Annotated in this window: 43 protein-coding genes (2 of these 43 running past the window's edge); 17 read left to right on the top strand and 26 right to left on the bottom strand. The window is 58.6% G+C overall.

The features are described 5' to 3' along the window. From pcaG to KBW81_RS17475, 4 genes are all read left to right on the top strand, one after another. On the top strand, nt 1-368 hold the 3' portion of the coding sequence (gene pcaG, locus KBW81_RS17490; RefSeq protein ID WP_254249406.1) for a protocatechuate 3,4-dioxygenase subunit alpha. It extends 247 nt beyond the left edge of the window; only the last 368 of its 615 coding nucleotides appear in the window; the start codon falls outside the window, past its left edge; its stop codon occupies nt 366-368. A 7-nt stretch (nt 369-375) separates the two neighbouring features. Then, complete coding sequence (locus tag KBW81_RS17485; protein ID WP_254249405.1) at nt 376-1,215, top strand: beta-keto acid cleavage family enzyme; 840 nt, start codon at nt 376-378, stop codon at nt 1,213-1,215. Nucleotides 1,216-1,304: 89 nt separating this feature from the next. Further along, complete coding sequence (locus tag KBW81_RS17480) at nt 1,305-2,360, top strand: 3-carboxy-cis,cis-muconate cycloisomerase (RefSeq protein ID WP_254249404.1); 1,056 nt, start codon at nt 1,305-1,307, stop codon at nt 2,358-2,360. 425 nt (nt 2,361-2,785) lie between these two features. Beyond that, nucleotides 2,786-3,634: a Crp/Fnr family transcriptional regulator gene (locus KBW81_RS17475; protein WP_254249403.1), complete on the top strand. Its 849-nt coding sequence runs from the start codon at nt 2,786-2,788 to the stop codon at nt 3,632-3,634. Nucleotides 3,635-3,649: 15 nt separating this feature from the next. On the opposite strand, the gene KBW81_RS17470 is transcribed toward KBW81_RS17475, so the two are convergent. Genes KBW81_RS17470 through KBW81_RS17460 form a run of 3 tightly spaced genes read right to left on the bottom strand, consistent with a single transcriptional unit; the run spans nt 3,650 to nt 6,514 of the window. Continuing rightward, nucleotides 3,650-4,471, bottom strand: coding sequence for a methyltransferase, TIGR04325 family (locus KBW81_RS17470; RefSeq protein WP_254249402.1), 822 nt, complete (start codon nt 4,469-4,471; stop codon nt 3,650-3,652). Continuing rightward, the gene (locus KBW81_RS17465; protein WP_254249401.1) at nt 4,468-5,985 is read right to left on the bottom strand and encodes an oligosaccharide flippase family protein; all 1,518 of its coding nucleotides are present in this window, start codon (nt 5,983-5,985) and stop codon (nt 4,468-4,470) included. The genes KBW81_RS17470 and KBW81_RS17465 overlap by 4 nt, the downstream gene beginning before the upstream one ends. Next, a complete protein-coding gene (locus KBW81_RS17460) occupies nt 5,975-6,514 on the bottom strand; it encodes a sugar transferase (RefSeq protein ID WP_254249400.1) in 540 nt (179 codons plus the stop codon). The genes KBW81_RS17465 and KBW81_RS17460 overlap by 11 nt, the downstream gene beginning before the upstream one ends. A gap of 468 nt (nt 6,515-6,982) precedes the next feature. On the opposite strand from KBW81_RS17460, the gene KBW81_RS17455 reads away from it, so the two are divergent. Beyond that, a complete protein-coding gene (locus KBW81_RS17455; protein ID WP_175499270.1) occupies nt 6,983-7,141 on the top strand; it encodes a hypothetical protein in 159 nt (52 codons plus the stop codon). On the opposite strand, the gene KBW81_RS17450 is transcribed toward KBW81_RS17455, so the two are convergent. Genes KBW81_RS17450 through KBW81_RS17440 form a run of 3 tightly spaced genes read right to left on the bottom strand, consistent with a single transcriptional unit; the run spans nt 7,123 to nt 19,813 of the window. Further along, nucleotides 7,123-9,957 carry a condensation domain-containing protein gene (locus KBW81_RS17450; RefSeq protein ID WP_254249399.1) on the bottom strand — a complete coding sequence of 945 codons (2,835 nt, stop codon included), beginning with the start codon at nt 9,955-9,957 and terminating at the stop codon, nt 7,123-7,125. The genes KBW81_RS17455 and KBW81_RS17450 overlap by 19 nt on opposite strands. Next, a complete protein-coding gene (locus tag KBW81_RS17445) occupies nt 9,954-17,825 on the bottom strand; it encodes a non-ribosomal peptide synthetase/type I polyketide synthase (protein WP_254249398.1) in 7,872 nt (2,623 codons plus the stop codon). The genes KBW81_RS17450 and KBW81_RS17445 overlap by 4 nt, the downstream gene beginning before the upstream one ends. Beyond that, nucleotides 17,822-19,813, bottom strand: a complete 1,992-nt coding sequence (locus tag KBW81_RS17440) for a non-ribosomal peptide synthetase (protein ID WP_254249397.1) — start codon at nt 19,811-19,813, stop codon at nt 17,822-17,824. Before KBW81_RS17440 ends, KBW81_RS17445 begins: the two co-directional genes overlap by 4 nt. Nucleotides 19,814-20,367: 554 nt before the next feature. Between KBW81_RS17440 and KBW81_RS17435 the strand changes: the two genes are divergently transcribed. Genes KBW81_RS17435 through KBW81_RS17420 form a run of 4 tightly spaced genes read left to right on the top strand, consistent with a single transcriptional unit; the run spans nt 20,368 to nt 25,928 of the window. Next, complete coding sequence (locus KBW81_RS17435) at nt 20,368-21,711, top strand: hypothetical protein (protein ID WP_254249396.1); 1,344 nt, start codon at nt 20,368-20,370, stop codon at nt 21,709-21,711. Next, the gene (locus tag KBW81_RS17430) at nt 21,708-22,646 is read left to right on the top strand and encodes a glycosyltransferase family 2 protein (protein ID WP_254249395.1); all 939 of its coding nucleotides are present in this window, start codon (nt 21,708-21,710) and stop codon (nt 22,644-22,646) included. Before KBW81_RS17435 ends, KBW81_RS17430 begins: the two co-directional genes overlap by 4 nt. Next, nucleotides 22,633-23,892, top strand: a complete 1,260-nt coding sequence (locus tag KBW81_RS17425; protein ID WP_254249394.1) for a glycosyltransferase — start codon at nt 22,633-22,635, stop codon at nt 23,890-23,892. The genes KBW81_RS17430 and KBW81_RS17425 overlap by 14 nt, the downstream gene beginning before the upstream one ends. 29 nt (nt 23,893-23,921) lie before the next feature. Then, entirely contained in the window at nt 23,922-25,928 is a 2,007-nt protein-coding gene (locus tag KBW81_RS17420) for a hypothetical protein (protein WP_254249393.1), read from the top strand. An 8-nt stretch (nt 25,929-25,936) separates the two neighbouring features. On the opposite strand, the gene KBW81_RS17415 is transcribed toward KBW81_RS17420, so the two are convergent. Further along, nucleotides 25,937-26,593, bottom strand: a complete 657-nt coding sequence (locus KBW81_RS17415) for a 4'-phosphopantetheinyl transferase family protein (RefSeq protein WP_254249392.1) — start codon at nt 26,591-26,593, stop codon at nt 25,937-25,939. 29 nt (nt 26,594-26,622) lie between these two features. Here KBW81_RS17415 and KBW81_RS17410 point away from each other — a divergent pair, with 29 nt between their 5' ends. Beyond that, nucleotides 26,623-28,434 carry a CocE/NonD family hydrolase gene (locus KBW81_RS17410; protein ID WP_254249391.1) on the top strand — a complete coding sequence of 604 codons (1,812 nt, stop codon included), beginning with the start codon at nt 26,623-26,625 and terminating at the stop codon, nt 28,432-28,434. Here KBW81_RS17410 and KBW81_RS17405 read toward each other — a convergent pair. The 4 genes from KBW81_RS17405 to KBW81_RS17390 all read right to left on the bottom strand — a co-directional run bounded on the left by KBW81_RS17405 (nt 28,431) and on the right by KBW81_RS17390 (nt 34,001). Next, complete coding sequence (locus KBW81_RS17405; RefSeq protein ID WP_254249390.1) at nt 28,431-29,621, bottom strand: glycosyltransferase; 1,191 nt, start codon at nt 29,619-29,621, stop codon at nt 28,431-28,433. The genes KBW81_RS17410 and KBW81_RS17405 overlap by 4 nt on opposite strands. Continuing rightward, nucleotides 29,614-31,896 (bottom strand): GumC family protein, encoded by a 2,283-nt coding sequence (locus KBW81_RS17400; protein ID WP_254249389.1) that lies wholly within the window; start codon nt 31,894-31,896, stop codon nt 29,614-29,616. The genes KBW81_RS17405 and KBW81_RS17400 overlap by 8 nt, the downstream gene beginning before the upstream one ends. After that, the gene (locus tag KBW81_RS17395; RefSeq protein WP_090189044.1) at nt 31,893-33,206 is read right to left on the bottom strand and encodes a polysaccharide biosynthesis/export family protein; all 1,314 of its coding nucleotides are present in this window, start codon (nt 33,204-33,206) and stop codon (nt 31,893-31,895) included. The genes KBW81_RS17400 and KBW81_RS17395 overlap by 4 nt, the downstream gene beginning before the upstream one ends. A 261-nt stretch (nt 33,207-33,467) precedes the next feature. Beyond that, entirely contained in the window at nt 33,468-34,001 is a 534-nt protein-coding gene (locus KBW81_RS17390; RefSeq protein WP_254249388.1) for a response regulator transcription factor, read from the bottom strand. A gap of 630 nt (nt 34,002-34,631) precedes the next feature. Between KBW81_RS17390 and KBW81_RS17385 the strand changes: the two genes are divergently transcribed. Both KBW81_RS17385 and KBW81_RS17380 read left to right on the top strand, forming a co-directional pair. Beyond that, on the top strand, nt 34,632-35,918 hold the full coding sequence (locus KBW81_RS17385) for a hypothetical protein (RefSeq protein ID WP_254249387.1): 1,287 nt from the start codon (nt 34,632-34,634) through the stop codon (nt 35,916-35,918). A gap of 93 nt (nt 35,919-36,011) precedes the next feature. Continuing rightward, on the top strand, nt 36,012-37,115 hold the full coding sequence (locus KBW81_RS17380; protein ID WP_254249386.1) for a hypothetical protein: 1,104 nt from the start codon (nt 36,012-36,014) through the stop codon (nt 37,113-37,115). Here the strand turns inward: KBW81_RS17380 and KBW81_RS17375 are convergent. The 6 genes from KBW81_RS17375 to KBW81_RS17350 all read right to left on the bottom strand — a co-directional run bounded on the left by KBW81_RS17375 (nt 37,112) and on the right by KBW81_RS17350 (nt 41,529). Then, nucleotides 37,112-37,582: a hypothetical protein gene (locus tag KBW81_RS17375; RefSeq protein WP_254249385.1), complete on the bottom strand. Its 471-nt coding sequence runs from the start codon at nt 37,580-37,582 to the stop codon at nt 37,112-37,114. The two genes, KBW81_RS17380 and KBW81_RS17375, sit on opposite strands and share 4 nt — an antisense overlap. After that, complete coding sequence (locus KBW81_RS17370) at nt 37,579-38,424, bottom strand: CsgG/HfaB family protein (protein WP_254249384.1); 846 nt, start codon at nt 38,422-38,424, stop codon at nt 37,579-37,581. The genes KBW81_RS17375 and KBW81_RS17370 overlap by 4 nt, the downstream gene beginning before the upstream one ends. Before the next feature lie 35 nt (nt 38,425-38,459). Further along, nucleotides 38,460-38,843, bottom strand: coding sequence for a hypothetical protein (locus tag KBW81_RS17365; RefSeq protein ID WP_254249383.1), 384 nt, complete (start codon nt 38,841-38,843; stop codon nt 38,460-38,462). A gap of 490 nt (nt 38,844-39,333) precedes the next feature. Beyond that, nucleotides 39,334-40,101, bottom strand: a complete 768-nt coding sequence (locus tag KBW81_RS17360) for an amino acid ABC transporter ATP-binding protein (protein ID WP_254249382.1) — start codon at nt 40,099-40,101, stop codon at nt 39,334-39,336. Next, the gene (locus KBW81_RS17355) at nt 40,098-40,772 is read right to left on the bottom strand and encodes an amino acid ABC transporter permease (protein WP_090189058.1); all 675 of its coding nucleotides are present in this window, start codon (nt 40,770-40,772) and stop codon (nt 40,098-40,100) included. Before KBW81_RS17355 ends, KBW81_RS17360 begins: the two co-directional genes overlap by 4 nt. A gap of 4 nt (nt 40,773-40,776) precedes the next feature. After that, nucleotides 40,777-41,529: an amino acid ABC transporter substrate-binding protein gene (locus tag KBW81_RS17350; RefSeq protein ID WP_254249381.1), complete on the bottom strand. Its 753-nt coding sequence runs from the start codon at nt 41,527-41,529 to the stop codon at nt 40,777-40,779. Between the two features lie 320 nt (nt 41,530-41,849). On the opposite strand from KBW81_RS17350, the gene KBW81_RS17345 reads away from it, so the two are divergent. From KBW81_RS17345 to htpX, 3 genes are all read left to right on the top strand, one after another. After that, on the top strand, nt 41,850-42,998 hold the full coding sequence (locus KBW81_RS17345; protein ID WP_254249380.1) for a lytic murein transglycosylase: 1,149 nt from the start codon (nt 41,850-41,852) through the stop codon (nt 42,996-42,998). Nucleotides 42,999-43,336: 338 nt separating this feature from the next. Next, entirely contained in the window at nt 43,337-45,178 is a 1,842-nt protein-coding gene (locus tag KBW81_RS17340) for a PAS domain S-box protein (protein ID WP_254249379.1), read from the top strand. A gap of 71 nt (nt 45,179-45,249) precedes the next feature. After that, entirely contained in the window at nt 45,250-46,155 is a 906-nt protein-coding gene (gene htpX / locus KBW81_RS17335) for a zinc metalloprotease HtpX (RefSeq protein WP_254249378.1), read from the top strand. 4 nt (nt 46,156-46,159) lie between these two features. Here htpX and KBW81_RS17330 read toward each other — a convergent pair whose 3' ends face one another. Genes KBW81_RS17330 through cyoA form a run of 5 tightly spaced genes read right to left on the bottom strand, consistent with a single transcriptional unit; the run spans nt 46,160 to nt 50,797 of the window. Continuing rightward, nucleotides 46,160-46,870 carry an SURF1 family protein gene (locus KBW81_RS17330; RefSeq protein ID WP_254249377.1) on the bottom strand — a complete coding sequence of 237 codons (711 nt, stop codon included), beginning with the start codon at nt 46,868-46,870 and terminating at the stop codon, nt 46,160-46,162. Then, nucleotides 46,867-47,232, bottom strand: a complete 366-nt coding sequence (cyoD, locus tag KBW81_RS17325; protein ID WP_090189069.1) for a cytochrome o ubiquinol oxidase subunit IV — start codon at nt 47,230-47,232, stop codon at nt 46,867-46,869. Before cyoD ends, KBW81_RS17330 begins: the two co-directional genes overlap by 4 nt. Continuing rightward, nucleotides 47,229-47,855: a cytochrome o ubiquinol oxidase subunit III gene (gene cyoC, locus KBW81_RS17320; protein ID WP_090189070.1), complete on the bottom strand. Its 627-nt coding sequence runs from the start codon at nt 47,853-47,855 to the stop codon at nt 47,229-47,231. The genes cyoD and cyoC overlap by 4 nt, the downstream gene beginning before the upstream one ends. A gap of 5 nt (nt 47,856-47,860) precedes the next feature. Then, the gene (gene cyoB / locus KBW81_RS17315) at nt 47,861-49,891 is read right to left on the bottom strand and encodes a cytochrome o ubiquinol oxidase subunit I (RefSeq protein ID WP_254249376.1); all 2,031 of its coding nucleotides are present in this window, start codon (nt 49,889-49,891) and stop codon (nt 47,861-47,863) included. Nucleotides 49,892-49,894: 3 nt separating this feature from the next. Continuing rightward, nucleotides 49,895-50,797 (bottom strand): ubiquinol oxidase subunit II, encoded by a 903-nt coding sequence (cyoA, locus tag KBW81_RS17310; protein ID WP_254249375.1) that lies wholly within the window; start codon nt 50,795-50,797, stop codon nt 49,895-49,897. 256 nt (nt 50,798-51,053) lie between these two features. Between cyoA and KBW81_RS17305 the strand changes: the two genes are divergently transcribed. Further along, on the top strand, nt 51,054-52,331 hold the full coding sequence (locus KBW81_RS17305) for an MFS transporter (protein ID WP_254249374.1): 1,278 nt from the start codon (nt 51,054-51,056) through the stop codon (nt 52,329-52,331). Here KBW81_RS17305 and KBW81_RS17300 read toward each other — a convergent pair. Beyond that, a complete protein-coding gene (locus KBW81_RS17300; protein ID WP_254249373.1) occupies nt 52,312-53,760 on the bottom strand; it encodes an aminotransferase class V-fold PLP-dependent enzyme in 1,449 nt (482 codons plus the stop codon). The genes KBW81_RS17305 and KBW81_RS17300 overlap by 20 nt on opposite strands. 96 nt (nt 53,761-53,856) lie before the next feature. Here KBW81_RS17300 and KBW81_RS17295 point away from each other — a divergent pair, with 96 nt between their 5' ends. Beyond that, the gene (locus KBW81_RS17295; protein WP_254249372.1) at nt 53,857-54,330 is read left to right on the top strand and encodes an Lrp/AsnC family transcriptional regulator; all 474 of its coding nucleotides are present in this window, start codon (nt 53,857-53,859) and stop codon (nt 54,328-54,330) included. Nucleotides 54,331-54,340: 10 nt separating this feature from the next. On the opposite strand, the gene KBW81_RS17290 is transcribed toward KBW81_RS17295, so the two are convergent. The 3 genes in view from KBW81_RS17290 to argH are tightly spaced (each overlapping or abutting the next) and all read right to left on the bottom strand, a layout consistent with a single transcriptional unit that may run on beyond the window. Next, entirely contained in the window at nt 54,341-55,423 is a 1,083-nt protein-coding gene (locus KBW81_RS17290) for an ROK family protein (protein WP_254249371.1), read from the bottom strand. Further along, nucleotides 55,420-56,460 carry an ABC transporter ATP-binding protein gene (locus tag KBW81_RS17285; RefSeq protein ID WP_254249370.1) on the bottom strand — a complete coding sequence of 347 codons (1,041 nt, stop codon included), beginning with the start codon at nt 56,458-56,460 and terminating at the stop codon, nt 55,420-55,422. Before KBW81_RS17285 ends, KBW81_RS17290 begins: the two co-directional genes overlap by 4 nt. Further along, a protein-coding gene (gene argH / locus KBW81_RS17280; protein ID WP_254249369.1) for an argininosuccinate lyase crosses the window boundary here: on the bottom strand, nt 56,460-57,671 show its 3' portion. It continues 288 nt past the right edge of the window; 1,212 of the gene's 1,500 nt are visible here — the last part of the coding sequence; its start codon lies beyond the right edge, outside the window; its stop codon occupies nt 56,460-56,462. Before argH ends, KBW81_RS17285 begins: the two co-directional genes overlap by 1 nt.

Here is a 57,671-nt window from a genome sequence, read left to right as displayed (position 1 = left end):
CCTCTGCGAACGAAACGCGCGGCGCGGCGGACCCAAACTTTACTGGATGGGGCCGTTCGCCCGGCGATATGACGACGGGTGAATTCACCTTTGATACCGTCAAACCCGGCGCTGTTCCCTGGGCCGACGGCCGCACGCAAGCGCCGCATATCACCGCATGGATCGTCGCGCGCGGCATTAACATCGGCCTGCACACACGCATTTATTTCGAGGATGAGGCAGAGGCCAACGCCGCCGATCCGATCCTGAGCCGGATCGAACATCAAAACCGCATCCAAACGCTGCTTGCCAAACGTGAAGGCGACGGCGTCTATCGCTTTGATATCCATCTGCAAGGTCCGACCGAGACCATCTTTTTTGACATCTGAGGGCCCTATGACTACTCCCTGCATTATTTGCGTCGCCATTACCGGATCGGTTCCAACCCAAAAGGACAACCCAGCGGTACCGATCACCATCGCTGAACAGATTGAAAGCACCCAAGACGCCTTTGAGGCGGGCGCCGCGATCGCCCACTGCCACGTGCGCGGCGACGACGGCAAACCAACGGCAGATCCGGACCGCTACGCACAGCTGAAAGAGGGGCTGGAAAAACACTGCCCCGGCATGATTATCCAGCTATCCACGGGCGGGCGGTCAGGTGCGGGCAAGGACCGTGGCGGCATGCTGTCGCTGGCACCCGATATGGCTTCGCTCTCGGTCGGGTCGAACAACTTTCCGACCCGCGTCTACGACACGCCCCCGGATCTGGTGGATTGGCTGGCGTCAGAGATGTTAAAGTATGACGTGAAGCCCGAAGTCGAAGCCTTTGATCTGTCACATATTTTCAAAGCGAAAGAGATGGCCGACAAAGGCCAGATCGCGGGCACGCCTTATGTGCAGTTTGTCATGGGCGTCAAGAATGCGATGCCCGTCGATCGCGACGTGTTCGACTATTACGTTCACACGGTGCACCGTCTGTTTGGCCCAGATGCGCCTTGGTGCGCGGCCGGGATCGGTGCCAATCAAATCGTGCTGAACGAATGGGCGATTTCATCCGGCGGCCACGCCCGCACTGGACTAGAGGATAACGTCAGACTTGACCGTGATACGCTTGCGCCGTCCAATGCCGCATTGGTCAAACGCGCGGCGGACTTGTGCGAGGCATACGCGCGCCCCGTCGCGACATGGCAACAGGCCCGCGACATCCTTGGCCTGCGCAAAGCGGCCGTGTGAAAGATACCGTTTTAACTGCTGCCATCTGTCGTCGCCCGCTCAACCAAGTGGCACTGCGCCAGCCACCCAAAGATGCATGAGGCCCTAAATTGACCAGCCCCTTCGATCACCCGTGGCTTGGCGGCCTGTTCGGCGACCAAGAGGCCGCTGACATCTGGGCCCCGCAGCGCACCATCGCCCATATGCTCGCGTTCGAGGCAGCGTACACACGTGCCCTTGGCAAGGTCGGCAAGATCGACCAAGCTTTAGCAGATCAAGTCGCGCAGCAGATCGCGGCGTTCAAGCCCGACATGGCGGACCTGCGGGATGGCGCCGCAAAAGACGGCGTCGTCGTCCCCGCTTTGGTCACCCAATTGAAAGACGCGATACAGCCAAACACCGACAGCATTCATACCGGCACGACGTCCCAAGATGTTATCGACACGGCGCTGGCCCTGACACTGCGCGACTTTAGCGACTTGCTTGACGTCCGCCTTGCCGCATTGACCAGCGCGTTTGACGTCTTGGCGCATCGGTTTGGGGATCGCCCCATGATGGGGCGAACGCGGATGCAGGCGGCGCTACCGATTAAGGTGTCTGATCGGCTGGTGACGTGGTCACAGCCGCTCGCGGTGCATCGCAAACGCCTGGCTTCCTTGCGGCCAGAGGTCGCGCGTCTGCAGCTTGGCGGTGCCGCGGGCGACCGCGCCGCATTGGCACCAAACGCGGCACAGATTTCACGCGAAATGGCCACTGAGTTGGGCCTGCAAAACCCACCGGCAGCGTGGCATTCCATGCGCGCCGACATTGCGGATTATGCCAACCTTTTGTCACTGATCAGCGGCGGATTGGGTAAATTCGGGCAGGATATTTGCCTGATGGCACAGCAGGGCGTTGATGAAGTGACCCTGAAAAGCGGCGGCGGATCATCCGCAATGCCGCACAAACAAAACCCGATACTGGCCGAACTGCTGGTGACATTGGCACGCTTCAACGCCACGCAGGTGTCTGGCATGCATCACGCGCTGATCCATGAACAAGAACGCTCTGGCGCGGCCTGGGCATTAGAGTGGATGATCCTGCCGCAAATGGCCCAAACCACGGCGCGAAGCTTGTCGGCCGCAACGCAGCTTTGTGAAAAAATCACTTCGATCGGCCAGCAGTAGGCTTCGTTGTCGTGCAATTCTGCTGCGCACGTTGTCTGACTTTGCCAAAGCCGGCACAGTGGCAATGGGGCGTGTTCGTGCCTGCATCAATCCATTGAGTTTACTTTGGAACTGGCAGTCGCGGTAAGGCCACCGTCGCGGTCGTCGGCACGTTTCAGCTGTCGCTCGCACCATCAACCGTGGATCCAAAAACCTATTCATTTGCGCCACGTTTTCAACGACGCAAACTTACAAAGTCATGTTGGACCGATAAACAAATCCGCACATTTTAAACATAACAGGACGCGGCTTTGTGGAATACGAACCATCGCCTAGGCCGCAGCCCGCCCAGCATGAATGATCGGTGGCAGATTATGATACATCTCGACCGCGCATGCGTTGCATAAAAATACAGCGGACATGTACTTTTGGACAGAACTCGAAATATGGATTGGCAGCCGACGAAACATTGTGCTACGGCAACACAATTATTACGTGAGTATTTAACTTTTCACATTCGTCGCCTTCTTACGAAGGCATACTGCTCAGCCACCGAATTTTCAGGAGCGAGCCTAAATATGAGTTTCGATAGAACGCCGCTTATGCGCCGGCTTGGCGGAGCCGTTCCTGAAGAGGAATTGGAGCTGTTTGATTCGCTGGGGCGTATTGGTAAAAAATACGCAATCGGTCACGACCTTGGCGAAGAATGCCGGGCCGATGAATCGATCATGATCCTGCAACATGGCTGGACCATGACCTATAAAATACTGCGCGGCGGTGATCGACAGGTCATCGACGTCAACTTGCCCGGCGATGTACTCGGCATGCGGCAAATCCTGTTCAATTACGATGACTATCGTATTGAACCCATTACCGAGGTATTTGCGCAAAAACTGCCCGCTGATATTATTCTGCGTTCTTTGGGGAAATCGCCTGAAATTGCGGCGCAGGTTATGTGGGCGATGATGTCAGACTCTGCCTTTTCGCCGGAACGTTTGGTCAGCATGGGCCGCCGCGAGGCCCCGAAAAGGGTCGCGCATTTTTTGCTAGAACTTGGGGCCCGACTGGACCGGGTGCATTTATCAAATAAGAATGGGTATTTATGCCCGCTTTCGCAGACAGACCTAGGTGATATCTTGGGCATGAGTGCGGTCCACGTGAACCGTGTTCTGCGCGATTTAAGAGAGCGGGACCTGCTAACTTTTCGTATTGGAAAAGTGAAATTTCATGACCGGGAAGAGCTTAATCGATACGCCGAATTCGAGCCATCCTATATGGAGCGTCGTTTGCATTAAACGGTCGCGGGATACCTATTTCTGGAATGACTTGCACCGCAGCACATATCCCCGGCTTTCACTGCGACCAAGCCACGGATGCGTCGAGATAACGTGGCCCAAATTCGGGATATTCCAGCTATCCAGAATGTCATATCCCATGACATTGATTTGCGCCTCGAATATGCTTCGGTTGCGCATGCGATAGGGCACGCAGCCTGCTCCGATCTTTTCGATCGTATAAAGCTCTGGCCCGTCTCGTAGAGCCACCTTGTTAAGAATGATATATTCGGGCCGGTCGGGCAGAGTTGCGACAAAGTCTGGAAATGCGATGTCCTGGTATTGCAGCAGGCCTGAACACAGCAGGATCTGCGCCGCTGGCAGCGTTGTCACATCAGTATGAAACGCGATTTCGACTGGCAGGCCGCCGCGACCTTGGCGGCGACGGGCGGCGTGGACGATTGCGGGCAGGTCGTAAACATTCCAGCGGATCGGCCGCAGATCTATCAGGTCTTGGAACGCGATATATTTTGTGCCGAAATGTCCGCCTGCATCAATCAAAGCGTCGGCATCAGGCAGAAAACGTTGCAGCCAGAACATCACCGGATAGTCCCACGCGGTGCGCTGACACATCAGATCGAATGACACTTCTGAAATGGCCGCGTCGTCGTACCCTTGCCCGCCGCGCCGGATGACGGCCTCTTGCGCGGCAGCGCGAGTGTCAAAGGCACCGGAAAAGTGCCGCGCCCGCGGCGTGCGCGTGACCGCCCGCGCGATGGCGGCACCTGGTAGGGCCCTCGCTTGGCGCAGGACCGCGCGCAGACGTTTGCCAAGGCGGGGCGATGCGGAAACGGTCATGACAAAGTTCCTTGCTGTACGGGATCAGGGCGAAAAGCCGCCGCGATTTGGTCCCAGAAAGGCCGATCCAGCAGCATGAGCGCGATCACATAGATACCGCCGCTCATAAGCCCGAAGGCCACCGCGCGCACCAACTGGGGCCAGTCAACGCCAATTGGGCTGGCGCGCAGGACAAGAAGCGTGATCAGACCCAAAGTCAGCGGCAAGACCGTGCTGCGCAAGGCCTTCGCAATCCCGGCCAGCCCAATGTTGGCATGACGCGTAAACAGGTGCAGCGTCAGCAGCATGATCCCACTATTCACCGCCAGTTGCGACCAGGCCAACGTCATAACCCCCAGCGGGGCCGCGACGCAGGTCGCCCCAACCGAGACCGCAAAAATAATCGCCGTGAAGGCCGGCAGCCGCCGCGTCTGGCCGCAGATCGACAACAGCGGTTCAGTCAGGATACCTGGCAGCATCAGGATCGGACACAGCGCTAGAATAGCCACCAAAACGCCTGCAGGCTGCCATTCCGGCCCCAGCAACCCGGCGACGATTTCGCCATGCATGACGCTAAGCCATAGGAACAGCGGTGTGCCAATGACCATCAGGACCTTTAGGTGCCGGGCGACCTGCTGCTCTATACGCGCGGCGCGGCCCTCGATCTGGCCAGCGTCACGGGCGCGGCGCAGCAGGGTCCAAGCCAAAAGCTGTCCGGGCACGGCGACTAGCTCATAGGCCGCACCGACCAGACGCTCTGCTACGCGGAAGTAGCCGACAGCGATCGGTCCTAGGAAAGCGCCTAGCGCCAGCGTTATGAAATGAAGTCGCACGTTGATCAGCATTCGCGACGATAAGATCTGCACCGAGAAGGTCCAAAGCTCTTGCCGCACGGTGGCAGGTAGGCCCCATGCGGGGATGCGGCGCGTGATGGCAAAACTTAGGATCAACGCGGTCCCTTGATAGGTTAGCCGTCCATAGACGAGCGATAGCACCCCGGCCCCTTGAAATAGGCAGATCACCGTCACTGCGCCGCCGACCAGCTCGCTTGTGATTTCGATAATGGCGGCGGTTTTGATCCGGTTCAACCAGATCAAAACCCCCTTTTGCGCCGTGAAAATCGTTGCCAACGCGATCCACAGGCAAAAGAGCATGGATAGCGCGGTCAAATCAGGCGCAAGCCCGAAGCCCTTTGCCGCCAGTGTTCCCGCAAAGCCGACAGCGGCGAAGGCAAAGCCGCTTAGAACTGCGATCATGACGACCTGATAGGGCGTATTGTCCCCGTCGGACCGCGTCATGATAAACGGGGCCCACCCCGCCTCGGCCAGACGCAGCAGTAAGATGGCGCAGGCCGACACGATAGCGAAGGTTCCGAATTCCACCGGCCCCAACAAACGCGCGGCGAGTACAAACACCGCGAATTGAGAGACTTGGGACACCAGACGCTCTGACACCGTGACGGCAATGTCGCCCGCTGTCTTGCGACCCGCATTTAGGGCTGGGCCCTGCCCTTTGGGCGAGCGATCAGTATGCACCGCGTCCCCGCAAAACAACGCCAACCGTACGCAGCAGGATTTTCAGATCCCCCCACAGGGAATACTGCCGTGCGTATTGCACATCAAGCGCGACCCGTTCGTCATAGCTGGTATCGCTGCGCCCGCTGACCTGCCACAGGCCGCTGATTCCCGGCCGCACCGACAAGTAGTGACAGAAATCGTCGCCATAATTTACGATCTCGCCCGTCGTGATGGGTCGCGGCCCGACAAGGCTCATGTGGCCCATCAGCACGTTAAACAGCTGCGGCAGCTCGTCCAGACTGGACCGGCGCAGATAGCATCCAATAGGCAGGATGCGCGGATCATGGCGTAACTTTTTGGTCTGCACCCATTCACGCAAATCGTCGGGATTGGCCTTGAGATGGGCGGCCAGCACGTCGTCTGCGTTCACACACATGCTGCGAAATTTCAGGCATTGAAAGCGAACGCCGTGGCGTCCGATCCGGGTGTGACGAAACATGATGGGACCGGGATGGAAGATCGCAAGCACCGCTATGATCAACAGCATCGCCGGCAGAAAAAGTAAGAGCAAAAGGCTAGACGCGATGACGTCAAAAGCCCGCTTTCTGCGGTCAGCTTTGCCCCAATCTGCTCTGGCCTGATCGGTCGGAGACACCGCCTGAAGTGGAGCAGACGGCAGCGGGACAGAATGGACGACTTTCGCTGTCGTCATAATCGTTCGTAGGTTTAAATTAGTAGACACTTTGTAAATTCCCCCAAGTAAATTTCTTCATTTCGGGATGCGATCCGGGTAATTCCGGACAGTGCAGCAGTTATCCCGATCAAACGTGCAGAATAGATTTCGTCATAAATGGTGCCATCGACACCTCTTTGTTGGGCGTGATGTGCGGCGTAAAAACCGCGTTCACGCAGGGATTTTCGGCGTAGCCGATGAAACGTTGCCCGGTGACGGGTCCTGCTTTATGTCCAACGACACAGATAAAACCCACGGTACCATCAGATGGAGGCATGCTGCGTGCGTCAGACAAATCGCGACACGGCCTTAGCGCCAGACGCCAAGCCGCAAGTGGCCTTGGCGGGTTGGACAGCGCAGCGCGGGTTTGCCCTGCGATTGGCAGCCGTCGTGTTTTGCGTCGCTGTGTGGTCTGCTGTGATCTATTGGGCATTGGCCTGATCCTTTTCACCGGACGCAGCATCGTCGAACGTCTGCAGCAACGCTTCGATTTTTGTGGCCGCGTCAGCAATACCGCGATTGCGCCCCTGCTCGGCCGACACATCGGGCAGATAAACCGTTTCCATCGGACCGGTGATCAGATCGCCCCAGCCCATCGTCGTGTCAAACCCTGCGCCGCGCGGTGAATCGTTCGTGACAATGTGCAGCACCCGCCCGTTGTACGGCTTTGGTTCATGGACATCGCGCGCATCCGTCAAATAGGCGATAAAGGCTTCCTGTTCGGCCTTCAGGTCAGTGTAGCGCACCCTTTCCATCAGCCCCAGGCGCACGGCCGCATTCAGCAAACCGGTTGCCCGGATCAGGCGAAAGGTGCCAAGGAACGCCGGCACGGACATCGTACCCTGCGCCACGCGGTGCAGGCGCACCTTTAGGAAATGCAGCCGATTGCGCCAACGCGTTGACCAGCTTGCATCGACATCGCGGGCATATTGCGGGGCCCAGACGTCTTTCATGATCACGGCGGCGACCTCTTCTCCCTTGGCCTGCAATTGGCGTGCAACCTCGATCGCAAGGTTGCCGTGCACGCAGATGCCGAACAGGGCGTAGGGACCGTGCGGCTGGGCGGCTTGCAGCGCCTCAAGGAACTGGGTCGCGATCTGTTCAAACGGGCGCGGGTCTAGTGTGTGCCCCTGTGCCTTATCGTAGATGCGCAGCGACATGGCCGGACGCGGCACACTCATGTTATCGGCCAGCGCATAGGTGATGTTGGCGTTGTTGATCGCCACAAGCGGGATCCCCGTGCCATCCTCTTGCAAGGTGACAACGCGCCAGTCCCGCTCTGCCGCGAGGCGAGAGGCTGGCTTTTGACCTCGCGCCAAGTGGCGAGCCAAGGTGCGCAAAGTTGGGTTCTGGAAAACGTCGGCCAAGGTCATACGGTGGCCAAATTCAGCCTCGATGCGCGCCAGAAGGCGGACAATCAGCAACGAATGGCCGCCCAGATCAAAGAAGCTGGTCGTCTGCGGTACGTCCTTGATGCCCAGAACATCGGACCAGATCGGAACCAACCGCGCGGCAATATCAGTGACGCTATCGCCGGAAACCGCCTCTGCCCCTTGCACGCCTGCGGGCGCTGCCCCGACGGCGGCGGCCAGTGGCAACTGCGCCTTGATGACACGCCCGCCCGCATCGCGTGGCAAAGACTGCAGAATGCTGATCCCGTCCACCGACAGGGCTGCGCCAAGGTGCGCGTGCAGCAGCCCCGGCAGCACCTCTAGCGGCATCAGCGCTGCGTCCGGTGCTAGGGTGACAAAGGCATGCCGCGCACGGCGGCCGCCTTGCGCCGCATAGGGCACGACGGCGGCAGCTGCGACGCTGTCATGGGTCTGCAAGGCGGCCTCTATCCGGGACAGCTGCAGCGCGTCATCGGTCCGCGCTTGCGGGCCCTGCGACAGGTGCGGCATATCCGACAACAGGCAGTACGGATGATCGAAGGCCAGCGCAAAGCACGATTGCCACAGATCAATAAGCTCTTGCGCCGTGGCGGCATCGAACATGTCCGAATTGTATTCCAGCGTCATCCGCCAGCCGCTGCTGCGGCCGATCAGCGAAAAGTTTAGATCGTGCAGCGCGCCGGGCGCGTGGGAAGGTGCGCTGGATAGCGTAAAGCCGCCGTATTGCGCCGTTTCCATAAAGACGTTTTGAAGCAGATAGTTAACAGACACCAATGGCGTGCGAGACGCATCGCGGGCGGGATTTAACGTCTCAACCAGTTTGTTGAACGGCACTGTTTGTCCGATCAGCGCATCGGTGACCGCATGGCGGGCGCGGTCCAGATGATCGCCTAGCGCTGTGTCGCCGGCTGTCGCAAAACGCAAGACGACGGTGTTGATAAACACACCGATCAGCGGCTCCAGCTCGACTTCGCTGCGTCCAGCGACCTGCGATCCGAGCAGCACCTCTGGCGCATCGGCGCAGCGGGCCAGCAACGCGCTTAGAACGCCCGCGCCATAAGCAAAGGTCGACATGCCGCGCTTGCGGGCTTCGGACTCCAGCCGTTTGCCCCATGCGGGTGACAGATCCGCTGTCACGACCGCACAGGCGGTGCTGCGCTGAAGGGGCCTTGGAAAATCTGGCTGCACCTCGAAATAGGGTGCGCCGCGCAGTTGGTCACAGACAGGGCCTAGTTCGGCAGCAAAGGCCTCGCTGTCGAAATAGTCGGCCTGCCACAGGGCGTAGTCGCCAAATTGCAGGGCCAGTTCAGGCAGTTTTGCTGTCCGCCCCGCATCCAGCGCTGCGGCAAAGGTGCCGACTTCGCGCCCAAGCACCCCGATGGACCAGCCGTCAAAACAGATGTGATGCACGGTGATCGCTAGCACCGCATGGTCATTGCCAAGGCGGATCAAGACCACGCGCAGCTGACAAGGCTCTGTTAGATCAAAAGGTTGCGCGGCGCTTTCGCTGGCAATCTGATCAATGCGGCTTTGCTGCTCTGCTGCCGGCGTGTTGCGGATGTCGATGTCCGAAAGCTTAAAACGGACTTGCGGGGCCACCTCTTGGACCGGGCGATCCTGATCCGCGACAAACCGCGTCCGTAGGGATTCATGGCGGGCAATGACTGCCTGAAACGCGGCCTCGATTGTGGCGGCGCTAAAGGTGCCGTTGATGTTCCACCGAAAGGCCACGTTCAGGGCCGGATCCCCGGGGTTCATCTGGTCCAGAAACCAGAACCGTTCCTGGGTCGCGCTGCAAGGAAAGCGCAGCGGTGCGGCCTCTGGCGTGGTGCTTGTTAATGGCATGGTATCGATAGGGGCGGTCATACTGTCACCCCCGCGCCGCGCCGTGCGCCATTGCGGAAATCCTTCAAGGACGGTGCCTTAGGTTTTGCCGCGCGGGTTTGCATCAAGGCCGCAGCCCCTGCGATGGTGGGGGCCTGCATCAGATGACGCGCCTCTAGCCCCAGATCGCGGTCTAACATCCGCGCCGCAATGCGAAAAATGCCGAGCGAGTCGATGCCCAGATCAAACAGGCTGTCATCAATGCTAAGCTCATCCAGCCCCAGCACGTCCTGCCAGATCGCGACAAGATCACGCTCTAGTTCTGTTTCGGGTGCCCGGACACGGCGGCCCGCGTCGGTTGGCGCGGCGGCATCCAGCGCAGGCAAGGCGCGGCGGTCCAGCTTGCCGTTCCCGGTTTCGGGTAGCGCGTCGATGGCCTGCAGGCGCTGCGGCACCATATAGGCGGGCAGTTTCGCGGACAGGGCTTTGGCGATGTCAGCCGGCTGCGGGGCGTCCGTATCGGCGACATAGAAACCAGCCAGCAACGGACCTGTCGGCCCTTCGCGCAAATCCACGGCGGCGGCGCGGATGCCGTCTACGCTGCGCATGGCTGCTTCAATCTCGCTCAGCTCTATACGGAAGCCGCGCAGCTTGATCTGACCGTCGCGCCGTCCCAGCAGGCGGATCGTGCCGTCCGGCAACCGCTGTGCCAGATCACCGGTACGGTAAAGCCGTGTCGGCCCCGCGCCGGGGACATCGACGATACGGTAGGCGGCGTCCGTCAGGTCAGGCCGATGCAAATAACCAATGGCAAGGCCGGCCCCGCCGATGTTCAACTCTCCGGTGACGCCGGGCGGCACCAGATTTCCAGCGTCGTCCATGACGTGCAACACTGTGTTCGCGATGGGGTCGCCAATGGTGACATGGCCGTCCGTCACACGACCGCATGACGACCAGATCGTTGTCTCTGTCGGGCCGTACATATTCCAGACTTCGCCGCCAAAGGACACCAGTCGTTCGGCCAGATCCCGCGGCAGCGGCTCGCCTCCGGTTAGAATTTTAAGCGTCGGCGTTGGTTTCAGCCCCGCCTCTAGCAGCATTTGCCACAAGGTCGGCGTGGCTTGCAGCACGGTGATGTCGCCCTGCGCCAAACGGTCGACCAGCGGGAACGCTTCGCGCACGTCCGTGTCCGTCGCGATCACTGTCTTGGCACCGACGATCAGCGGTAGGAACAGCTCTAGCCCTGCAATGTCAAAGCTAACCGTGGTGACGGACAGGATCGCATCGCTTGCCGATAATCCGGGGCGGTCGGCCATCGCGGTCAGGAAATTCAACAGCGCGCCGTGCGACACCTCTACGCCCTTGGGAGTCCCGGTCGAGCCGGAGGTGAAGATCACATAGGCCGCGTCTTCGGCAGAGCCGCCGCGGTGCAGCTCGTCCAGTGTGGCATCAGGATAGCTGGCGCTGGCGCGGATCGCGGCAAGGTCCAATCCGCTGATCGCGTCAGTCACGTCACCGTCGTAGATCAACCCGGCAACACTTGCTGCCGTCAGCGTCGCGCGGTGGCGCGCGACGGGGTGATGCGGATCAAGCGGCACGTAGGCATGTCCGGCCTTCAGCACAGCCAAAAGCGCCACCAGCATATCGGCAGAGCGTTCCACCATCACAGCAACCCTTTGGCCGGGCTGCGGAATCTGGCGGCGGATTTCAGCGGCCAGGCGGTCGCTTTGCCGGGCAAGCGTGGCATAGCTGCGCGGCCCGCCTGCGTCCTCAACAGCGATGGCATCGGGGGTTGCGGCGGTTTGCGCCGCGATCATCTGTTCCAAGCGCGCGTGCTTTGGCGCGACGTGGCCAGTATCGTTACCCATGGCGGCCAGTTCGGCAGCCTGCGCCGCACTTATCAGCGGCACCGCTTGCAAAGGGGTCTGCATATCGCGGGCTGCGGCTGCGATTACGGATTGATAATGCTCGCACCAGCGGGCCACGGTATCCGCGTTCAACACGTCTGTTGCATAGGTCAGATCGATACGCAGGCCTTGGCGGCTTTCGGTGACGTTAAAGATCAGATCAAAGTTGGTATAGGCGCGCGGGTTCGACGAAAGTGTCGCCGCGATCCCGTCAAAGCCGAAATCAGCGGGCTGTTGGTCAAGGTTGAACTGAACTTCTGTCAGGGGCTGACGTGATACATCGCCGCGATCTGCCAACCCATGCACGATGGTGCCATAGGTCGTGTCGCCGTGGTCGAAACAGTCCAACACGCGGGTGGATACGGCCTTCAGGTGGTCGGCCAATGTTGTGTCCGCGTCCGTCGCGACCTGCAGCCGCACCGGCAAAAGGTTTACGCAATGACCCACCAGACGGTCATCAGGCAAAAGCGTTTGCCCGGCAGTTGGCACCGCCAGCGTGATATCGTCCGACCCGCTGAGCCGGGACAGCAGCGCCGCCAGCGATCCGGCCAGCGCGCCGAACAGCGTCACCCCCTCGCGCCCGGCAGCACGCTTGAGCGTTTTGGCAAGATCCGCGTCAATCAGATGCACATGCGTCGCCCCGGCGAAACTGCGCTGACCATCGCGGCGGGTATCTAGCGGCAGCTCTGGCAAGTCGGGGGCCTTTGGAAAGGTCGCTTTCCAAAATGTATCGGTTGCAGCGCTGGGGGTGCGGTCACCATGACTGCAAGCATAGGCCGCAAAGCTGGCAGGCGGCGGCAGATTGGCCTGCACGCCCTGCACAGCGGCGTTATACAGCGCCGCCAGCTCTTCGATCACCAGATAACTGGACCAACCATCACAGACGATGTGGTGCATCGTGAATAATAGAACATGATCGTCCGGTGCCAGCCGCGCAAGCGCCGCGCGAACAAGCGGGCCGTCCGTCAGATCAAACGGCATTGCAGCATCGGCCGCGATCAGGCTGTCCAGACCGTCTTGGTTCACGTCAATAGGGTCTAGCGTCAGGGACAGCGCTGGCATGACCCGCGCCGCCTGACCAGAGGCGTCAAAGGACAGGCGCAGCGCGTCGTGCCGTGCGATCACTTCATTCAGCGCAGTCTGCAGCGCCTTTGCATCCAGATCGCCCTGCAACCGCAGACTGGCGCTTTCGATGAACACGCCAGAGGCGGCCTTGCCCATTTGCGCGGACATCCAGACCTCTGTCTGCGGCGCGGTTAGCGGGATCGTGTCGGTGCCAGTTTCCGTTGTGGGTTTAGTACCCTTTGGGTCATCGTCCGTGCTGTCACCGGTCAAAATGCCCACGGACTGCAGTTGATCCAAAGCGTCGGCAAAAACCGTTGCCACGTGCTTAAAATCAGTTTCGGTATGGGCGGTGGTGAAAAACCAAGGATAGCCGTCGTGCACGTGCACCCCGCCCAGACGCATCATCGGGTGGAGCAGCGCGGCGCGCGGATCAAGGGATGACAGATTGACGATCATCCAGCTGGAAAAGCCGATAATCGCAGGCGGCAGGCCGCGCGCCTGCAATGCGGCATTCATCTGGTCGCGCAGCGCTTCAGTCTGCGGGGCGATGCGGTCATACAGCGCCGCACCCGGCCCTGCGACATGGTCAAGCACGGCAGAGACCGCCGCCAGCACCAAAGGATGCCGCACAAAGGTGCCAGCAAAAAAGGTCGGCGGCACCTCGGGTGCGCTATCGTCGCCAAATGACCAGAAGCCGCCATCAAGGGCGTCAAGGAACCGCTTCGATCCCGCCAGCACACCAACCGGCATGCCGCCGCCAACAACCTTGCCATAGGTCGCCATATCCGGGGTGATGTTCCACAACTGCTGCATCCCGCCCGGGGCCACGCGGAAACCGGTGACAATCTCGTCCATGATCATCGCGGCGCCGCAAGCGGCGGTAATACGGCGGATTTCCTCGCAAAACGCGCGGGGGCGGTGGTCCGGCCTGCGGCTTTGCACGGGTTCGACCAGTACCGCGGCGATATCGTCCGCGTTATCTTGAATCCAGTTCAGCGTGTCCTGCGTGCCATAGGTTAGCACGACCATATTCGCGACCGAAGAGGACGGCACGCCCGACACAGCAGGCAGCGCCGTTGGATCGCCCGACGCGCGGCCTTTGACCAGCACCTCGTCGAATTGGCCGTGGTAGTCACCTTTGAAGGTCACAATTGTCTCTCGCCCGGTCACAGCGCGGGCAAGGCGCATAGCGGCCATCACCGCCTCTGATCCGGTGTTGCAGAACGTGGCCCGGTCGTGGCCCGTAATGGCAAGGAATTTTGCTGCAACTTCGTGGGCTAGCGGCGTTTGCGGGCCGATGGGAAATCCTTTGGCCATCTGGGCGCTGACAGCGTCGGTCACAAAGTCTGGCGAATGACCAAATGCAGTCTGACCAAAGCCGTTGACCAGATCGATAAACTGGTTGCCATCCGTATCGGTCAGGTAAGCGCCTTTTGCCGTCTCGGCGATCACAGGAAACACCAGTTCTTTCCATTCGGGCCGAAAGCCAGCGGCGGTGCGGGGATCGGCAAGTTTACGGCGGTAATCCTGCGTCCGGGATTTTGATGTAGGGAACTTGGCGCTGTAGTCATCGCAAAGCGCGGCAATAAAAGCCGTCTGCGCCGGAGTAAAATCAGCAAGCTGGGCCGCACGGCGGTTCAAATCGTGGCGCGTATCAGGTGCATCTGCAGATGCGGCGACGGGCGGGCGGCCTTTTGGCGCAGCGGCAGGTGCCAGTGGCGCTGTTGTCATCGCGGCCGCTGCGGGGGATGCGCTGGCGAACGTGCGAAGCTGGGTGTCAAAAAGCGATAGCATCGCTTGCGTCTGCGCCTGCATCAACCCGGCCACATCGCCCGATACAGGCACGGCTGGCGGGACAGGTTGCGCCGTTGCAGCAGTGGATACCGGGGCCGGGGTTGGTGCTGTCGCGGCCGCGGGCGGCGGTGCCACTTCGGCCGGAAGAACATCGTCCAGATGTGCCACCAAAACGGCGACACTTGGAAAGGCCCCCATCAACTGGCGAAAGGTCAGCGTGACATCAAAGGTGCGCGCCAGCCGCTGGGTGACTTGCCCCAGCAGCAGCGAGTCGAAGCCAAGCTCTAGAAAGGTGCAATCGGCGTCGGCGGCGGTAAAGCTGTCGCCGGACAAATCCGACAGAATGGACAGGACTTGTTCAGTCAACGTGTCCGTGCGGGAAACGGTGGTCATGATCGGTTCCTCAGGCTTTGTATTCGAAATTTGCGGTGACATGATGGGCGCGGCAGCGGCGGACGCGGCCTGCTGGCGGGCCTGCGGCACAGGTGGGTCGATCCAGTGGCGGGATTTTTCAAACTGGTAACCGGGCAGGCTCGTCCGCCGTCCCGGCACTGTGCGGTTGGCCGCCCAGTCGACAGCTGCCCCAGCGGACCAAAGGGCACCGACAGCGCCCGCCATTTGCGCCGCGTCGCCCGCCGGATCGTCGTGATCGGGCAGCGACTGAATGATGGCAGCGCGGGCATCTTTTGCCACCGCCTGCGCCGCAAATGCGCTTAAGGTGCGACCGGGGCCGACCTCTATCAATGCAGGCGGCTGGCTGCCGGCGCAAAGCGTGCGGATGCCAGCGTCGAAATCGACGGCAGCGCGGCAGTGCTGTGCCCAATACGCGGGATCTGTGGCTTGATCGTCGGTGATCCAGGTCCTCGACACGCAAGAAACGTAAGGGATGCGCGGCGGCGCAAAGCTGTGGCGCGCGGCCTCAGCCTGAAGCGCGGTGGCGACAGGGTCCATCATGGCAGAGTGGAAGGCGTGCGAGGTATGCAGCTCTCGGCAAGGGATATCCTGCGCGCCAAGCTGCGCCGCAAGGTCCGCAATCGCGTCCTGTGGCCCAGCAAGGACTGTCATCTGGGGCGCGTTGCGGGCGGCAACATCGATGGTGTCCGGTAGCAGGCCAATCAGCGCATCAGTGCCCGCGCGCACGGACAACATGGCACCCGGCGGCTGGTCCTGCATCAGTCGGCCCCGCGCGGCGATCAAGGACAGACCAGTGTCGAACGTCATAACACCGGCATGGGTCGCGGCGGCAAATTCACCAACCGAATGGCCGATCATCGCACTTGGCCTAACGCCGCGGTCCAGCCACAACTGGGCGGTGGCGTATTCGATCAGATAAAGCGCGGGCTGCGTGATGGCGGTGTCGCGCAGAACACGGGCGGCGGCCTTGGGGTCGTCGCTGCGATAGATCAGCTCTGCCAGATCAAGGCCAAGCGCGGGGCGCAGGGCCTCGCTGCCAGCGTCGATGATTTTGGCGAAGGCGGGTTCAGTGGCGTATAGCCCCTGCCCCATGCCCGGATATTGCGCGCCCTGCCCGGGAAACATGAATGCGACGGGCGGCGCGTCCTTGGCCGCTTTCACTGCGCGCATTGGCGCGCGCAGGGCTGCTGCGGCCTCGAAGGCCGTGGCGGCAACAACATGGGTGCGCAGATCAAAGGCGCGGCGGCCCTCTTGCAAGGTCAAAGCAACGTCTGCCAAAGGCGGCGCATCCGGTGCATCAAGGGCATCCGCCAGCGCAAGGGCTTGGGCCGCCAGCGCCGTATCCGTGCGTGCGGACAAGGGCAGAATGTGAAGCCCGCCATCGGGGCTTGGCACTGGCACAGGCGCTTCCTCTAGCACCAAATGCGCATTTGTGCCGCCGACCCCCATAGAGGAAATGCCAGCGCGCAGCGGTCCGGCCTCTACCCAAGGGGTCGCGATTTGCGGAATGCGGAACGGGCTAGTCGCAAGATCGATACGAGGGTTCGGCGAGGTATAGTTTGCAAGCGGCGGGATGACCCTGTCATGCAGCATCAGCGTCGTCTTGATCAGCCCCAACACCCCTGCAGCGGCATCGCAATGGCCGATATTCGCTTTGCTGGACCCCAGCGCGATGCGGCCCTGATCAACGCCTGCAAAGGCCTGCTTGAGCCCTTCAAATTCAATCGGATCGCCTAGGGGCGTGCCGGTGCCGTGGCATTCAACATAACCGATGGACCCAGGGTCCACGTCGGCAATGCCCTGCGCCATCGCAATGACCATGGCCTGACCCGTCACGCTGGGCGCGGTAAAGGCGATCTTGTCATTGCCGTCATTGTTCAGCGCACTGCCGCGAATGACCGCATAGATCCGGTCGCCGTCCGCCAGCGCGTCCTCATACCGGCGCAGCACCACAACGCCCGCGCCGTGGCCAAAGACCGTGCCCGTCGCAGACGCATCAAAGGGGCGGCAGTGACCGTCATGGGACACCATCCCGCCCTCTTGATAAAAATAGCCGCGTTCTTGTGGAAATGTAATCGACACGCCGCCCGCGATCGCCATGTCGCAGTGAAACGCATCAAGGCTTTGGCAGGCCTGCGTCACCGCCACGAGCGATGTCGAACAGGCCGTCGAGACGGTTAATGCAGGCCCGGTCAGACCCATGCGGAACGCGACACGGGTCGCCAAGGTGTCACCCATCGCCCCCATGAACTGCTGGTAATCGCCCAGCTGATAGGTGGACACGAAATCCTCGATCGTGGCGCGATCAGTCAGCACGTTGTTCAGAAAATAGGTCGACATCGAAGCGCCGCCGAAGACGCCCACAGGCCCCGGTACACGGTCCGGGTCGTAGCCCGCATCCTCCATCCCCTGCCAACAGGTTTCCAAAAAGACCCGGAATTGCGGGTCAAGCAGGGCGGCTTCGCGCGGAAGCATGTTGAAGAATGGCGCGTCAAACATCGCCGCATCGTCAAGCGACGGGCGCACCGGCACATAGTTTCCACGCGCCCGTTCTGCGTCGGAAAAGTTGTCGGCCAAGGCGTCAGTGTCGTGGCGGCGGATTAGGTCACGGCCATCGCAAATGGCCTTCCAGTAGGCGTCAATCGACTCTACCCCCGGCACACGCGCCGCCATACCGACAATCGCGATCATTCCGGGCTCTGCCTGGGCAGGAATTGAATCTTTCATCATTGGTTCCTTTGCCTGTTACGGGCGCGGGCCATTTCGGCGCGCCGCGCGGCGAGCGGATCAACAGCATAGGCCAGAGTCTCGGCTGGGGACGGTGACGGCCCCTCTAGCAGGCGGACAAGCGCGCGAACCCGGGGGGCCTGAAACATCAGGGCGATATCGAACGACCGACCAATGCGGTCCTGCAAAAGCGCATGCGCCTCGATCAGTTGCAGTGACGTGCCGCCGTGGTCAAAGAAGGTCAGGTCGTCGTCGTTGATCGTTGTGTCCAGAACACCGGCCCACACGCTGCGGATTGTACCGGCCAACGTGATTGGGACAGGATGGCCGAGTGGGGCCGGTGTCTGAACCTCTGATAGACCCTGCGCAAGTTGCTTGCGGTCCACCTTGCCCGACCGTGACAGCGGGAAGGTGGATTGCAGGATCAAACGGGATGGAATGGCGGCTGCAGGCAGGATTTCACGCAGACGGTGCAAGATTTCTTGCACCGCGACGTGCTGGCCTTTGGCCGGAATAGCGAAAGCGACAACTTTTTTGCCGCCCCCCAAGCGCGGGATTGCGACTGCGGCCGCATCATCAACCGCAGGGTCCTTGCGCAGGGCATGTTCTATTGTATCAAGCTCTATCCGTTGGCCGTTGATCTTGATCTGCCGGTCGGCGCGGCCATGGAATTCAAACACACCGTCACTGCGCTCGCGCACCAGATCGCCAGTCAGATAAACCCGTACGCCGTCCGCGTGATCCAAATTCACAAAAGCCGCGTCGGTCAGATCAGGCCGGCCAAGATAACCTAAGGCCACGCCCTGCCCGCCCACTGCCAACTGCCCCATCTCGCCTCGCGGTACGGGGCACAGGTTGTCGTCCAGCACAAAGCGTATGTCGTGGTTCAGGCCGCGCCCGATTGGGATCGGACCGCCGTCCCATTCGTCCGGGATGGTGTGAAAGCAGGTAAAGACAGCGGCCTCTGTTGGGCCATATCCGTTGATGATGCGCACATGCGGCTGGGCGCGGCGCACCGTGGCCACATGCGCAGCCGAAAGCACGTCACCGCAGGGAATAACGGATTGCAGCGGGGCCAGCAGCGCGGCGTCTTGTTCTGCAATAATATGAAACAACCCTGCCGTGATATAGGCCGTCGTGACACCGTTGCGGGCGATGATGCTGCCAATCCGGTCAAGCGATGGAGCCGCCTCTGGGACGACAACCAGCGTGCCGCCATTGAGCAGCGCACTGTAAATCTCGCCCAAGATCACGTCGAACCCGACGGAAGCCAGGTTCAGAACGACTTGTTCATGTCCAAGCGGCACATAATCCTGCCCCCGAACCAAACGGCAAATGCCGCGATGCGGGACCATCACGCCCTTGGGATCCCCGGTCGAGCCGGAGGTATAGATAACATAGGCGCGGTCTTCTGCGTCGATCCGGGAATGCGGATCGTCCTGAAAGACGCGCAGCGCAGGGGCATCTGGTGCCGGTTCCAATGGCAGGGTGATCGCCTGCCGTGTTAGCGCTGCTGCCTTTTCCTGAAATGCGGCTTGGCAGACAATCGCCTTCGGCTGGACGGCAGATACGACCGTCTTGCGATATTGATCTGGCGTTGCCGGATCAAGTGGTACAAACGCGGCACCCAAGGCCATAATAGCCAGCTGCGCCGCGACCGTTTCAATGCTGCGCCCCGCCAGAATACCCACAAGATCGCCCTTACGGACGCCCGCGGACTGAAGCGTTTGCGCGATCGTGCCAGCCAGACGGGATAATCCGTCATAAGTCAGCTGGCGATCGTCTTGGATAATGGCGATCCTTTGACCTCGATTAGAAACCTGAGTAAAAAACAGGTCGCATATCGAGGCCAAAAGATCCGGGCTCTGTGTAATATCATTTACGTTCTTAAATTGCGCTCGAGTTGGCAAAGCTTCCCCCTTCGAACGGTTGAGCCGCTCGTCAAATCCATTAGTAAAAATTCCTTGTCGCCCAAAAAATATGGGCTGCACCTAACGATGCGGCGATCCAGATAAATCCCGAATCTAATGCCATCAATAATCGGCAAGCAGAGTTCAGCCTATTTTCGTTAACCATTCCTTAACATTAGTTAATTTCTTACCAAATAATAAGTTTTAAAATAATTGAGACATTAAAACAAAGGTATACCCATAGGCTGTAGGGAAAAATATGACCTGAAACTTGACATATCGACCAGGTACGGCAGGAACAATGACGCAAAAATGGTCACAAAACCGCCGAAAAAATCAAAATTTGCGGAAACCCGCTTATTTCTGCCATTCGATTCGGATCACCTGCCATACCCCATTGACACGGTGAGTAATTTTCAATTGCCATAACACCCAGAATCTGCGATGAGATTGTATATTAGTCTATTTTATACTGCTTATTTTTTAAGCACCGATCCTTCTGCTAGCCCCTAAATTACGGGCATATATTTTATTTTTTAATTCATAGAGGGAGCAGGATCATTCAGATCTATCCTCTGACACCGGTATTTTTTCTGCTGCTGGCTATTTTCGCCTTAGGCGGCATTCATCGTATCATGATCCTTGTGGCCGTGATGATGCCCTTTGGCATGTTGGCTATCGTAGGACTGCCAAAGTTGGGCGGCTTATCGCTGCTGGCGGTCAATGTCGCCTCTGCCGCGGCCGTGGGCGCGGGTATTTTGCTGCTGCTTGGACGGCTGATGCGCGGCGACCGGATCAGGCTAGAGCCGTCGGCCATCGCCATCCTTATTTTTGCCGCCTATACGATCTTTTCCGCAACGGTTCTTGTCCGCCTTTTCAGCGGTGAAATCATGGTGTTTTCCTTATCGCGATCAGCGGGCGGCGTGCGCGTCAGCACGGCTTTCCTTTGGGGTAAGGTTTGGCTGTCTCCGGGCAGCTCTAACATCTCTCAGACCTTCTATATTGTCTTGGCTTCGGGTCTGTTTATCGTCGCGGTCAATCAGCTAAGCCGGCGCGGCGCAGCGTTTGGCGATCAGTGCATGGCTGGGGCGGCGGGCGTCAATCTGGGGTTGGGTGTGCTTGATATGGCCGCTTTGGACCCGGTGCTGGCCTTGATCCGAACCGCCAGCTATTCCTTGATGAACGAAGCCACCGTTGCAGGCATTCCCCGCGTCATTGGCGGGTTTTCCGAATCCGCAAGTTTCGGGGCCTTTAGCGCCGTGCTTTTCGCCTATTTCGCCACCCTCGCCTTGCGGACGGGCCGCAGGCGCGATGCGGTGCTAGCGCTTGGCAACGGGGTGTTTGCCTGCCTTGCGCTATCGGCGACCGGACTGCTGGCAGTGGCCGTCGTGACCTGCATTTTAATGTTACAGGTACAGGTGCGGGTGCCAGAGCAAACATCGCGCGGGATGCTTTTGGGGTTTGCGGTCGTGTTGGCCGCAGGCGGGCTGGGGTTGGCTGCGGCGCTCACCATGACCGACGCGCCCGCGATGGTCGCCTCTGTGATCAACGATCTGATCATCAACAAATCGCAAAGCTCTTCGGGCTTGGAACGTTCTGCCTGGATGATGGGCGGATTAGAGGCGCTGCAGCAAAGTATGGGGCTGGGCGTCGGGGCAGGTTCGCTGCGGTCAAACGGGCTGTTGTTTGTCCTACTGGGCAGCGTCGGCATTCCGGGCACGGCTGCTTTTTGCGCATTCCTTATCCTGGCCTTTGGCGGGCGGGCGATCGCTGGGCAAGAGGATACGCTGGCCGCCACCCGGCTAGGTGCGGTGGCCGCGCTGGTGTCTTTGATGTTGTCCGCCACGGTGCCCGACCCGGGCGTGCCGCTTATCTTTCTGGCGGCGCTTGCGGTTGCAACGCGGCGCAATCCGGCGACCGTCGATGCCGCCCCATTGCCCCGTATGCCCCATTTGCAAACAAGGAGCCTTGTCCAATGAGCATGTCAGCCCCGCCCCATCCGCGCGTGGATACCTTGCGGATCACCATTGCGATTGCGACCCTTGGCCGCCGCACGGATTTGGGTCAGGCCCTGAACGATCTGACGCGCCAAACCCGCCGGCCGGACCGGGTCATCGTCTCGGCGACGGGTCAGGGGGATATTGACGACACTGCAGTGCGCCAATGCTGCGTACCTGTGTCCGTTATGTTTGGTGCCAAGGGTCTAACGCGGCAACGTAACCTTGTGCTGGATCACCTAGAGGACGCGGATGTCGTCCTGTTTCTTGATGATGATTTCGTCATGGCAAACGACTTTGTGCAAAGGCTAGAGGATCTGTTCATCCGCGCACCCAGCGTTGTGGTCGCTACCGGGCAGGTGCAAGCCGATGGGATCGGGACGGCAGGGCTGACGCACGACGCGGCCCGTGCCATTTTGGAAGGGATGCAATCGCCTGCCCCGGATGGTTTGGTAGAGGTGAACAACGGCTACGGCTGCAACATGGCGTTTCGCACCGCACCAATCCGCGACAATGCCCTGCGCTTTGACGAAAACCTGCCGCTTTATGGCTGGCTAGAAGATGTCGATTTCTCGCGCAGGGTCGCGGCATTTGGGCGTTGCGTGAAATCGACGTCATTGCGCGGCGTTCACCTTGGCACCAAGGCTGGGCGCACCAGCGGGATCAAGCTGGGTTATTCGCAAGTGGCGAACCCGTTTTACCTTATGCGCGGCGCGATCATGCAGCCGGGTCATGCGCTGCGGTTGATCGGCGGCAACATGCTGGCCAACGCGGCCAAGTCGCTACGGCCTGAACCGTGGGTCGACCGGCGCGGGCGGCTGCGCGGCAACTTTGCTGCCGTGGCGGACCTGCTGCGCGGCACAGCCCACCCCCTGCGCGTGTTAGATATGAAAGGCCGCACCGATGACCCGACCTGACCGTATTGTGATCGTGAACGACTATTCCTCGCACCAAGGCGGTGCGGGTTATCTGGCCGGCGCGCTGGCTGGTGGCTTGGCTGCACGCGGCGAACGGGTGACTGCGATCGTGGGTGACGATGGCGGCGACAGCGCGCCAACCGGGGCCGAAAGGATCGCCTTTGGCGGGGCAAGGCTGCTAGAGCAATCCGCAGCAACGGCAGCAACGCGCGGGATTTATAATCGCGACAGTGCGCAGCAGATGCGGTCGTGGATGGCGCAGAACGACACGCCGCGCACCCTGTATCACCTGCACAATTGGTCCAATATCTTGTCGCCTTCGATCTTTGATGCCTTGGCTCCTGTCGCGCATCGCACCGTCATCCATGCCCACGATTACTTTCTGGCCTGCCCGAATGGGGCTTATCTGGACTATGGCCGCGCTGCAGTGTGCAATCGGACGCCGCTTTCGCTGTCCTGCTTAACGACCCGTTGCGACAAGCGGGCCCATGTACACAAATTATGGCGCGCAGCCCGGCAGGCGGTGTTGGCTACTCGACTTGCGCCGCATCTGAAGGCCGCGACCTTTGTGGCAATCCATCCGGATATGCACCCTGCCTTGCGCCGGGCCATTGAGCCGGAAAACTTAGTGACGATCCGCAACCCCGTGTCGCCCTTTGGCCCCGCCGTTCCCGCGCCAGAACAACAGCGCGGCATCGTGCACATCGGGCAGGTGCAGCGACTGAAGGGGGTCTATGATCTGGCGCAAGCGGGCCACACCCTAGGTCTGCGCGTCGATTTCTACGGCACCGGAGAGGACTTGGCTGACCTGCAATCCCGCTTTCCTTGCCACCGCTATCACGGTTGGACAGATCGCACCGCCCTTGCGCAGCATTTGCAGCAGGCCCGCGTTGTTGTCGTCGGCTCGCAAAGCCCAGAGCCGTTTTGCCTGGCAGCCTTTGAGGCGGCAGCCACTGGCGTGCCGCTTGTGGTGTCGGATGCGATTTTGGCAGCCCGAGAGTTGACGCAGGCTGGGGTGGCCCTGCCGTTTGCGGCGGGAAATGCGGATGATCTGACGCGCGTGCTTGGGCGGGTGATGCGCGACGATAATCAGGTGGCAGCATTGGGCCGTGCGGCGCGCACGGTCGGCCCTGCGCTGGGTCACGGCATGGATGGCTGGATCGACAGCCATCTTGCCCTGTATCGCCACGTGCTGCGCCCTGCCGCGCGGGAAACCGTTCCCATCGAAAATCTGGCCCCGGCCTAAGGCCACGTAATCCACAAAGGGTGACGATCATGATTTCCAGGCGACATCTGATGCGGGCGACGGGCATCGCTGGGCTGACCTTTGGGGGGGCCAGCGCCGCGCGGGGCAAAGTGCCTGATGCGCTGCGCGATCTTTCGGATTTGGCGCAGCAGCCGCCCACGCCTCATCCGGTACATGTGCCCGGTCAGGGCTGGTTCGAGGCAGCGACCGATGATCGCCCCATCGATGGCATCCTGCGCGTTGCAGGCCCGGACGGCGTGCAGTGGCGACGCATCGGCGCGCATGGAACGCTGCAGCCCGCATGGTTTGCGCAGGCGCAGGATGGCCCCGATGACGCGCTGCGCCTTGGCCGCGCCATTGCGTATGCCGAAGCCCATGGCCCACTTGCCATCGACCTAGGCGCAGCGCGCTATGATTGCCGGTCGCGGCTGGTGATTGATCCAACGGCCGTCATCTTGCGCGGTAACGGTGCGGTGCTGGATTTTGCCGAAATGCCAGAACCGCCGCGCCGCGACAGCCTTGCCACGCTGCAATACGTCAAGGCCGCGCCGGGTTGGCGCTGGCAGGACGATGCACTGCACAGCGACCCCGCAGGCAGCGATGCGCTGACCCTGCCCCTGTCATTGCCGCAAAGCGGGCGCGTCCGCATTGCGGTGACGTTAGGGGCTTTGTCCGGCTGGCAGGATTACCCCGCAGTTTTCGTCACACTCAATACCGCTGATGGCACGCAGCTTGGCGGCACGACCCTGCTGGCCCCCGGGCAGTCGATGTTCGAGGTCGAGGACCACCCCGCAGCGGCGACTTTGACACTCCGCGCCGATGGCGCGGCGCGGATCGACGCGCTGATGGTCACACCGCAAGCCACGCGAGAGGCGATCCTGATCCGCGCGACCAAGACGAGCCGGCAATACGGTCACAAATGGCTAGAGGGCATAGAAATCGCTGGCCCCGGTGGCGGCACCGCCCTGCATGGCCTGCGGTTTCAGACCGAGGCAGATGCAATGTCGTCACGCCTGCAATTGCGCGATGTGACCGTGCGCGGCTTTCATACCGGGATGATCCTGTCCCACCGCGCCTATCTGATCCGCGCCGCGGGCCTACGGATCGCTTGCGGTGTTGGCCTGCACTTTTTAGGCGGCAGCCGCGATGCAGGAGAGATGATCACCCTGACGGATAGCGTTATTGATGGCGGCCGGATTGCCATTTTGAACAACGGCGCAGAGTTCGTCCTGTCTGGCACCTCGATCGACTTTGTCGATCAGGTTGTCGTCGGGTCTGGCCGGGTGCTGCTGCAGGGCTGCCACCTAGAGGTGAACCGCCCCAAGGCCGCAGACGCGCCCCTGTTCGACGTCGGCCACGGGCATATCGATATCGCAGGCGGTACTTTTATGGTGACGGGTGCTGATTTCGACGCGGGCAACCAATGCGATTACATTTTCGCCCTTCAGTCCCGCGCTGCGACCGCCGCAATGAAAGAGGTCACCGTCTACAATCTGCGCAGCCAAAGCGGCGCGCTGGCAGGGGGGCCGGGACGGCTGGATGTGTCCTTTGTACGCGGGCGGCGGCCCCGGCATATGGCCCCCTTGGTGCAACACCGCGCGGACCGGAATTTGCTGGGCGCCGCGCCGTTTGATCTGCGCAGCAGCGACACGCCCTTAGGCGCTGCAGTGCCCTATCCGTACCCCGATGCAACCTTGATAATTGATGCAGGCACACGGCACCTTTGGGTTGTTGGGCAATGCCAGCCGGGGGCAGAGGTCGGCGCGTTTTTCCGCGTTAGATCAGACACTCCGGGCACGCTTTATGCGACAGTGCAGGCGCTGCGGGGCGACGCGCGCGTGGCTATAGGCGATAGCTGGCCCGTCACGGTCACGTCGGACTGGAGCACCTATCGCAATAATTCCGCCAACACCCACCCAGAGGCCGCGGGCGACGGGCGCATGCCTGCGGGCTTTACTGAAATCGCGCTTTGGCTGGATTTGTCCCAGATGACTGGCCCTGTGGAATGCGAGGCGTTTTTTCTATGCGCCGTTTAAAACGCATTCTAAAGCGCAGCGCGCCGCACAACGCGCACATCCTGACCCGCGCTGCGGACGGCAAGGGCGCCAGCGACGCCCGGCGCAATGCTGACATCTTGCAAGGTCCACGCCGCCGCATCGCCGCTGTCGCAAAACGTCAGTCCAGGTTCGTCCTGCGGGCCAAGCGTGACGACAAAGGAACTCAGGTCCGTGAACAGCCCCGTGCCGCGCGCTTTCAGATAAGCCTCTTTCCGGGTCCAGCAGCGGTAAAAGGCGGGCATTCTGGCGTCTATAGGCAGCGCCAGCAGCGCGTTCATTTCACGTGGTGCAAAATGGGCCTGCGCGACATCAAGGTCGATGGGGCGGACCGCCTCGATATCCAGCCCAAGCTGGTGCGGGGTTTGCAAAACGGCAAGGCAGGCCAGATCGCCGGTGTGGCTCAGGTTGAATTGCAGGCCATTCACCCAAGGTCGGCCATAGGTGCCATAGCTAAACTTCACATCAATGGGGGCCTGATTCAGATAGGGGCCAAGGATGTGTCGCAACCGGCTGCGGCCTGCAATGTAGCGGTCCCTGTCGCGGTCGAACACAAAGCGCGCAGCGCGCGTGCGCTCTTCTTGCGACAGGACTGCTGGATCGGAATCGACCAACTGCCAAGTCCATATATCAATCACGATGGTCATTCTGCACATCCACCCCAAAGGCACCCGGCATGACCCCGCGCCGCATCATCGCAGGATGCCTTATCTGCGCCGCCGTAGCCGGACTCGGCCTGAGCCAGCTGGACCGCTTGCGTCAGTTGAAGGGGCAATTGGCGTTTCAGGCGCGGCAATTGATCCTTGGGATCACCCTGGCCCCTGACATCATGATCCCGATGCCTGATGGCGTCACGCTGGCAACCGACGTCTACCGGTCCAAAGGCGCGGCCGCTGATCTGCCCACAATCCTGATCCGCCTGCCTTACGGCAAATCCACCTACGGCGAAGCGCTGCGCTGGGTCCAGACTTGGGTGCCACGCGGCTATGCTGTCGCGGTGCAAGATATCCGCGGACGATTTGGGTCGGGCGGGGTTTTCGCGCCTTATGCGGGCGCCGTGTCCGACGGCTCTGCCACGCTGGATTGGATTGCAGCGCAGGACTGGTCCAATGGCCGCGTGGCGATGGGCGGTTGCTCTGCCTTGGGCGAGGTGCAGTTGATGCAGGCCAAGGCAGGTGGCCCCCACCTGCGGGCGCTGATTGCCGAAGGTGCTGGCGGCGCGATTGGCAGCGGCAGCGCATCGCGCGCCTATTTCGCCTTCTTCGAAGGCGGCATTCCGAACCTTGCCGCTGCATATGGCTGGTTTTCCGCCAATGGCGGCAAAACTGGCGATCAGATGCACGGCGTCGCCATCGACGCGGCGCAAGTGATCGGGCAGCTGCCCACGGGCACGTTGGTATCGCGCAACCGCGCCGATCCAACAGATTACGAGGATTTTCTGAGCCATTTCGACGATCCCGCTTATTGGGACGCACTTGGCTATTTGCAGGCCACTGACAGTTTTGACACGCCCGCCCTGCATATGAACACCTGGCATGATATCGGCGTGCGCGGCACCTTCGAGGCGGCGGCCCTGATGCGCGCCCGCGGCACCACGATTGCGGCCCGCGATCACCAGCATGTCATCATTGGCCCCGGCCTGCATTGCGACCCAAATGCAGCCTTTGCAGCCGGAGGTGTCGGCGACCTTACCGTAGCGCCGGGCAGCGCGCCTGATCTGGATGCAATTTATGCCAGTTGGCTGGACCATTGGTTGCGCGATGCGCCCCTGCCCCAGATGCCGCAGTATACGTACTTCGTAAACGGTGCCGATCGGTGGGACACCTCTGATGTTTGGCCCCCGGCGAATGTCGCGGCGCAAACGTGGTATCTGCAGCCGGGTCAGCTGACGCAGAACGCGCCCGCTGCACCAAGCAGCGCCAGTTTTGCTTATGATCCGATGGATCCGACGCCATCGATTGGCGGGCCGATTTGTTGCACCGGCGGTCTGAACCTGCCTGCCGGGCCGCTGGACCAACGCCCGAATGCAGGGCGTAGCGATATTCTTGCCTTCACCTCGGGTCCGTTGCCGGAACCCTTGACGCTGGCAGGTGACATCACGGCGCGGATCGTGGTGTCCACGGATGCCCCGGATACCGATCTGGTCGCTGTGCTGATGGATATCGGCCCAGATGGCACCATGCTGGCGATCCAGCAAGGCGCGCTGCGGCTGCGATACCGGAACGGTTTTGACCGCCCTGCGCCGCTTTTGACGCCTGCGGATGTGGTCACCGCAAATGTGGATTTCCCCCCCATCGCTTACCGCATCGCCGCAGGGCATCGCATCGGGCTGCACATCAGCTCTGCCAGTTTTCCAAGGCTGGAGCGGCACATGAACGGCGCAGGGCTGAACACACTTTCGGCTACGCCGCGTATTGCACGCAATACGCTGTGGTTTGGGCCAGACGGCGGCTCTGCCTTGGTGCTGCCAGTCCAGCCATCCCATTAGGCGACAGCAAACCGATCATGGTGACGCCGCCGCGCACCATCGATCTGTGCCTTTAGGGCAATCCGGAACCGTTCAGCGCCAAAGCCCTGCGCGTGGCGCGCAATGCGGGCAGGATCGAATGCATCGCGCCGCGCCTCGAAATCACCGATGGCGGCTTGCAGGGACGGGACTGTCTGCTCTGGAAAGAACAGACCGGTTTTGCCCTGCACGACGGAATCAAGCGCGCCGCCACGGCCATAGGCCAACACGGGCGTGCCGCAAGCCATGGCTTCGACCGGTACAATGCCAAAGTCCTCTTCTGCGGGGAAAATCAGGGCGCGGGCACCGCGATAAAGGTCCGGCATATCGGCATCCTCGACCCGGCCAAGCATCTGGACGTTGTCAGGCGCATTCTGTGACAAACGCTCAAACTCGGACCCTTGGCCCACGACCTTAAGCGGTAGATCAAGCCCGCGAAATGAATCGATAGCAAGGTCCGCCCGCTTGTAGGGCACGAGCTGGGACACATAAAGGTAATACCCCCGGTCTGCCTGCGGCACTGGTGCGCCGTCCGCGCCTGCCGGCCCATACAGATCAAGGTCGACCGGCGGATGCACGACCGCAGCATCACGCCGATAGGTGTGGTCGATCCGGGCCGCGACAAAGCGCGAATTGGCAATAAAATGATCCACCCGTGCGGCGGTGCTTGTGTCCCACTGACGCAGACGATGCGCGAGTTGAGAGAAGTATTTGCGCTGCAACCATCCCAGTTGAGCACTCGTGGCGGCGTAGTGATCCCAGATGTAACGCATGGGCGAATGGCAATAGCAGACATGCGTCGCATCGGGCCGCGTGATGACCCCTTTTGCCGGTCCTGATTCCGATGACAGGACCAGATCATAGGCGCTTAGGTCCAGTTCTTCGAGGGCGCGGGGCATCAGGCCAAGGTATTTTTGGTAGTGTTTGCGCGCGCCAGGCAGGCGACCGACAAAGGTTTGCGTGATGGGGCGCGCAGCCAATGCAGGGCTAATTTTGTCCCGGTCTACGACGTGGGTAAAGATATCAGCGTCGGGATAAAGCTTTAGCATTTCCTCCAGCACGCGCTCTCCTCCGCGCATGCCGACAAGCCAGTAATGGATCAGTGCGACGCGCGCTGGCGGTACAAGGTCCGCCTTGGCAAGCGCAACTAGCGCAGAATCTTCAGGCATCGGTCAACCTTTCTACGAAAGCAGTCTGTTTCACTGTAGACGGCTGTGATGTTGTAAGAGGCAGGGTCTTTCGTCCAATTTCGACGTCGGTCAGAACCGTGCCGACGACCGGCGCGCCAGAGGCACCGATCAGTTGTATGGCTGACACGACAGCGTCGCCGCGTGTGCGGCCACTGCGGGCCACAACAATGACCGCGTCGGCCACGTCAGCCAGAATGGTGGTATCGGCGACGCCCATCGCAGGCGGCGCATCCAGAATGACGGTGTCGAACTGGGCGGACAGTCCCTCGATCAAGGTGCGGAAGCGGTCGCCGGACAACAAGTCGGCCGCATTGCCAGCGGTCTGGGCCGCTGTAACGATCCAGATGCGCTTTTCCACATGACGCGCAAAGACTTGGGCAAGATCGGCGTCACCGGTCAGATAGGAATTCAACGTCGTGTCGGTGTTTTCCACACCCCAGATCTCGGCTTGTTTTGGATGCCTGAAATTGGATTCAACGATCACTACGTCCTGACCAATCGCTGACAGCACCCCCGCCAGTCCCTGCGCCGTCACGGAACAACCGACGTTCCAGTCCGCCCCGGTCAGCATCACGACCTTTGGCGGCCTGCGCGATGCGGGATTCGTCAAGGCATAGCGCAACATCCGCAGACCTTCGTCATAGATCAGCGCGTCTTGCTTTCGGCGCTTGCGATGGAGCAGGTTCCGCAGCGGACCGGGGGCTGGTAGTTTTGGCAAAGAGGCCAACACTTTGACGCCCGTGATCCGTTCAAGCTGTTTTGGCTGGCGAATACTGCGATCCAGCGCCTCTTTTACAAAGCAGGTCGCAACCCCAAGGATCCCCCCTAGAAATAGCGCGACGACAATGATTAGTTTTTTGCGTGGACGTGCCGGGCTTAGCGGTGGCTGTGCCTCGGTGATGATGCGGGCGTCGGGACGCTGGAATTCCAGCTGCTGCGTGGTTTCCTGAAACCGGTTCAGAAAACTTTCGTAGACTTGCCGCGTTGCACTGGCAGAGCGTTCAAGCTGGCTAAGCCGGACAGAGGTTCGGGACAGGTCAAGCTGGCGTTGCAGGGTGCTTCTGATGTCGTCGGAAATGGCAGACTGGCGCGCTTTGGCCTGCGCAAGCGACGCATCAAGCTCTTTTATACCAGTATCAATAGCGGCAACGCGGTCGCGTCTTAGGTCATCCAGTGCCAGTTCCAGCGCCAGCATATCAGGATGTTGCGCGCCCATGCGCGTCGCAAGCTGTGCGCGGCGACGCTCTAGGTCTGCCATCTCTGTATCGAGGCTGGTCAACCGCGGCGTATTCAGCGCCGCGGCCGCGGCCTCTGGGCCGTTTTCGTTCAACAAGCGCTGTGCCTGCGTCAGCCGGGCCTCGGCGGCGGCCCGTTCATTGCGGGCGTCCACGACGGCGGCGTTCAGCTGCGACAGCTGCTGCGCCACGCCCTGCACGTTGCCGCCCTGATCGCGGATTTGAAGCGCGCGAAATTCGACGACTGCATCTTCGGCTGTGCGCAGCGCGCCTTCAAGTTCCACAAGGCGGTTGTCCAGCCAGTCGATGGCCCGCTGGGTGGCCAGAAGTTTTCCGGCAAGCTGATCTTCGATATATTGATCGGCCACGGCATTGGCGATGCGGGCGGCCAGTTCGGGGTCATGCGCGCTCATTGACACGGTGATGACGTAGGAAATGCCACTTTGAAAAATGCTCAGGTTCCGGCGCAGCTGCCAGATCACCAGATTGCGCGCGTCTTGCGCGCTTAGTGTGCCTGCCGGGTCTGCCGCGGCGTCGGGCATCGGCTCTGGCACTTTTTCGAGCAAGCCAATCTGCGCAAGTTGAATCTTGGCCGCATCCACAAGACGCGCGATGGGGCCCGGCTCTTCGACCAAATAGGGGTCAAAAGCGGGGTTGGTCACAAGATCAAGCTGGTCAACAACGCGCCCCAGCAACAGGTTCGATTGCAGCACGGCAACTTCGCCCGCCACGGTAGAGTTGGACACGTTCAAGTCGGACACAATTTGTTCGACGCCAACGATCCGTTCCTGCCGGGTATCAAGCAGAATTTCGACATTTGAAAAATAAACCGGCTTGCTGGTCCGTAGTACCTGCACCGCAATCAAACCCGATACGACGATGCACGCGACGATAAGCCAGCGGTTACGCCGCAGTGCGCCAATGATTGACGCAAGATCAATGACGTCCTGACTTGGCAATCCTGCATTGACACGCGGCGGGTCAGGCAAGGGCCGATGTTTGAAAGCCATCCGGTTCATAGCGTTCCCTCTGCCAAGATATCAGCACTAGAAGTGTCCCGCAGCAGGCGCACGATCAGCACGTCGCCCGGCAGGATCGTGTCGGTTTCAGTCACTTCAAGGGTCACAAGACCCGACTGCGCCGCCCGGCGCCGCACCATCAATTCGATCCGCGTATCTTCTGCGGTGTCCGCAGAGCGGCGCGTCCAGTCTTCAAGCAGGGCCAGACGCTGCAAAAGCGATGCGCGCGTCTCGCGCAGTTGCGCCTCTGCGACACCAACATCTGCCATCTCTTGGCGCCAGTTTTGGGCGCGCTGAAAATCAAGGCTAAGCAGCTCTCGCTTAAGCTGGTTCATTTCGCGCTGGGTCGAAACAAGCGTTGTGCGCAAACGCAGCAGGCTTGTTTCTTCGTCTGACACTTCGCGCAGTAGACGGTTGCGGGTTGGTAAGGCCACAAGGCCCTGATTTTGCAGCTTCGCGACGTTTGACAGCTCTTGATCATAGCTGGAAATCTGCGCGACCTGCGCAGCGATCTGTTCTTCGATCAAAGAGGTTTGCACCCCGACATCGGCAATCGCCTGGGCAATCAGGTTGCGATCTGCCTCGAAATGCGCGCGCTCTGCTGCGATGATGTCTTCGTCCTGCGCGATCAAGGTGGCGATCAGCGCAGCATCGGGATGATCGATCCCTGCAAAGGTAATCTGCGCCGCATCAATACGGTCGCGCCCTGCAAACTGCATGCGGAGCCGCTCTGCTGCGACAGCCTCGCGGACAATGGCGGCCTGATTTGCCGCCAACTCTCCGCGCAGGGCGACCCGTTGCAACGACCGCGCCTCTTCACCGCCCAGTTCGCGCATCAAGCCGCCGGCCAAGCCAATCGCCTGCTCTGACGTCATATCCGCATGGTAGTCGAAAAAGCCTGGCGTCTGCACATCGCCTAAAACCGAAATGGGCCGCACATTGACGACCGACAGATCGAGTTTCGGGGATAGGAAGATGGCACCATCAACGTAGGCATCGTTGATGATCCGATGCGCGTCAGACAGGGTGAGCCCCGCAATCGGAAGGCTGCCCAAAAACGGCAGCTGCACGTCGCCGCTATTACCAACGATCAGCGGATATGGTGGCTCTGCGTCGTCGAGGATATCCAACTGCAGCGCGTCGCCACTAGATATGGCATAGCGTGCCAGCGCATTCTGCGCCGCAGCCGGCTGGCCAAGACCGCTTATCAAGATTGCGCAGATATATATCGCGGACCGCAGCCAAAAAGCATCGGTCACCAGAATACGATAATGGGCGGCGAAAATCGCCGTTTTATTCGAAAAAAACATATTGCCCTCGCGACAATCATCTTGAGGTTAAAGAATTTGTTTCACCTAAAATAGAATCGGTGAGTACTAAATCGATAGGTTAGATCTTAGTGTGGTCCTAGTGAAATCTGGCGACCCTACCCTAAAGGATAACTAGATTCTAAAAACTCACCGACTGCATGAGTAAATAATACGCCAATTGATGCGCAAGGCAGACATATGGCCCGCCCAGCACTTAATTAAATTCAGGTGCTCAGTTCTAAGGACCGCAAAATAACGAAACTAAAGCTGATTCAACGATGGCTCTATAAAGGTCAGAACTGCGGCCCGATCACAAAGGCCCAGCTTTTGGCAAGCACGGGTTTTGTAGGTTTCAGCCGACTTGGCACTGATTCCCAGCCTGTGTCCAATAACCTTAAGAGTCATGCCGCGACCATAAAGCCGAAGCGTCTCTCTTTCACGTAGGCTGAGCTTTGGCGGCTCTTGTAGCGAAGCCGCATCTGTTTTCACTTTGCGCAAAATCGTGGCCAAAACCTCTGGCCCCATATCCACATCAATCACGCGGCGGACCGCTGAACGGGTTGCCACCAACCCCGCAGGGGCACCAAAAAGCACAACGCATTTACGTCGATCATCCAGCAAATATGGTGCATCTTTGACCGGGTTGTCCAACAGCCGCGGATCCAGGATATAAACGTCAGATCGCGCACCGCCTTGCCGCACACCGGCTAAGCCAGCGAATTCATTGACGATCGTTCCACCAAGGATAGTCACGGCTTGCCGCGCGCGCGTGATGACATGATCATCGCCCGACAAAACGGTTACCCTAAGTTCGGATAGTACGCGCGCAGACGGCGCAAACACTCCGGCTGTATCAGTATGAAATTGAAACATAAAATTGGCCTCGAGTTAGAAGAACACACGCATGGTCGATAAAATTTCGACCTTGCCTACCGGTGTCGCAAACGCTGCCGCTTCTAAAAAATCGCGGCCGCGTTAACAGTTTATTAACACTTCATCTTTTTAATATTGTTGGTGGTAGCACATTTCGTAGCTGTCTTGAAGACATTTCTTGAACGCACGGTAAAACGCTTGTCGCGATCAGGTCTACTGCGCAAATCCCATTAAAATATTCAAATCGATCAACCGCTTGCGCGTCGTAAATACCTAAATCTAAACGTAGGCATTTACCCGACTTTACCCACGCCCCTGCCAGTGCAAGCCTTTCGGGTATTCCAAACGGCTCTGGGGGGAGCGGTGGAGCTAAAGAATCATGCAGCTTGCTGTTAGCTGATTCTATTGGATCCGATACACCGTATTGGTTTCTGTCTCATTCAATCTCGCCTCAATAGACTAACCGTTGGTTTTCAATATGTCGGGCAATTTAGCCCAACATACCGATGCCCGCACTCTATCCCTGGGGCGAATTGAATTACGGAGATTATTATGAATAAGTTTCTCGCAACAACAGCAATTGCATCCCTTCTTGCTATGCCAGCTATGGCCGAGCAGACGGATATTTCGCAAACCGTCAATGCGCTGCAAGAGGCGCTGAATACAATCCGGATCGACGACGACGCGACAGATGTCTCTCAGGCAGCGGTCAATGCCGCGAACATCATTTCCATTGATTTTGAATCGCTGGACGATGTGACCCAGTCATCCGAAGACGGCATGATGCAGAACGCGATCAACGACTTTGATACGCGTGGCAACAGCCGGAATAACGCGGTGCTCACCAATATCGCTCAGGCGGGCACCAACGTGCTGAACAGTGTCGACCTGACGATGGACACCGGTCAAGGCTATGACATCAACCACCTGTCTCAGGTCGTCGACAACGCCAGCCAAACCGCGTTCAACGATATCGACATCCGTGATGGCACCAGCGCCTCGGTTGATCAGGACGCGACCAATGTCATGAACATGGCAGCGATGGACGACCTGCAAGAGGACAATGTCACCCATGATCTATTGCAAGAGATCGACGACAGCAGCCAATTCGCGGGCAACAATCTTGATGTGGATCTGGGTGCGACTGACATCGCCCAAGACGCTGTGAACGTCATGAACCTGGCCGAAATCGAGGACGATCTGAAAGGCGATTCCTTCCAGAATATCTTTGGCGACACGAGCCAGGTCGCTGAAAACAATGCCTTTGACACCAATTCCCGCGCATCCATCACAAACCTGATGCAAAGCGCCGTGAACGTGGCCAACAGCCTCAGCGTAGGCGAAAACTCTCCGAACTCTGGCGGATCGTTTTATCAGGCAGGTATCACGCAGATCTATGATGGTTCAGACGGCAGCGGTCAGGTCGCATCCAACTTCGTGAAGTTTGCCAGCAATGGGTTGGCCGGCGCAGCCCCTGCACTTGCGGGCGATCCCGCGATCATCGATCAATCAGCGTTGAATGCAATCAACTTGGCCACGATCACGAATGTGGGCTGGACCGTGTCGCAAGACGCTTCGGATGTGAACCAGTCAGCATCGAACGTGGCCACGAACTTTGACTTTGCCTACACCGCCGATGTTTCCAATTTCGATCAAAGCGCAACGAACGTGGCAAACATCCTGTCGGCAGGTTCTTTGCCTGACCTGAACGGCTACACCGAGGTAAGCCAGAACTTCTCGGGCTTGCAGAGTGCAACGAACAACGTGTTCGGTGCGGACGATCTGTCCGGCGTCTCGCAGGCGGCAACGAACGTCGCAAACTCGGTCAGCGGACTCTAATTTCCTGATCTGACATTTGGGGCGGCGGATAGACCGCCGTCCCAACTTGGCGTGGCACGCGCCTTTTCCAAACCTCTGAACTGGTCCTGTCCCATGCAGCGTATGCTTATGGTCATAGCCCTTGTTGGCACGACGACCTCCGCCGCGGCGGAGGATGCCGCCCGTGGCCTGTCGGTTGATCAGATCTGGACCGGTGACCAAACGGGCATCAATCAGATCATCCCCCGCCGGACCCTGCTTTTGAACGGGACACATGCGGGCAGTGCTCTGTCAGATTATACCCCGCGTGGTCACGACCTGAACGGTACATTGTCCGCCGATGATCCCACCACGATTGATCAGTCCATCCTGAACGCCGTGAACCTGTTAATCGCGTCAGAGGCCGTCGTCGCGCGTGTCGATCAGACGATGCTGGGCAATCAGATCGCGCGCAACGTTATGACGGGACTGTCACCCCAGAACGTCACCACGACCACTCAAATCGGTGAAAATATCGCCAATATCGTCATTGCCGATCAGGTAGACTCCGTTCGGCAAGCCTTTGGTCCCGGTGCAAACCAGATCGTCTATAACGAAGTCTCTGGCCCCGCTGCGGGATTGCACGGTGTGACCCAAACCGGCCGCAATACAGCGAACGTGGTGTTGGCCACGGTGTCGATCGGGTCGGGAGAGCAGTTATTTCCATCCGACACGACACAGCAGATCGACAACGTGGTGGGCCTAGACCAAGGCGCACGCTTGGCCGACGGTATCACGCAACAGGGCACCAATATCGGCAATGTGCTGATCGCCGACGATGTGCGTGATGTTGCGCGGATCTTTAACGGCAACCAGATTGTGCGCAATATCGTCACAACTCAGGACGGCCAAACACCCGCGGGCGTTAGCCAAAGCGGTTTGAATATCGCGAATTTCGTGAGCGCCAAACGCGTGCAGGGCCTGACACAGGTGTCGAACGGCAGACAAATCGTCGAGAACCAAATCCAAGGTATCACACTGGCGGATATGTCGGGGAAGCTTTCGGGCTACAGCCACTCCAGTACCAACATCGTCAATCTATTGGAAATTCAAAGCACGGACAGGCCAGCGTCTGGATCGACGGTCAGTGCGATCCAAACGGCCAATCAAACGCAGACCGTGCAAAGCAAGTTGGGCACGCACAGCCAAGTTGGCAACGCGGCCACGATCACCCGTTAAAAGGACAGCTCCGCGCAGGTGAGTGACGCACACCATGGCCCCGCGCTAATCCGCGGCGCTGCTGGCCAAGCGTCAGGTTTATTTTGCGTATAATCCCGCGCGCTTTGCCCATAAATTGCCGCGCTTTGCACCAGCCTTTCCGCACAGATCGACGCCGCTTGTGCCCGGACCAGCTTTTCCGTCAGCCGCTGCAACTGCGTATCAATTGCACGCGGCTCGGCCATACCAAGGGTCTGGAAGAAAATAGAAATTTCCTCTGAGTCCGCAAGCGGAGATCCCGGCAGCGTACCCTCGCAGGTAAGGGCAAGCCTGCGATAATTCACCATCGTTTCCAGAAAACGCGTTGGATCGTATGCGGGTGCCTGCGCGGCCGCCGCGCCGTCAGTCGTGGGCGGCGCGGCAACCTGCGCAGCCACCATGCTTCCGCACACGGTAGCCACCACGGCCAGCGTGACCGCGCGGATCACTGCGTCACCGCAGAGGCCACTTGAACAGGCTGCAACCGGTTTTGCGGCAAAAAGCTGTCGCAACTGCCATCATGTTTTACGGTCGTCGAAACAATGTCATAGGCTGCTTCGGCCAGCATCCAGCGAATGCCCGCATGCAGCCCCTCTTGGCTTTTGGAGCCTATCTGAACATCGAAAAGTTCGCTGTCAAAGAACCGGAAGACAGAGCCAGAGACTTCGCGTCCAACAGCCTGTTTCGAATAGGCCTCCGCCATCAGCAACTCGCTAGAACGTGTGTCGGTCACGCGCAGGTCCGCAGCTACAGTCAGGGCGAAATTACGTTGTCCGCCGCGAAGCCCAAAAAACGAACCCTCATAACCGCCGGAATAGGTATTGAAATCCAACTGCGTAATCGCCCCGTCAATCACGACGTCGGATCCGCGCAGCGATCCTCTTTCCAGCGGGCGATAAGGCAGCGTTTCACCCTCTACAACAGTAGATCGTCCATCACCAAGGATTTGCTCGCGCGCACGGGAAATCTCGAACTCGGTTACCGTCGTATTGATCCGGTTGACTTGGTTTACCCCAGCACGAGACAAAGACGTGACCAGCATTCCAGCCGTATCGCGCGGAATATATGCACCTGCAGCATCGATCTCAATTTTCTGAGTTAAGTCAGAGATTAAATGAACCGAAAAAACGCGATTGCTGTTACGTACTTCTGGGGTGAAAGAAAGGCATTCCAACGCCGCGTCAGCGGGTGTTGCGACAACAATTGGAATCGGACCATTATAAGCTGGGCGCGACGTACTAAGCTGCGGCGGCAAGCTTGCGCAGCCAGTCAATGCGGCGACAGCCAACACTTGGGTAGATACCTTACAAATTACTGATTTTAGTATCATTTTAAACTCTCCAGCCTGGCAGCAGCATCCGAGATTGCCGCATCCGGGTCAGAGGTTATCGTATTTACCGCAGCGCCGCTGGCCTCTTGGATTGTTTGGCCACCACTGTTGTCTTGGCCAGTATCAATAACATTATCACCACTACCAGTAATGACGATCGATAAAGAGTTTCCGGTCTGTCCGCTTGCAGCGGCTCCCGCCGCGACACTCTCGCGGTCGTAGGCCAAGAAATTAAGACGCGTTTGCTCTCCGAGTAGTAATATCTGCTGCTCTGACGGCGTGCGAAAGTCCCACGGCCTGCCCTCTCCCAACCCATTTGCAAAAACTGAACTCGGTAATGTACCAAACGCCATAAACGCGGCGATTAAAAACTTGGACATAGCCATGCTCCAACCCCAAATTAGAAAAAATTGTCGTTTAAATATTGCAATCCGGATCAGAGCATTCTTCACGAAATATTAATACAAATCTGGTCCAAATCGGGTCAAACCGGACCTATTTTTGCCTAAAGCTGGCAAAAATGTGGCCTATCCGCAACATTCAGCACAGCGCCGCGCCTGCCAACACCAAGTTTTCGACTCTGCTGATCATAAATTTGACGTCAGCCCCATCGGACAGATCTGAGGATTTGGACAAGGGAGGGCTTCGGAGTCGTCTTTTCAAGCAGACGATCGGGATGATGATGAAGAGACCAACATCGAAAGATGTTCGCCACCAGTCCCACCGCAAGACACGGCAGGCTGGTTCAGCAGAAGAGATGATCCGTATTGTTTTAGCAGGACTGAGCGCGCCGCGCTAAGACCGAACTTGAGCAGACAATCTGCGCGAGTGTGATCAAGATTGACGGCCCAAGCATGAGCAATTGCAAAGTTAATATGGGTCTACAGCGACTTTTGAAACGCGCCGTAAAAAGGCCTTCGTGCGGGAGTCCTGAGGGTTTTCTAGAAGCTGTTCTGGCGGTCCCTGTTCGACAATCTGACCATCGGACATGAAGATAATTCGATCTGCAATCTCCCGCGCGAATTGCATCTCGTGTGTCACGATCAACATCGTCTGGTGCTTTTCAGCAACGCGGCGCATCAGGTCCAGCACTTCGCCAACCCATTCGGGATCAAGCGCCGACGTCGGTTCATCGAACAACATCAGGTCAGCATCAAGAGCCATCGCGCGACCAATTCCAACCCGCTGTTGCTGACCACCTGATAGCGCCGCCGGATAAGAGTCCGCTTTATCAATCAGCCCGGTTTCACGCAGTATTTCATCAGCACGCGTGGCAGCGCCCTGTTTTGATTGGCCTTTGACAGTGATGAGTGCCTGAGTAATGTTCTCTCGTGCCGTTTTATTGGCAAACAGCGCATAGTTCTGAAACACAAACGACGTCCTGCGGCGCAGCGCTAAGATGTCAGACCGCGACGCCTTGGCCGATTCAACAGTCAAATCGCCGACCCGAATTGTTCCACTGTCAGGACGGTCCAAATAATTCAGACACCTTAGCAAAGTAGACTTGCCGGTACCGGAAGGGCCGATAACGACCACGCGTTCACCCGGCGCGATATCTAATGAAATGTCTTTCAGAACAGACGTATCGCCAAAGGACTTGTTTAATCCCTTGATAGAAATGGCGGCTTTCGATGTCATCTTGCATAAGCCTTGTTCAAATAGGTCTCCAAGTGCCGTTGTGCAAAGGACAATGCCTCGACCATGATCCAGTAGATTGCTGCAACGACCAAAAATGCCTCAAAGTAAAGAAAGCTGCCAGCAGCTTCTTTTTGCGTCGCGCCCATCAGTTCGGTGACCCCCAAAGTAAACGCCAGTGAAGTCCCTTTTATCATATCGATGAAATAGTTGACCAATGTTGGCGCCGCTACGCGGGTGGCTTGCGGTAGAATGATGTGGCCCATCATCTGCGTTTGGGTCATGCCAACCGCCTGAGAAGCCTCCCACTGGCTGCGGTCAACACCAAGGATCGCTGCCCGAATACTTTCAGCCATATAAGCCGAAAAATGCAAAGTCAGACCCATTATTGTGGCGGTGACGCCGTTAATCGTCGTCAAAAATGCCAAAACCTGCGGCAGTCCGTAGTAGAACAAGAATAATTGCACCAGCAGCGGGGTCCCCCGAAAAAAGCTGATGAAAAGACGCACAAAAATATCGAGCACTGGCACGCGAAATACTCGTTCAACTGCCATGAGCGAGGCGAGTATCAGAGCGAAAAACATCCCAATCAACGCCATGAAAAGCGTGAGCGGAACATATCCCAAAAGAACGGGGACTAAGTCCCACATGTATTCGACGTCCAGTGCGCGCATGAGATTACTCCGCGACCGAAATATCGGCGCCGAACCATTTATCGGAAATTTCCGCCAAGGTGCCGTTCTCTTTCAGCGTGGTGATGGCGGCATCAATCCGGTTGCGCAACTCAGTCCCTTTTTCGTCATTGCGGAACGGCAACGCATTGCGAATTTCACTGAATGGTTTGCCCGCAAACGCCAGCGGTAGCGGGCTTTCTGCGATCAGTTGGGCAGAAGACACGCGGTCCATGACAAAGGCATCTACGCGGCCAAGCGCAGTATCTTGGGCTATGTTGCTTTCATATGTGCGAATGTCGATGTCAGCGGCATTTGGCAGCTCATTCAACAACTGCTCGAAATTCGAACCAAGGTTAACGGCGACGGTCTTGCCACTTAGGTCATCAACGCTCGTGATCGTTTCTTCGTTGCCCTTTTTGACCACGACTTGCGCACCGTCAAAAACATAGGGCTGCGAGAAGGCGAATTTTGCCTCACGCTCTGGCGTAATCGTAATCTGGTTGGCAATGGTGTCGATCCGGCCCGTTTCCAGTGCCCCGACGAGCCCGGAAAACGACATCGTCACAAAGTTTACGTCGTCACCAGTTTCTTCTGCGATGGCATTTATGAAATCCACCTCAAATCCTTGCAATTCGTCAAGCTTGACGAAGGTAAAGGGAAAGTAGCCGCCGGACATACCGACATTGAGTGTCTCTGAGTGCGCCGCGCTGACGGTGACAGACAGGGCGAGTGCTGCAATGACCAAAGTTTTTTTCATAATTGTCTCCATTCACTTGTGCAGCAGTTAACCTGTGTGGCGCAGGCTTCAATGGTCGCATCAAAGAGAGGTTCATCGTAACAGCTGTGTCCGGCATATCGGAACATTGTTCTTCAACGCGGGCGTTTCAAAGAACGAATTTGGTTCTGTAGGCAAAGAGTTCCCCAGAAGACCAACGCGTGCCGACGTGGCGATTCCAGCCAAGGTTTTTGGGTGTCGAGTTCCATGCGCAAGCAACCGCCAAGGGGGCCAGCATCCTTTGCGGCGCTTGGAATTTCAGCTAGGATGGCCATCAAATCACCAACAGGCGGAACAGCAATATGCTGACAACACGGCGCGTATTTTCGACGGGGGCGATGATGGCCCTGCTTTCAGCTTGTGGTGGACGTCCGCGTGGCGGGTCCGTGGTTGCGGCGCGCGCGCCGGATCCGGTGATGCAGGCCGTGGCCAACCCCGCGTTTGACGTTTGGGTTGCGGGTTTCAAAGGGCGGGCCGCAAGCAAAGGTATCTCAACCAGAACCATCTCGACCTCTTTTGCTCAGGCCGGCTATTTGCCCGACGTGATCGACCGTGACCGCAATCAGACTGAGTTTTCTCGTACGCTAGAAGAGTATCTGGCGATCGCAGCGTCGGATGAACGTGTCGCTAAGGGCCGGGCAAATTATGCGCGGTATCGCGATGTTTTGGGCCAGATCGAATCCCGATACGGAGTTGAAGCGCATGTCGTGACGGCGATCTGGGGCTTGGAAAGCATGTTTGGCGAACGCCGTGGCAATGTGCCAGTGGTGTCGGCCTTATCAACGCTGGCCTTTGACGGGCGGCGGGGCGCATTCTTTGAAAGCCAACTTATCGCCGCGCTGCAAATCCTTGATAACGGCGATACGACCCCCGCCCGGATGACCGGCAGCTGGGCTGGCGCGATGGGCCACACCCAGTTCATCCCGACGTCCTACTTGGCCTACGCAGTCGATTTTACGGGCGACGGCCGCCGGGATATTTGGGAGGAAGATCCGACCGATGCGCTGGCCAGCACGGCCTCTTACCTTGCGCGATCAGGTTGGCAGCGCGGGCAGGCATGGGGCGGCGAAGAAGGATCGCCCGGATTTGCATCTGGCACACGCCGCATTCAACCACAGGTGGGCGGCCCGGTGTTTGCCGTTGGTCCCAATTTCAACGCGATCAAACGATACAATAACTCTGACAGCTACGCGATTGGTGTCGGTCACCTTGCAGACCGGATCGCCGGCGCAGGTCCTATCCGGGGCGGGTTTCCACCTGACCGCTATGGATTCACGGCAGATCAACGCAAGCAACTGCAAGCGCGTTTGACCGCAGCCGGGTACGATACAGGCGGAACTGACGGGGTTCTTGGATCTAAGTCACGCGCGGCGATCTCTGCTTATCAACAAAGAAACGGCCTTGCCGTCACTGGTGAACCATCGCTGGAACTGCTGCGCAGGCTTATGTGAAACACAATGCAATTTTGACGCGCCCGTTCCATCTTCGATTAGAAAATAGTTCGGCGGCGGCTGATGACGCTTTGACAAAGGCGTATTGCTCTCTCGCAGTGGTATAGCGCTGTGAGGGGGCAGAATTCATACGAATACTGCGCCTTTTCGTCATTTTCATATTCTGCCGTCATCGTTGATGCAACTTGACTGCCTGTCCAGTTTTATCCAGGCTAAGTCACCTTCTTATTTCCAACCGCAAAAACGACATTTGTAGCCTCAAAATTGCCCTTGTTGTCTTTGCATAGTGAAGAGGTAAGAGTTTAAGGGCGGCAGGCGTACTGCTGAACGAGGTCACGATGGAACATTCGCCAATCCTTCAGGCATTTAGATATGTCGGCGTTCCTGTGTTCACGATCGCATCTGACGGCAGTGTGTCCCATAGCAATACGGCCGCTGACAATCTGTTCGGATATACGAACGACAGCATGACCGGGCAAAAAATATCGCACCTCCTGCCCGTCGAATCCGTCTCGGAACTACATAGTTTTATCCATCCGCCCGCAATTGACGCAAACATTCGGATGATGATGGCGAAAAGCAAAGATGGTTCGCCCCTGCCCCTTGCTGTCTATCTGACATCGTGGACGGATGAAAAAGGGCTGCAACATGCTGTCATCGTGCGTGATATCTCGGAAGAGATGAAGTTGCAAAAAGTGACGACGAACGAATTAAAACGCGCAAATACCGCCATTCTTGCCGCCAAGATTGGGGTATTCGAACATTTTCCCAAAGAAAACCGGACAGTGGTCAGCCAATCGTGGCGTCATCTGATTGGTCTGGCCGACGACGATACGGCTGACGTGCAAGAGGAATGGCGATCCAGAGTGCATCCTGACGATCTGGGCCCCGCAGATAAAACCATTCAGGTTTGCCTTGATGGTGACACCGATATTGCAAAGCTAGAATATCGGTTCCGCTCAAAGGACGATACCCACTGGTTCTGGCTATGCGCCGAGATTTCCGTTTCCCAACGCGACGAAGAGGGCCGTATCACGTCAGTTATCGGCGTCGTCAAAGATGTCACCGAGCGGCGAAAGACAGAAGACTCGCTGCGCTTGAATACTGAATACTTCAGGTCCGCATTTGAAAACACCTCGATCGGGCACGCCATCATTGCCCTCGATGGCCGCTGGTTAAGGGTCAACAACGCTTTCTGCGAGCTGATTGGCTTCCCACGCGAGGAACTTGTCAAAACAAACCTCCGGGACCTTACGCATCCCGACGACCTAGAGGATTCCTGCAAGCATATTGCACTTTTGACCGCGGGCGAGATTGAGACCTATTCGCGGGAACGCCGCTATATTCGTGCAAATGGTCAGACATTGTGGGGCAAACTGACGGTCAGCCTTGTGCGGGATGAAAACGGCGTGCCGGATCACATTATTGTCCAGCTTATGGATATTACAGAACAGCGACAGCTGGCGCAGATGAAAGGCGAATTTGTTGCGACGATCAGTCACGAACTTAGAACGCCCCTCACCTCTGTCATTGGATCATTGGCACTTTTGACTGTGATGGACGACGAAGCCTTTTCCGACAAAGCAAAGCGACTGCTTCATGTTGCCCAGCAAAACGGCAAACGTTTGAATGTTCTGATTGACGATATTCTAGACTTTGAAAAGTTCTCGGCAAAACAGGTGACCTTCAATTTATCCAGCGAGAATATTGCAGAGCTTGTTGAAGACACCCTGTTCACAAATTCGGAATTTGCCAACAAGTTTGGTGTGCGGTTCGAGTTGAAATGCGACGATGCATCACTGCGCGGTTCAGTTGATGTTAAGCGATTTCAACAGGTTATGGCTAACCTACTATCGAACGCTGCCAAATTCGCACATGACGATACGGCGATCATTGCCGAGGTCAAAGATGTTGCGGGATGTATTGAAATTGCAATCACGAATAAGGGCGATGGTATCCCGAACGAATTCCGCGATCGCATTTTCATCCCCTTCGCGCAGGCGGCGGAATCTGACAATCGCAATCGTGGCGGCACCGGGCTTGGCCTGACGATCACGAAACAGATTGTCGAACAAACCGGGGGCCAGATCGGTTATGAAAGCATGCCAGACGGCATGACCACATTTTGGTTTACCGTTCCCTATGCTGAACCGGCAGAGGTGATTGTTCTGTCGGCCTAACGAACGCGGCGCGCACTTTCAAATCTCAAAAGATCCACCATATGGATGAAGAGTAATTGAGAGGGCACGGCATGGGATACACCAAAACCGCAATATTGATGGCCGCAATGACCGCGCTTTTTGTGGGGATCGGGTATCTTTTGGGCGGCAGCGGCGGCATCGTTGTCGCATTCGTCATCGCTTTGGGCATGAATACCTTCACGTGGTGGAACTCGGACAAGATGGTCCTGCGTATGCACAATGCGCAGCCCGTGGTGCCGAATGACCGCGCGGGCCTGCACGCGATGGTCGCAGACTTGGCGCATGATGCGAACCTGCCGATGCCTGCGGTGTATCTGATCGACACAGCGCAGCCCAATGCCTTTGCCACCGGACGCAATCCGACCAATGCGGCCGTGGCAGTGACCGCTGGGCTGCTGCAGACCTTAAACCGCGATCAGATCGCCGCCGTCATCGCGCACGAGCTTGCACATATTAAAAACCACGACACCGCGATCATGACCGTCACCGCGACTTTTGCGGGTGCGATCTCAATGCTCGCGAACTTCGCGCTTTTCTTTGGCGGCTCGCGCGAGCGTTTGGGGATTGTGGGAACGATTGCCATGATGATCCTAGCCCCGATGGCCGCGGCGTTGGTGCAGATGGCCATCAGCCGGTCACGCGAATACGAAGCGGACCGGATTGGAGCTGAGATTTGCGGCAACCCCATGTGGCTGGCCTCTGCGCTGGAACGGATCCAACTAGGTGCCACCCAGATCGACAATCCGGCAGCAGAACGTAATCCTGCAATGGCGCATATGTTCATCATCAACCCGCTGCATGCCCACCGGCGGGACAAACTATTCTCGACCCATCCGGCGACCGAAAACCGCGTTGCCGCTTTGCGCGCGATGGTCGGGACGCCCGCCGCGCGCCCGGCACTCGCCAGCAGTGTTCCATTGGTTCGCAAAAAACGCCAAAGCGGGCCGTGGACGTGACGATCTAAGTCTTGGGGCCTTGCCCTTTGATCCGCAGCCAGACCACCCCGACGATCGCGGCGAGGAACATGATAGCCATGGCATACCAAGTGATCGCATAAACCATATGGGTATTGCGGAACTCTAACCGCGTCAGCCCGCCCCGCGGCCAGACGTCCGGACCGCCATTCGCGGCATCGTCGATAAAGTAGCCCGTCTGCGCGTCGCTGATCCCGGCGGCGCTGCTCATTAATGCAAGATCGGCCGATACCCAGCGCTGATCGCCCGGCGCATTGCTTTCCAGAAGTGTCCCGCCGGGCTGGTCAGCGCGCACGAGTCCGGTGATCTGGACCTGCCCCGCCGGCTGGGTCCAATCATTTGCATCCAGCCCCGTCGGCACAAAACCGCGATTAATCCAAAGCGTTTGATCAGCCGTCTGCAGCGGTGTCATGATCCAGAAACCGGCACCAACTTCTGTGACAGCTTTGATGCGCAGCGTCGCCGCGTGATCATAGGTGCCGCTCGCCCGCACGCGCAGATACTCTGGCGTATCCGGCGCAAGCGGCGCTGACACCGGATCACCAAAAGCGCGGGTCTGGACCTGTTCGATCAGGTCCAGTTTCCACGCCAGCCGGCGCATCTGCCAATTGCCCAGCCCGATCATTGTGACGAACAAAACGCCCGCCAAAGTCAGGATCAAAGCATCGACCCAAAAGGGGCGGCGCGTATCGGTCATCCGGCGTTGCGCATCATTTCCATCTGCTCGTGCTGGGGCATCATGTTGGTATTCAGATGCGTCATCACCCAGATGGAACCGACAAGCACGATCAGCAGCAGCACGCCTGTAAAGACGAGCGACATGACCTGCCATCCAGCCTCGGCCTTGACCGTGACATGCAGGAAATAGAACACGTGCACCATGATCTGGATCGCCCCCAGACCAAAGATGATCGACAGCGCCAGCCAGAGGTGGATCTCCACTTCTGCCAGAACGATCCAAAACGGGATCGCCGTTAGGACAACCGACAGGACAAAGCCGATCATGTAGGACCGGTATGACCCGTGCGCCTCGTGTGTATCGTGGTGTTCAGCGCTCATAGCAGGACCCCGGTCAGATAAACGAAGGAAAAGACCCCGATCCAGATCAGATCAAGGAAGTGCCAGAATAGGCTTAGGCACAAGATGCGGCGTTTGTTGGCCGGCGTAAGGCCATGCTTTTGCACTTGGATCAGCAATACCACCAGCCAAACCACGCCGGATGCAACGTGCAAGCCGTGGGTGCCGACCAGAAACCAAAAGGACGACAGAAATGCGCTGACGCCTGGCACCGCGCCCAAGTGGGCAAGGTGCATGAATTCCATCACCTCCATTGCCAGAAAGCCTAGGCCAAAGACGCCTGTGACGATCAGCCAAAGCATCATCGCCTTTTGCTTGCCTTCTTGCATGGTGATGACGGCAAAGCCGTAGGTGATGGACGATAGCAGCAGAAAAGCCGTCGCCAGCAGGATTTTTTCAATCTCGAACAGGTCCGACGGCGCCGGGCCTGCGGCGTAATTAGCACCCAGCACGGCATAGACCGCAAACAGGATACCAAAGATCAAGCTGTCGCTCATCAGATACATCCAGAAGCCAAGCATCGTGCCCGGTTCGTGATGCTCGTCCTCGGCGACGTAAAAGTCGAAGCCGTCGACAGGTTCAGCGGGGTGGGTTGGGTTTGCCATAATGTCTACTCCGCCAGCACGGCCACAGGGCGGCCGGTTTCGATGGCTGTCACCTCGTCCACAGGGACGTGGTAATCGCGATCGTAGTTAAAGGTATGGGCAATGCCCCAAGCCACCGAGGCTATAAAGCCAAGCGCTGCTAGCCACCAGATGTGCCAGATCATCGCAAAGCCCATCACAGTCATGAAGCCAGAGATCACCAGCCCGCTCGCCGTGGGTTTCGGCATGTGGATCGGCACGAAGCCAGATGTTGGTGCCTTTGCGCCATTTTCCTTCATGTGCTGCCAAGCATCCAGCGCATAGACCCGCGGGGTCAGCGCAAAGTTATAATACGGTGGCGGCGAAGTTGTGGACCATTCCAGCGTGCGGCCTTCCCAAGGGTCGTTGCCACAAGCCAGCGCCTCGCGGTTTTTGATCGACACGGCAATTTGCACAACGAACGCCACAACACCCAAAGCGATCATAAAGACACCCACCGCAGCGATTGCGAATAGCGGCGCATAAGACGTGTCCTCAAACTGGCTCAGACGCCGGGTCACACCCATCAAGCCAAGGATATACAGCGGCATGAAGGCCACCCAAAATCCACCAACCCAGCCATAAAAGCTGACCTTGCCCCAGAATGTATCAAGGTAGAACCCAAAGGCCTTGGGCCACCAGTAGTTGATGCCGGCAAAGATGCCGAAGATCACGCCGCCGATGATCACGTTGTGGAAGTGCGCGACCAGAAACAGTGAATTGTGCAGCACATAGTCGGCCGGCGGCACCGCCAGCAGCACACCCGTCATGCCCCCGATGGTAAAAGTGATCATGAAGGCAATGACCCACATCATCGGTAGCTCGAAGTGGATGCGGCCTTTGTACATGGTGAACAGCCAGTTAAACAGCTTGGCACCCGTCGGGATCGAGATGATCATCGTCGTGATCCCAAAGAACGAATTCACGTCCGCGCCCGCACCCATGGTAAAGAAGTGGTGCAGCCAGACGAGGTAGCTAAGGATTGTGATCACGCACAGCGCGTAGACCATCGAGGTGTAGCCAAACAGCCGCTTGCGCGTGAAGGTCGGCACGATTTCCGAAAAGATACCAAAGACTGGCAGGATCAGGATGTAGACCTCTGGGTGGCCCCAGATCCAGATCAGGTTGATATACATCATCGCGTTTCCACCACTGTCGTTGGTGAAAAAGTGGGTGCCCAGATAGCGGTCAGCTGTCAGCAAAGCCAGCGTGGCCGTAAGGACCGGGAAGGACGCGACGATCAGCACGTTGGTCACCAGCGTCGACCAGGTAAAGATCGGCATCTTCATCCAGGTCATGCCGGGTGCACGCATTTTCACAATCGTCACAATCAGGTTGATGCCCGATAGCGTCGTGCCGATGCCCGCGATGTTCAGCGACCACAGGTAGTAATCGACACCAACCCCCGGACTAAACTCCAGCCCCGATAGCGGCGGAAAGGCCAGCCAGCCCGTCGCAGCAAATTCACCGACGAACAGTGACAACATGATCAGAACCACACCAGAGAACGTCAGCCAAAAGCTGAAGTTGTTCAGGAATGGAAAGGCCACGTCGCGCGCACCAATTTGCAGCGGCATGATGTAGTTCATGAAACCGGTAATGAACGGCATCGCCACGAAGAAGATCATGATCACGCCGTGCGCGGTAAAGACCTGATCGTAGTGGTAAGCAGGTAAAAACTCGAGGATCCCGGCCGAGGCTAATGCCTGGTGAATCCGCATCAGGATTGCGTCCGAAAAACCCCGGATCAGCATGACGGTCGCAAGGATCATATACATGATCCCGATTTTCTTATGATCGACCGAGGTGAACCATTCGGTCCACAGATAGCCCCAAAGCCGCTTGTAGGTCACAAAACCCACAACGCTCACGCCCAGCAAAATCGTGACGATAAAGGTGCCTAGGATCAGCGGGTCGTAAAATGGGAAGATATCCCAGCTTAGCTTGCCCCAGAACCAATGCACCTGATTGGTAATTTCGGCGGAATGCCCCGCCACAGCGTTTGTCACATCAGCCATCGTTCAGTGTCCTGTCATCGCAGCGTTATCGCCGTGGTCCTTGCCAGCATCTGGCATCCCCTCCAGTCCGCCGCCGCCCATTGCGTCAATCATCATCATTTCGTCCATGCACATGGTGTCCTCACCGACGCACATGTTCACAATCCGCCGCCACAACCCGTCCTCGACGGAGGCGTAATAGGCGACGTCGTCGTCGATGCTAGGCTGTTCAAGCTGTTCAAACGTAGCGCGGGTCAAGTCCTGCGGCACCGATTGGGCGTCTGCCACCCATGCTGCAAAACCCGCCTCGTCCAACGCTTGCACGTCGAACCGCATCTTGGAAAAGCCCGCGCCGTTGTAATGAGACGCAAAGCCTTCATAGGTACCTTCGCTATTCAGCACACCGTTCAGCTCTGTCTCCATCCCGGCCATGGCATAGATCATGCCAACCATATCAGGCACATAGAAGGCGTTCATGACCGTGGTTGCGGTCAGCTTCAGTTCGACCGGGCGATCCACAATTGTCGCCATCTCGTTCACAGTGGCGATGTTGTATTCGGGATAGATAAACAGCCATTTCCAGTCCATCGCGACCACCTGCACCTGCAGCGGGGTCACGTTTTCGTCTATCGGCTGGGTCGCTGAAATCCGCGTCAGATCCGCATAGGGGTCAAGCCGGTGCGTCGCGACCCATGTCAGGCCAGCCAACATGATGATGATCGCCAAGGGCACAGACCAAATCACGATCTCTAGGCTGACCGAATGGTCCCACTCAGGCTCGTACGTTCGTTCTTTTTCAGAGGCGCGGTAGCGCATCGCAAAAAACACTGTCAGCGCGATCACAGGCACGATTACGATCAACATCAGCACCGTAGCATAGATGATCAAATCAGCTTGCTGCGACGCAACATCCCCCGCAGGGTTCATCACGGTTAGCTTGCAACCTGCCAACGCTGAAAAAGAAGAAACAAGAAGCGCAGCCCGCCACAAACGTGACTTCAAACGGCGATCTGGATAGGACATCGTGAACCCCACAGTCGGAACTTTCTGGTCAGTCATTTAGCATTTTGATCGGAACTTAACACCGAAGGCGGGTGTGACATCTTGGCCTAGCCGCTGGAAAAGGTGGCACTTTGCGTTTTGATCGCTAATTTACGTTCAAGATATTAAGGGGATCAAAGTTATGGCGATGGCAGAAGCTGAAATCAAACAAGACGTCCGCCTGGACGATGTTATCACCACTGTGGTGATGGCGCGGGTGACGGATTATTTTGGCTTTTTCGTGTTTGCGATTGCCTCTGCGCTGGTCTTCCCGACGGTGTTTTTCCCGTTCCTTGATCCCATACCGGGTACCTTGGCATCCTTTGCGGTGTTTTCACTGGCCTTTCTTGCGCGCCCCGTCGCCAGCCTGATCGGGCGGCGGTTGCAGCGGCGTATTGGGCGCGCGGGCAAGATCACCGTGGCCCTGATGCTGCTTGGCAGCTCTACCGTCGCGATTGGCTTGCTGCCCGGTTATGACAAGATCGGCCTACTTGCCCCTGTGCTGTTGGCCGTTTTGCGCATCATCCAAGGCCTTGGCCTTGGTGGGTCGTGGGACGGGCTGACGCTGCAGCTAAAGTCCGCCGCCCCCAAAGACCGCGCTGGACGCTATGGCATGGTGCCGCAACTTGGTGGACCCATCGGCTTTTGCGTCGCCGCGGCCATGTTCTACGTTCTGACCGGATTTCTGACACCAGAAGAGTTCATCACCCACGGCTGGCGCTTTGCCTTCTTTGCGGTGATGGCTGTGAATGTCGTGTCCCTTTTTGCGCGGCTACGCCTGCTGACGACGGACTTCGGCTCTGACGATGAAACATTGATGAAAACGAGCCCACTGCGTCATTTGATCGCTGTGGAATGGCGCTCGATTTTGCTGTCGGCGCTGCTGCCACTGTCCAGCTACGCCTTGCTGCACATGCTGACCGTCTTTCCGATCAGCTACACGCTGCTTTACACCGATCACGCGATATCGACCATCATCCTGTGGCAACTGGTTGGCGGCACCTTGGCGATTGGTACCGTCATTGCATCCGGCCTACTGGCAGACCGCTATTCGTCGCGCGCGGTGCTACTTGTCGCCAGCATCCTGACGCTGGCGTTGTGCTTTACCATTGGCACACTGGACACGATGCCATCGGTCTACATCATCCTCGGTTTCCTCGTATTTGGCCTATCCTACGGGCAGTCCAGTTCTATCGTACCGAACCGTTTCTCACCTGAGACGCGCTATTCCGGCTCGGCGTTGGCGACGAACCTGTCGTGGATCATTGGCGCCGCCTTCGCGCCCTTTGTCGGGTTGTTTCTGGTCAGCACCTTCGGCCTTTGGGCCGCGGCGCTGTACCTTGTGTCGGGCGTCATCGTGACGCTTGCGTCGCTGGTACTTTTGCAGCGCAGCAAGTCCATTAAGCCGCCCTTGGCGTAAACCGCGCTGTGGCTGTGTCGACGTTATAAAGCGAAGTAAACGCAATCGGGTCACGCGCGATCCGGTCCACAGCCGCAATGATCGCGTCGGCTTTGCGGTCATCCATCAGCACGGAAAAGGCAAGCCGGGTCCAGCCCGGTTTGTCGACCTCTCGTCCACCCAAAATTGACGCCCGCAAGCTGTCTGACACACGCCGGTCCAGCCCAAGCAGACGGTGCGCATAAGGACCAGCGCAGGCACAACCGCCCCGCGCTTGAATCCCGAAATGATCTGATAATATTCGGCATACCAACTGCGGGTGCACCGCGCCGCCCGCGGCGTCAAACACCTGAAACGAAAAGATCGGCAGGACAAATCGCGCCCGATCATTGCCCAAGATGCGCAGGCCCGGCGTATGCGACCAGACTGCAAGGGCCCTTTGCCGCAGCGCTTCTAGCCGCTGGTTTATGACGTCTTGGCCAATGACGTCTTTGACGATGAAACACAGCGCGGCGCGAATATCGCCGATAACGTTGGGCGTGCCCGCTTCTTCTCTGGCAACAACGTCTTGCGCATAATCATGCCCCCACGGCGATACAAAACGCACGGTGCCACCCCCCGGCGCGGTGGGGCGCGTGCGCGTGACCGCATCCTTGCGCACAATCAAAATACCAGAGGCACCGGGCCCGCCGATAAACTTGTGCGGCGATAGCGCAACCGCGTCCATGCCAAGCCCCATATCAATCACCTCATAGGGGCCGGCCCCGGCGTAGTCCCAGACACTGATCGCGCCATGTGCCTTCAAAAGGCGGGTGATAGAGGCGACATCGCTGACGATACCCGTCACGTTTGACGCCGCTGAAAAGGCACCGATAACGGGACGGCCTTTCGCGTTTATCAATGCGGCCTTCAATGCGTCCAGATCGGGACCTCCACTCGCGCCCTCCGGAACCTCAATCACCTCTGCACCGCTTTCGCGCCACGGCAGGATGTTCGAATGATGCTCGTAAGGGCCGATTAGGACGCAGGGCTTGCGCCCCGCTGCCACCATGTCATCGATGCCCAGCAATCCAACGAGCCGCGTCAATCCAGCCGTCGCCCCTGCCCCAGCAAAGATCACAGCATGGGCGCCCCCGGCGCCGCATTGCGCCGCCACAATCTGCCGTGCCCGCGCACGCAACTGGTTCATAATGCGTCCGCAAAAGGACGCCTCTGTATGCGCGTTGGAATAATAGGGCAGGACATTCTCAGTGATGGCATCCTCGATCTGGCGCAGCGCCCGTCCCGATGCAACGTAATCAGCATAGATCAGCGGCAACGGACCATGCGGCCCGGGGATCGCAATCCCTTCACCAATCAGGCCCGCCCTTAAGCGGTCCAAATAGTCATCGCCCGCAATCGCGTGAGCAAATGTGGTGAAAAAATCGGTGCCGCCGCCTGTCGTCTGCATCTTTTGCCTCAAATAGTGCCGTTGCATGGACATTCACACAGATGATATCGATAAACTGCACCAGACTTTGTGCTATTTGCGGAAATTTTCGATCATATGACCCAATCAAGCCCTGCCAACCTAGATCATATCGATGTTGCGATCCTGCGCGTGTTGCAACGCGATGCGTCGCTGTCCCAAAGAGAGGTCGCAGACCGTGTTGGTCTGTCTCAAAACGCGTGTTGGCGGCGGATGACCCGGCTGAAAGAGGCTGGCGTGATTGAGGGTCAGACTGTGCGCCTGAACCTTAAGGCCATCGGGCTTGATCTGACGGTATTCGTCATGGTGCGTACCCGCGATCATTCTCACGCCTGGCTCGATCATTTCCGCAAAACGGTGCTGGGGATCGAGAACGTGATCGATTTTTACCGCATCGCGGGGGACTACGATTACATGCTTAAGATCGCAGCGCGGGACATGAACCATTTCGACCTGATTTATCAACGCCTGACCAAAGGCGCGGCGCTGGAAACCGTCACATCCTACATCGCGATGGAAGCGATTGCCGATCGCCGCGATCTGCCAGCGTAATGCATAAGGCTTATGCCGTCAGACTGTCCGCATAGGCCAGCCGTGCGGCACGCACAGCGCCAAACACGCCTGCGCGATTACCAAGCTGGCTGATGCGGCAGTCCGGCATGGGATGCCCGTCAGGCAAAGCCTGCGCCAATGCGGCCGTTATCCGCGCCAGTAGTGCGGGTTGCGACCCAATCCCGCCGCCAAAAGCAAAGACAGCTGGATTGACGATGGCGTCGATGGATAACACGGCCAGTGCCGTGCGCTGCGCCAAACGCTCCATCACGGCGTCCAGTGCAGGATCGATTTGCGCATCTTTTGTAATTTCCCGCAATGTTTGCCCGGAATGCGTGCCACCACTGGCGCGGTAATCTTTTACAAGTGCCGCGCCTGATACGACACTTTCCAGCGCGCCGCAGCCGCGGGTTGCTGGATCGAAAGGATCGCCGCCAATCGGTAAGGCTGCGACCTCTCCTGCGGCACCAAGCGCCCCGCGCAAAATACGGTCGCCCCACGCAAGGCCCATGCCGATCCCCGTGCCCAAGGCCACGAAAGCCAGCCCGCCAGATGCGGCCGCCGGCAGGGTGCCGTGACCCAGCCAGACCTCGCCCAAGGCGGCAAAGTTCACGTCGTTTTCAACAGCTGTTGGCACGCCTAGGCGATCTGAAAGCAGCGCACGCATGTTGCGCCCATCAAACCCGCGCAGGTTTGGGGCCCGGTCCAAGTGCCCCGTCACCGGATGCACTGTTCCGGGCAATCCGACACCAGCAGCGAGCAGCGGCGCACCGGTTTGGAGCATCATCTGCGATAGATGAGAGGTCACAAGGTTCAGCACGGCGTCGCCCCCTTCAGGCGGCGTTGTGGACCGGACTTCTGCAATCAGCGTGCCATTTAAATCGGTCAGGACCGATTGCACCTTTGTGCCGCCGATGTCTGCGCCAAACAGGCACCCGGCCGTGGCGGTAAAGCGCCCCGTCCCGTCCAGCCAACCCGCATCCATCAGCAGCGCGTCCGGCACATCTTGCGCAAGGCGCAATTGTCGCGGCAACCATTCCCTTACCGCAGGCGTCAGCGCTGCGGCGGGTGTGCGCAGTTCCTTATTCATCATGCCCTGCCCATCGCCTTTTCGGTCGCGGCATCGAACAGATGCACGTGGCCGCGCGGTGCCTTGGCCGTGACGGTTGACCCAATAGCGACCGTGCCATGGGCAGGAGCCGTCGCGATGATCGACCGGCCCGCCACTGTGAAGTGCACCAGCGTTTCTGGGCCAAGCGGTTCGACAGCGGTCACGTTGCCGGTCAGGGTCAACCCCGGATCTGCAATCTGACTGCCGACCAGCAAATCATGCGGGCGCACACCTGCCAGCAAGGTCGGCGCGCCTTCGGCAAGGGTCACGACACCGCCGGTTTGCGTGGCGGGGACGATATTCATCGAAGGCGTACCGATAAACTGGGCGGTAAAGACGTCAACGGGGTTATCGTAAACCTCCATCGGGGGGGCGGCCTGCAGGATGTGACCGTCTTTCATCACGACGATCCGGTCGGCCATCGTCATCGCCTCGACTTGGTCGTGGGTGACATAGGCAATGGTGGTGCCAAGGCGTCGGTGTAGGTCCTTAATCTCGATCCGCATTTGGGCGCGCAGTTGGGCGTCAAGGTTGGACAGCGGCTCGTCAAACAGGAACCCTGCCGGATCACGCACCATCGCTCGTCCAATCGCGACGCGCTGCCGCTGGCCGCCGGACAAATCCGAAGGGCGGCGATCCAGCAACGGCGTCAGGCCCAGTAGCGCGCCCGCCTCTTCAACCTTTTTAGCCTTTTCGTCCTTGGACAATTTAGAGGTATAAAGCCCGAAGGCGATGTTTTGGCGCACGGTCATATGGGGGTAGATCGCGTAGTTCTGGAACACCATCGCCAGATTACGCTCTTTGGGGTCAACCTCGTTCACGACGCGGTCGCCAATCCTGATCTCGCCGCCCGACACTTCCTCTAGCCCCGCAATCATCCGCAGCGTGGTGGATTTGCCGCAGCCAGAAGGACCAACGAAGACAACGAATTCCCCATCGGGGATCACCAGATTGATGCCGTGGATCACTTTGGTTTTGCCGTAGGCCTTGACCAGACCGCGCAGTTCAAATTTGGCCATTAGCGGGTCTCCATCAAAGCAGTGAATGCGGTGTCGAGCGATTGTTGCGCAGCGTCAGCGCGTGCGGCGTGTTCTTGGGCGGTTTGCTCAAAGTCTTTTAGGGCTGTGCGGTAAGCGGCGATTGCCTCGCGCATTGGGGCGGCTGCGGGGCCGCCAAAGCGGTCGCGAACTTGTACGAAGTAGGCCGGGGAAACGGCCTCGGCAAAACCGGCAAGCTGCATCTGCGTGTCCCGGCCGACAACATCGCGAAAGGCAGTTCGGAATGGCTCGTAGCCGCCCGCCGCCAGACTTTGCTGCGCAGCCACCACGGCCTTTGCGGTTTGAGCTGCGATTTCGTGAGCCTGGCGAAAGGAAATACCTTCCTGCCGCACCAGCGTATCGGCCAATTCGGTGATCGTGATGCAGGCCCGGTCAATGTTTTGCGCGACGCGGTCATCGTTGATCCGCAATGCTGGCACAAAGGCCGCAAGCAGACGCAGTACGCGGCTTCCCACTTCGAACGCGCTATAGCCTGCGGCCTGCGTCTCGCCTTCGCTGTCGTTCATGTCGGTAAAGGGAGTGTTGTGCATGATGTCTTTCATCATGCGGGCGCGCCCGACGGTCTGGGACGCAAGATGGCGCATATGCTCGATCGGGACCGGATTGCGTTTTTGCGGCATGATCGAGGAGATCTGCACGAAAGCATTCGGGACATAAATCTGACCAACCTCGAAGCTGGACCAGACCTGAAAATCCTGCACCAGCCGCCCCAGATGCAGGAACAGCAGCTCTACCGCGCTGTAGGTTGCGGTGATGTAATCCACGGCGGCAATACAGCTGTATGAATTGCGCTGCGGCGCCGCAAACCCCAGCAGATCCGCCATCAGCTGCCGGTCGATGGGAAAGCCGGATGTGGTGATCGCTGCGGCACCCATAGAGGATAGATCAACGGCGCAACGCGCCTCTTGCAACCGTTCAATGTCACGGATCAGCACTTCGATCGCGGCGGACAGGTAATGGCCAAAGGTTGTCGGTTGTGCTGGCTGGCCGTGGGTATAGGCCACAATAAGTGTGCCGCTTTCTCGCTCTGCAGTGTCAACCAAGGCGGACAGCAAAGCACGCGCTTCGGCAAGCATGGCGTCCAGCCGTGCCTTTAGCGACATTTTGAACAAGGTATGATCAATGTCATTGCGCGACCGCGCTGTATGTAGGCGCCCGCCCGTGTCTGCTCC

The organism is Loktanella salsilacus, from assembly GCF_024206795.1.
In the GTDB taxonomy this organism is placed as follows: domain Bacteria; phylum Pseudomonadota; class Alphaproteobacteria; order Rhodobacterales; family Rhodobacteraceae; genus Loktanella; species Loktanella salsilacus.
The sequence above is the reverse complement of the archived record's forward strand: the minus strand, read 5'-3'. Positions and strand labels throughout refer to the sequence as shown.

Bases quoted from the DNA above. Each gene is read 5' to 3' on its own strand.
- KBW81_RS17290 (WP_254249371.1), bottom strand. From the start codon at position 55,423: ATGATGAATAAGGAACTGCGCACACCCGCCGCAGCGCTGACGCCTGCG.
- KBW81_RS17450 (WP_254249399.1), bottom strand. From the start codon at position 9,957: ATGACCGCCCCTATCGATACCATGCCATTAACAAGCACCACGCCAGAG.
- KBW81_RS17305 (WP_254249374.1), top strand. From the start codon at position 51,054: ATGGCGATGGCAGAAGCTGAAATCAAACAAGACGTCCGCCTGGACGAT.
- KBW81_RS17475 (WP_254249403.1), top strand. From the start codon at position 2,786: ATGGATTGGCAGCCGACGAAACATTGTGCTACGGCAACACAATTATTA.
- KBW81_RS17460 (WP_254249400.1), bottom strand. From the start codon at position 6,514: ATGCTGTTGATCATAGCGGTGCTTGCGATCTTCCATCCCGGTCCCATC.
- KBW81_RS17425 (WP_254249394.1), top strand. From the start codon at position 22,633: ATGACCCGACCTGACCGTATTGTGATCGTGAACGACTATTCCTCGCAC.
- KBW81_RS17365 (WP_254249383.1), bottom strand. From the start codon at position 38,843: ATGTCCAAGTTTTTAATCGCCGCGTTTATGGCGTTTGGTACATTACCG.
- cyoA (WP_254249375.1), bottom strand. From the start codon at position 50,797: ATGAACCCTGCGGGGGATGTTGCGTCGCAGCAAGCTGATTTGATCATC.
- KBW81_RS17420 (WP_254249393.1), top strand. From the start codon at position 23,922: ATGATTTCCAGGCGACATCTGATGCGGGCGACGGGCATCGCTGGGCTG.
- KBW81_RS17355 (WP_090189058.1), bottom strand. From the start codon at position 40,772: ATGCGCGCACTGGACGTCGAATACATGTGGGACTTAGTCCCCGTTCTT.
- KBW81_RS17395 (WP_090189044.1), bottom strand. From the start codon at position 33,206: ATGTTTTTTTCGAATAAAACGGCGATTTTCGCCGCCCATTATCGTATT.
- KBW81_RS17415 (WP_254249392.1), bottom strand. From the start codon at position 26,593: ATGACCATCGTGATTGATATATGGACTTGGCAGTTGGTCGATTCCGAT.
- KBW81_RS17295 (WP_254249372.1), top strand. From the start codon at position 53,857: ATGACCCAATCAAGCCCTGCCAACCTAGATCATATCGATGTTGCGATC.
- KBW81_RS17435 (WP_254249396.1), top strand. From the start codon at position 20,368: ATGATCCTTGTGGCCGTGATGATGCCCTTTGGCATGTTGGCTATCGTA.
- KBW81_RS17340 (WP_254249379.1), top strand. From the start codon at position 43,337: ATGGAACATTCGCCAATCCTTCAGGCATTTAGATATGTCGGCGTTCCT.
- KBW81_RS17285 (WP_254249370.1), bottom strand. From the start codon at position 56,460: ATGGCCAAATTTGAACTGCGCGGTCTGGTCAAGGCCTACGGCAAAACC.
- cyoD (WP_090189069.1), bottom strand. From the start codon at position 47,232: ATGAGCGCTGAACACCACGATACACACGAGGCGCACGGGTCATACCGG.
- htpX (WP_254249378.1), top strand. From the start codon at position 45,250: ATGGGATACACCAAAACCGCAATATTGATGGCCGCAATGACCGCGCTT.
- cyoB (WP_254249376.1), bottom strand. From the start codon at position 49,891: ATGGCTGATGTGACAAACGCTGTGGCGGGGCATTCCGCCGAAATTACC.
- KBW81_RS17470 (WP_254249402.1), bottom strand. From the start codon at position 4,471: ATGACCGTTTCCGCATCGCCCCGCCTTGGCAAACGTCTGCGCGCGGTC.
- KBW81_RS17300 (WP_254249373.1), bottom strand. From the start codon at position 53,760: ATGCAGACGACAGGCGGCGGCACCGATTTTTTCACCACATTTGCTCAC.
- KBW81_RS17445 (WP_254249398.1), bottom strand. From the start codon at position 17,825: ATGATGAAAGATTCAATTCCTGCCCAGGCAGAGCCCGGAATGATCGCG.
- KBW81_RS17400 (WP_254249389.1), bottom strand. From the start codon at position 31,896: ATGAACCGGATGGCTTTCAAACATCGGCCCTTGCCTGACCCGCCGCGT.
- KBW81_RS17360 (WP_254249382.1), bottom strand. From the start codon at position 40,101: ATGACATCGAAAGCCGCCATTTCTATCAAGGGATTAAACAAGTCCTTT.
- KBW81_RS17385 (WP_254249387.1), top strand. From the start codon at position 34,632: ATGAATAAGTTTCTCGCAACAACAGCAATTGCATCCCTTCTTGCTATG.
- KBW81_RS17345 (WP_254249380.1), top strand. From the start codon at position 41,850: ATGCTGACAACACGGCGCGTATTTTCGACGGGGGCGATGATGGCCCTG.
- KBW81_RS17430 (WP_254249395.1), top strand. From the start codon at position 21,708: ATGAGCATGTCAGCCCCGCCCCATCCGCGCGTGGATACCTTGCGGATC.
- KBW81_RS17350 (WP_254249381.1), bottom strand. From the start codon at position 41,529: ATGAAAAAAACTTTGGTCATTGCAGCACTCGCCCTGTCTGTCACCGTC.
- KBW81_RS17485 (WP_254249405.1), top strand. From the start codon at position 376: ATGACTACTCCCTGCATTATTTGCGTCGCCATTACCGGATCGGTTCCA.
- KBW81_RS17405 (WP_254249390.1), bottom strand. From the start codon at position 29,621: ATGCCTGAAGATTCTGCGCTAGTTGCGCTTGCCAAGGCGGACCTTGTA.
- cyoC (WP_090189070.1), bottom strand. From the start codon at position 47,855: ATGGCAAACCCAACCCACCCCGCTGAACCTGTCGACGGCTTCGACTTT.
- KBW81_RS17380 (WP_254249386.1), top strand. From the start codon at position 36,012: ATGCAGCGTATGCTTATGGTCATAGCCCTTGTTGGCACGACGACCTCC.
- KBW81_RS17410 (WP_254249391.1), top strand. From the start codon at position 26,623: ATGACCCCGCGCCGCATCATCGCAGGATGCCTTATCTGCGCCGCCGTA.
- KBW81_RS17330 (WP_254249377.1), bottom strand. From the start codon at position 46,870: ATGACCGATACGCGCCGCCCCTTTTGGGTCGATGCTTTGATCCTGACT.